45 protein-coding genes and 2 pseudogenes (2 of these 47 only partly in view) are annotated in these 57,671 nt (G+C 27.3%); 37 read left to right on the forward strand and 10 right to left on the reverse strand.

All coding sequences use genetic code 11. The features are described 5' to 3' along the window. Both dptH and IR151_RS07015 read left to right on the forward strand, forming a co-directional pair. Window positions 1-3,273 carry the 3' portion of a DNA phosphorothioation-dependent restriction protein DptH gene (gene dptH / locus IR151_RS07010; protein WP_227433804.1) on the forward strand. 699 nt of this gene lie to the left of the window's left edge, so the window shows 3,273 of its 3,972 coding nt (coding positions 700-3,972); its start codon lies beyond the left edge, outside the window; the stop codon is at window positions 3,271-3,273. A 9-nt stretch (window positions 3,274-3,282) separates the two neighbouring features. Continuing rightward, window positions 3,283-4,425 carry a helicase HerA domain-containing protein gene (locus IR151_RS07015; protein WP_227433805.1) on the forward strand — a complete coding sequence of 381 codons (1,143 nt, stop codon included), beginning with the start codon at window positions 3,283-3,285 and terminating at the stop codon, window positions 4,423-4,425. 110 nt (window positions 4,426-4,535) lie between these two features. Here the strand turns inward: IR151_RS07015 and IR151_RS07020 are convergent, their stop codons facing one another. Genes IR151_RS07020 through dndC form a run of 3 tightly spaced genes read right to left on the reverse strand, consistent with a single transcriptional unit; the run spans window position 4,536 to window position 8,534 of the window. After that, on the reverse strand, window positions 4,536-4,919 hold the full coding sequence (locus IR151_RS07020; RefSeq protein ID WP_227433806.1) for a DndE family protein: 384 nt from the start codon (window positions 4,917-4,919) through the stop codon (window positions 4,536-4,538). A gap of 2 nt (window positions 4,920-4,921) precedes the next feature. Continuing rightward, entirely contained in the window at window positions 4,922-7,081 is a 2,160-nt protein-coding gene (locus tag IR151_RS07025) for an AAA family ATPase (RefSeq protein ID WP_227433807.1), read from the reverse strand. Continuing rightward, the gene (dndC, locus tag IR151_RS07030; protein WP_227433808.1) at window positions 7,068-8,534 is read right to left on the reverse strand and encodes a DNA phosphorothioation system sulfurtransferase DndC; all 1,467 of its coding nucleotides are present in this window, start codon (window positions 8,532-8,534) and stop codon (window positions 7,068-7,070) included. The genes IR151_RS07025 and dndC overlap by 14 nt, the downstream gene beginning before the upstream one ends. Before the next feature lie 584 nt (window positions 8,535-9,118). Here dndC and IR151_RS07035 point away from each other — a divergent pair. The 6 genes from IR151_RS07035 to IR151_RS07060 all read left to right on the forward strand — a co-directional run bounded on the left by IR151_RS07035 (window position 9,119) and on the right by IR151_RS07060 (window position 14,718). Then, window positions 9,119-10,828: an RNA-directed DNA polymerase gene (locus IR151_RS07035; protein WP_227433809.1), complete on the forward strand. Its 1,710-nt coding sequence runs from the start codon at window positions 9,119-9,121 to the stop codon at window positions 10,826-10,828. A gap of 210 nt (window positions 10,829-11,038) precedes the next feature. Further along, entirely contained in the window at window positions 11,039-12,001 is a 963-nt protein-coding gene (locus IR151_RS07040; RefSeq protein ID WP_227433810.1) for a helix-turn-helix transcriptional regulator, read from the forward strand. Between the two features lie 76 nt (window positions 12,002-12,077). Further along, window positions 12,078-12,713: a type 1 glutamine amidotransferase family protein gene (locus IR151_RS07045; protein WP_227433811.1), complete on the forward strand. Its 636-nt coding sequence runs from the start codon at window positions 12,078-12,080 to the stop codon at window positions 12,711-12,713. Between the two features lie 941 nt (window positions 12,714-13,654). Beyond that, a complete protein-coding gene (locus IR151_RS07050) occupies window positions 13,655-14,068 on the forward strand; it encodes a hypothetical protein (protein ID WP_227433812.1) in 414 nt (137 codons plus the stop codon). Beyond that, window positions 14,069-14,281 carry a helix-turn-helix transcriptional regulator gene (locus IR151_RS07055; protein ID WP_227433813.1) on the forward strand — a complete coding sequence of 71 codons (213 nt, stop codon included), beginning with the start codon at window positions 14,069-14,071 and terminating at the stop codon, window positions 14,279-14,281. A gap of 218 nt (window positions 14,282-14,499) precedes the next feature. Next, window positions 14,500-14,718, forward strand: coding sequence for a hypothetical protein (locus tag IR151_RS07060; RefSeq protein WP_227433814.1), 219 nt, complete (start codon window positions 14,500-14,502; stop codon window positions 14,716-14,718). 224 nt (window positions 14,719-14,942) lie between these two features. Here IR151_RS07060 and IR151_RS07065 read toward each other — a convergent pair. Then, a pseudogene (locus tag IR151_RS07065) lies at window positions 14,943-16,084 on the reverse strand (IS256 family transposase). A gap of 170 nt (window positions 16,085-16,254) precedes the next feature. Further along, complete coding sequence (locus IR151_RS07070; protein WP_227433815.1) at window positions 16,255-16,875, reverse strand: hypothetical protein; 621 nt, start codon at window positions 16,873-16,875, stop codon at window positions 16,255-16,257. Window positions 16,876-17,287: 412 nt separating this feature from the next. On the opposite strand from IR151_RS07070, the gene IR151_RS07075 reads away from it, so the two are divergent. From IR151_RS07075 to IR151_RS07160, 19 genes and pseudogenes are all read left to right on the forward strand, one after another. After that, the gene (locus IR151_RS07075) at window positions 17,288-18,376 is read left to right on the forward strand and encodes an SH3 domain-containing protein (RefSeq protein ID WP_227433816.1); all 1,089 of its coding nucleotides are present in this window, start codon (window positions 17,288-17,290) and stop codon (window positions 18,374-18,376) included. Between the two features lie 14 nt (window positions 18,377-18,390). Further along, window positions 18,391-19,065: an ABC transporter ATP-binding protein gene (locus IR151_RS07080; protein ID WP_227433817.1), complete on the forward strand. Its 675-nt coding sequence runs from the start codon at window positions 18,391-18,393 to the stop codon at window positions 19,063-19,065. Between the two features lie 12 nt (window positions 19,066-19,077). After that, window positions 19,078-20,238: an ABC transporter permease gene (locus tag IR151_RS07085; RefSeq protein ID WP_227433818.1), complete on the forward strand. Its 1,161-nt coding sequence runs from the start codon at window positions 19,078-19,080 to the stop codon at window positions 20,236-20,238. Window positions 20,239-20,356: 118 nt separating this feature from the next. Then, window positions 20,357-20,548 carry a hypothetical protein gene (locus tag IR151_RS07090; RefSeq protein ID WP_227433819.1) on the forward strand — a complete coding sequence of 64 codons (192 nt, stop codon included), beginning with the start codon at window positions 20,357-20,359 and terminating at the stop codon, window positions 20,546-20,548. A 1,203-nt stretch (window positions 20,549-21,751) separates the two neighbouring features. After that, window positions 21,752-22,594: a BglG family transcription antiterminator LicT gene (gene licT, locus IR151_RS07095; protein ID WP_227433820.1), complete on the forward strand. Its 843-nt coding sequence runs from the start codon at window positions 21,752-21,754 to the stop codon at window positions 22,592-22,594. Window positions 22,595-22,749: 155 nt separating this feature from the next. After that, window positions 22,750-24,678 carry a beta-glucoside-specific PTS transporter subunit IIABC gene (locus tag IR151_RS07100; RefSeq protein ID WP_227433821.1) on the forward strand — a complete coding sequence of 643 codons (1,929 nt, stop codon included), beginning with the start codon at window positions 22,750-22,752 and terminating at the stop codon, window positions 24,676-24,678. A 79-nt stretch (window positions 24,679-24,757) separates the two neighbouring features. Beyond that, window positions 24,758-26,185, forward strand: coding sequence for a 6-phospho-beta-glucosidase (locus tag IR151_RS07105; RefSeq protein ID WP_227433822.1), 1,428 nt, complete (start codon window positions 24,758-24,760; stop codon window positions 26,183-26,185). A 646-nt stretch (window positions 26,186-26,831) separates the two neighbouring features. Next, window positions 26,832-27,722 carry a ketose-bisphosphate aldolase gene (locus IR151_RS07110; protein WP_227433823.1) on the forward strand — a complete coding sequence of 297 codons (891 nt, stop codon included), beginning with the start codon at window positions 26,832-26,834 and terminating at the stop codon, window positions 27,720-27,722. Between the two features lie 24 nt (window positions 27,723-27,746). Continuing rightward, entirely contained in the window at window positions 27,747-29,642 is a 1,896-nt protein-coding gene (locus IR151_RS07115) for a fructose-specific PTS transporter subunit EIIC (RefSeq protein WP_227433824.1), read from the forward strand. 220 nt (window positions 29,643-29,862) lie between these two features. After that, window positions 29,863-31,770, forward strand: coding sequence for a BglG family transcription antiterminator (locus IR151_RS07120; RefSeq protein ID WP_227433825.1), 1,908 nt, complete (start codon window positions 29,863-29,865; stop codon window positions 31,768-31,770). After that, on the forward strand, window positions 31,760-32,209 hold the full coding sequence (locus IR151_RS07125) for a PTS sugar transporter subunit IIA (RefSeq protein ID WP_227433826.1): 450 nt from the start codon (window positions 31,760-31,762) through the stop codon (window positions 32,207-32,209). Before IR151_RS07120 ends, IR151_RS07125 begins: the two co-directional genes overlap by 11 nt. 393 nt (window positions 32,210-32,602) lie before the next feature. Beyond that, entirely contained in the window at window positions 32,603-33,379 is a 777-nt protein-coding gene (locus IR151_RS07130; RefSeq protein ID WP_227433827.1) for a nitroreductase family protein, read from the forward strand. A 15-nt stretch (window positions 33,380-33,394) separates the two neighbouring features. After that, window positions 33,395-33,760: an ArsR/SmtB family transcription factor gene (locus tag IR151_RS07135; protein ID WP_227433828.1), complete on the forward strand. Its 366-nt coding sequence runs from the start codon at window positions 33,395-33,397 to the stop codon at window positions 33,758-33,760. Window positions 33,761-33,920: 160 nt separating this feature from the next. Then, a pseudogene (locus IR151_RS20425) lies at window positions 33,921-34,103 on the forward strand (helix-turn-helix transcriptional regulator); the annotation flags it as partial. 27 nt (window positions 34,104-34,130) lie between these two features. Next, window positions 34,131-34,346, forward strand: coding sequence for an AbrB/MazE/SpoVT family DNA-binding domain-containing protein (locus IR151_RS20430; RefSeq protein ID WP_413926638.1), 216 nt, complete (start codon window positions 34,131-34,133; stop codon window positions 34,344-34,346). Between the two features lie 31 nt (window positions 34,347-34,377). Beyond that, a complete protein-coding gene (locus IR151_RS07145) occupies window positions 34,378-35,565 on the forward strand; it encodes a macrolide family glycosyltransferase (RefSeq protein WP_227433830.1) in 1,188 nt (395 codons plus the stop codon). Window positions 35,566-35,775: 210 nt separating this feature from the next. After that, on the forward strand, window positions 35,776-36,180 hold the full coding sequence (locus IR151_RS07150; RefSeq protein WP_227433831.1) for a DUF3139 domain-containing protein: 405 nt from the start codon (window positions 35,776-35,778) through the stop codon (window positions 36,178-36,180). Between the two features lie 684 nt (window positions 36,181-36,864). Then, window positions 36,865-38,073 (forward strand): hypothetical protein, encoded by a 1,209-nt coding sequence (locus IR151_RS07155; protein WP_227433832.1) that lies wholly within the window; start codon window positions 36,865-36,867, stop codon window positions 38,071-38,073. 30 nt (window positions 38,074-38,103) lie between these two features. After that, on the forward strand, window positions 38,104-39,483 hold the full coding sequence (locus IR151_RS07160; protein WP_227433833.1) for a M20 family metallopeptidase: 1,380 nt from the start codon (window positions 38,104-38,106) through the stop codon (window positions 39,481-39,483). A 261-nt stretch (window positions 39,484-39,744) separates the two neighbouring features. On the opposite strand, the gene IR151_RS07165 is transcribed toward IR151_RS07160, so the two are convergent. Both IR151_RS07165 and IR151_RS07170 read right to left on the reverse strand, forming a co-directional pair. Further along, window positions 39,745-41,070: a hypothetical protein gene (locus IR151_RS07165; RefSeq protein WP_227433834.1), complete on the reverse strand. Its 1,326-nt coding sequence runs from the start codon at window positions 41,068-41,070 to the stop codon at window positions 39,745-39,747. A gap of 299 nt (window positions 41,071-41,369) precedes the next feature. Continuing rightward, window positions 41,370-42,584 (reverse strand): 6-phosphofructokinase, encoded by a 1,215-nt coding sequence (locus tag IR151_RS07170; RefSeq protein WP_227433835.1) that lies wholly within the window; start codon window positions 42,582-42,584, stop codon window positions 41,370-41,372. Window positions 42,585-42,981: 397 nt separating this feature from the next. Here IR151_RS07170 and IR151_RS07175 point away from each other — a divergent pair, with 397 nt between their 5' ends. Together IR151_RS07175 and IR151_RS07180 are read left to right on the forward strand one after the other, a co-directional pair. Further along, window positions 42,982-43,698: a pentose-5-phosphate 3-epimerase gene (locus IR151_RS07175; protein WP_227433836.1), complete on the forward strand. Its 717-nt coding sequence runs from the start codon at window positions 42,982-42,984 to the stop codon at window positions 43,696-43,698. A gap of 133 nt (window positions 43,699-43,831) precedes the next feature. Then, window positions 43,832-44,458, forward strand: a complete 627-nt coding sequence (locus IR151_RS07180; protein WP_227433837.1) for a YitT family protein — start codon at window positions 43,832-43,834, stop codon at window positions 44,456-44,458. 67 nt (window positions 44,459-44,525) lie between these two features. On the opposite strand, the gene IR151_RS07185 is transcribed toward IR151_RS07180, so the two are convergent. Together IR151_RS07185 and IR151_RS07190 are read right to left on the reverse strand one after the other, a co-directional pair. Then, a complete protein-coding gene (locus IR151_RS07185; RefSeq protein ID WP_227433838.1) occupies window positions 44,526-46,070 on the reverse strand; it encodes a BglG family transcription antiterminator in 1,545 nt (514 codons plus the stop codon). Window positions 46,071-46,095: 25 nt separating this feature from the next. After that, the gene (locus IR151_RS07190) at window positions 46,096-46,734 is read right to left on the reverse strand and encodes a transaldolase family protein (protein WP_227433839.1); all 639 of its coding nucleotides are present in this window, start codon (window positions 46,732-46,734) and stop codon (window positions 46,096-46,098) included. A gap of 311 nt (window positions 46,735-47,045) precedes the next feature. Here IR151_RS07190 and IR151_RS07195 point away from each other — a divergent pair, with 311 nt between their 5' ends. The 6 genes from IR151_RS07195 to IR151_RS07220 all read left to right on the forward strand — a co-directional run bounded on the left by IR151_RS07195 (window position 47,046) and on the right by IR151_RS07220 (window position 55,860). After that, on the forward strand, window positions 47,046-48,197 hold the full coding sequence (locus IR151_RS07195) for an iron-containing alcohol dehydrogenase (protein WP_227433840.1): 1,152 nt from the start codon (window positions 47,046-47,048) through the stop codon (window positions 48,195-48,197). A gap of 12 nt (window positions 48,198-48,209) precedes the next feature. Beyond that, entirely contained in the window at window positions 48,210-49,022 is an 813-nt protein-coding gene (locus tag IR151_RS07200) for a Cof-type HAD-IIB family hydrolase (protein WP_227433841.1), read from the forward strand. A 25-nt stretch (window positions 49,023-49,047) separates the two neighbouring features. Continuing rightward, window positions 49,048-49,539 carry a PTS glucose transporter subunit IIA gene (locus tag IR151_RS07205; protein ID WP_227433842.1) on the forward strand — a complete coding sequence of 164 codons (492 nt, stop codon included), beginning with the start codon at window positions 49,048-49,050 and terminating at the stop codon, window positions 49,537-49,539. Window positions 49,540-49,804: 265 nt separating this feature from the next. Then, window positions 49,805-51,208, forward strand: coding sequence for a Sapep family Mn(2+)-dependent dipeptidase (locus tag IR151_RS07210; RefSeq protein WP_227433843.1), 1,404 nt, complete (start codon window positions 49,805-49,807; stop codon window positions 51,206-51,208). 20 nt (window positions 51,209-51,228) lie between these two features. Beyond that, window positions 51,229-52,869 carry a PTS transporter subunit EIIC gene (locus IR151_RS07215; RefSeq protein ID WP_227433844.1) on the forward strand — a complete coding sequence of 547 codons (1,641 nt, stop codon included), beginning with the start codon at window positions 51,229-51,231 and terminating at the stop codon, window positions 52,867-52,869. A 168-nt stretch (window positions 52,870-53,037) separates the two neighbouring features. Further along, entirely contained in the window at window positions 53,038-55,860 is a 2,823-nt protein-coding gene (locus tag IR151_RS07220) for a DEAD/DEAH box helicase (protein ID WP_227433845.1), read from the forward strand. Between the two features lie 18 nt (window positions 55,861-55,878). Here IR151_RS07220 and IR151_RS07225 read toward each other — a convergent pair whose 3' ends face one another. After that, a complete protein-coding gene (locus IR151_RS07225; RefSeq protein WP_413927354.1) occupies window positions 55,879-56,277 on the reverse strand; it encodes a (deoxy)nucleoside triphosphate pyrophosphohydrolase in 399 nt (132 codons plus the stop codon). Between the two features lie 545 nt (window positions 56,278-56,822). On the opposite strand from IR151_RS07225, the gene IR151_RS07230 reads away from it, so the two are divergent. After that, complete coding sequence (locus IR151_RS07230; protein ID WP_227433847.1) at window positions 56,823-57,557, forward strand: enolase N-terminal-like fold-containing protein; 735 nt, start codon at window positions 56,823-56,825, stop codon at window positions 57,555-57,557. 4 nt (window positions 57,558-57,561) lie between these two features. Further along, window positions 57,562-57,671, forward strand: partial view of a FecCD family ABC transporter permease gene (locus IR151_RS07235; protein WP_413926636.1) — the 5' end (the start) only. The gene runs 901 nt beyond the window's last position; 110 of the gene's 1,011 nt are visible here — the first part of the coding sequence; its start codon is at window positions 57,562-57,564; its stop codon lies off the right edge, out of view.

Raw genomic sequence — 57,671 nt, forward strand, 5'->3', positions numbered from 1 at the left:
TCTATACATCAGTATGGAGACCCTAAGCTGGAATTAGAGAAACATTTTGATTCAAAAGGTATAGATCTTTTAAAAGATGAGAATTGGAAGTATTCTACCTATAAAGATATAAAGTCATCTCAAGAAAGAATGAAAAACAAAAAGGTAGAGTTATTATGTATAGAATGTGTTGAAAACCTAAAGCTCTGGAGTAAACCAGATATTGAAAATAAGTCAAAACGAAAAAACATATTATTATTTAATAAAGACAAACTTGATATTATACATTTATGCATAAAATTTGATAAGAAAATTGAAAAAACAAGTTTTTCTATAGGTAAGATGTCTAAAACATATACAGAAGTAAAAGCAAGTGGAAATAAAGCTTATATAAGTATAAATATAAATATTTCAGAAACTACATTTACTAAAGTTAAATATAATGATGGTATAATAAAATATGAATTTAGAATTTGTATAGTATCTTGTGATGAGAATATATTAAATGATATAAAAAGTAATTATGGAATTGTTATTAATTCAAAAAGAAGTATGTTAGTTACTAACACAGATAATGATACAATAGTAATAAACCCAAAAGGTATAATTGAGAGAAAAATACAAATAGATGAGTTTGAAAATGAAATTAATCTTGAAGAAGAAGAAAGGTTAGATTTAGAACTTAATGTTGAATTGGAAGAAGATGTTGAATTTATAAAAATTGATGTAGTATATGATCAATCTGTAATTACCATAGTTAAACAAGAAGAAAAAGAACAACCAATTTCTATAAGTGGAATGAAAACCTGGAAATTAAAGAGAGAACGAAAGGAGAGTTTTAAATATTTAGGTAATAGTAAAATTGTACAAGGTACTAGTGAATATTTTCCAAAAGAAAATTTTAAAGAAAATTTGCAAATAGAAAAATATATCATAGAAAATAATATAATGCATTGTACTATTTCAGAAGAAAAATATAAAATAATAGAATTGGATGTAGATTCCAGAATAAAAGAAGCATACAAAAACCTTATAAGTTACTATAAAGTAAATGATTGTATCCCAAGCTTGGCATATTATGATGTGGATTTAGTTAACATATCAAAAAATTATATAAATACTATATTAGAAGTGTTTGAAGATATAAAAAATGGAAAAGTATTATCTAAGGAGCGACTTAATATAGCTAAGGTAGGGACTATAGATAGAATAGATAAAGAAGAAGAATTATTTTTAACGCCATTACATCCAGTAAATGTGGCTTACCAATTAATGATAAATAATGTTATAGGTGATGAAGAAGTTAAAGAAGGAATCTTAAAACTATTGGGCTCGAAGTATCTAATGCCCTATATATATAAAGGTAAGAATAGTTTATATAAGGTAGTAGATCAAAGACATTCACCAGAGTGGACATACTATGTTGATCATGACATGAGTAGATATAAGGGATCTAGAGATTATGTCTCTAAATTGACAAAGGAAAAAATAAATGAATTTATAGAACATTTTACATATTTATTTAGGAATATAAGTAAATCAGTAATGAAGATAAAGCTAATAAATTTAGGTGATTGTAAAGAAGTATTACTTGGTATATTTGATTATTACGTAAAGAAATTAGGTAAAGGTGAGGAAATAAATAACTTAATATCAATAGATATTTATATATATGGAGATAAAAGTATTATAAATTCATTTGAAGAAATAGCATTTTATAATTCAATAAATGATATAAAAAAACATTTTAATGTAAATTTGAGTGTAGACAATTACTCTGAAGAAGATGTATTAAATTTATTTAGAGATAAAGTTAAATTTTACAAAAAAGATAAAATGTCAGATTTATATGAGTATTCCCATTTGACTTTATATCAAATGGATAAGGATGTAAATATAACAAGTAGCTCTATGGGTGATATAAAAACAGGTGTATCATTAAATGGATTGGTTGCAGGAGTTCCATCAATATATTTAGAAGATACTTATAGGACTGGATTTGGATCTAAGTTTATGGATACAACTAAAAATGAACTGTTAAATATTTCAATGAAGTTTAATTCACTTACAAAATCAATAGGAACTGGAGATCCATTTAACGATAATCTGAGTGTGACAACATCAATAAGTGAAAACAATAGTTCATTTTTAAATAAAATTTATAAGACATCTCATTGGGTTACTTTTATAGATCCAAAAGTGGATTTAAATTTTTTTAAGGATGATGAGAATTCAAATGACTTATTAATAATACATTATAGTGATCAATATACAACATCTAGTGGATATGATGCTATAACAGTTACTAGAAAATCTGAACAATATAAATTTATAATTGAAGAATTTCTAAATAGTAAAGATATTAAAGTGGAAGAAGACACAGTCCCTAATTTGATCAATTATTTCAATGCTATAAATGGAGATTGGTTATTAAGGCTTATATCTAGTAAATCTCAGTTTCCTAGAGAAAAATTAAGCATATTATCAGCTATAAAAATAAGCTTAGCTTATTTTTATCATCCAAATATAATATGGATACCAATATCTCTTGAAGAAATACTTAGAGTATCTGGTGGAGCTGGATTAAAACAAACAGGTGGTCCGTTTACTGTTAAGAAACTAACAGGAGATACTGGATCTTATTCAGATGACTTATTACTTGTTGGGATAGAAAATAAAAATAATAAAATAAAAGTATATTTTTATCCTGTTGAAGTGAAAATTGGAGATAATAATGAAAGTGTCATAAAAAAGGCAATAATTCAGGCTAATAAGACAAGAGATTTAATAGAAGAGTACTTGACTGAAAGCGAAAATGATTCCCAAAAATTTACAAAGCTTATGTACAGGAATTTTATGATACAACTAGCTATAGTAAGTGCACAAAAAATGAAGTTATATCATATATGGGATGAACAAAATTGGGATGATATAATAAATAGTGATATAAGAACAAACTTGTTGAATGATAATTATGAGATAAGTAATGATTTAGATGAATTTATAGGAAGAGGAGCTGTAATATCATTTAAAAAGGGAACTTATTATAATGGGAATTTAGGTAAAGAAGATAATATAACTATACTAAATCTCTCAGAACAAGAAGGATATAATAATATAGTAATGGATTTAGAGGAAATGAAGGAGAAGTATATTAGAGGAAAGAGTGATTTTGTTATACAAGAAATGCTTATAAATAAGTATTTAGATAATACAATAGGTATACAAAATATGGGTAAAAATGTTATTTTAGATCCTGATGCTAAGCTAAATAAAACAAAAGATTATGATTGAAGTGGCTTAATGAAAATTATATTTGGAAATATAAAAAATAATAATAAAGAACTTGTTTGGGATCCAACAAATTCGATTAAAGTGCCTCATCCTAATACTGGTATAATAGGAACAATGGGAACTGGGAAAACACAGTTTACTAAATCCTTAGTAACACAAATTCATAGAGAACAAAAACATAATATAAATGGTAAACCAATAGGAATACTGATTTTTGATTATAAAGGTGACTACATAAAAGATGATTTTGTAGATGCAACAAATGCTAAGGTATATGAAATATATCATTTACCTTATAATCCACTAACTTTAATAATACCTGAAAGAAGAAAGCCACTACTACCTGTTCACACAGCGAATTCTTTAAAAGAGACAATAGCAAAAGCATTTGGTTTAGGACCTAAGCAAGAAGTTATTTTGAGAGAATTAATTATGAAAGCTTATGAAAAAAAAGGGATAAAAAAAGATGATGAAAATACATGGGTAAAATCATATCCTACAATGCAAGATGTATTATCCATATACCTTGATGATCAAGACATAAAAAAAGAAGATAAATTGTATGCAGCTCTTTCAAGTTTTAATGATTTTGAAATATTTGAGCCAAATAGTGAGAAGACTAAAAATTTATTTGATTTAATAAACGGAGTTACAGTTATAAATTTATCATATTATGATTCAGGAATACAAAATTTAGTAGTTGCGATAACTCTTGATTTATTCTATAGTCAAATGAAGGCACTTGGATCAAGTGATATAACTGGAAATGGAGAGTATAGACAATTAAATAAAATGATATTAGTAGACGAAGCTGATAATTTCTTGAGTAGAAACTTTACATCTATAAAAAATATATTGAAGGAAGGTAGAGAGTTTGGAGTAGGAACTATTCTATCAACACAACTTCTAAGTCATTTTTCAACTTCAGAAAATGAGTATCAGAATTATATCTCAACTTGGATAATACATAATGTATCAGACATAAATAATAAAGACATAAGATACATATTCAATTCTAAGAATAAAAGTGAAGAAGATAACATATATAATAAGATAAAGAATCTAGCTAAACATGAAAGCTTAGTCAAAATGCCTAGTGAGAACGCACCTATATATATTAGAGATAAAGCATTTTGGGAACTTAATAAATAAAATAAGTGAATTTAGAAAAAATATTTATAATTAAAACATAGGATAGACAATTTTATTTATTGTCTATCCTATGTTTTAATTTATTTATGTTTTAATAAATATTAATCAATTTATAGATTATTATTTTCCTTTACTATTTGGGAGATAAAGTGTTCTAAGTTGCTTGAATAATTATATCTGTTTTTAAGCATAAGAGCACCTCTATCTATATGAAGCTTAACTTGATTAGGAAAGTATTCATCATCACTTAAATGTCTACCTGCATGCTGTTCAAGTAAAGTTTTAAATAGAAGATCATATTGATTGGTTATAGTTTGTCTATTAAGTTCAAGACCATTATTATCAATGCTTTCATAGTGATCAATTGGCTCACTATCACTTAGTGAGATTGAGATAGCTAGTTTGCAAAGAGCAAATGGTTTCAAATTCATTCTAGATCCTAATTCTTCAAATATTTCTTTTGTTTGTATTGATGTTTTAAGTCTAAATCCCATAATTACACCTCGAAAAAGTATCCTTTATTTTGTATAGTTTTTTTATTTTTGTTATCATATTCAATCAAGTATTCATTACTTAACTTAGGCTTTATTATCTTATATGATTTTTCATCTATTTCAGTATTAGTAGATAGTATTATAACTTGATCACTTATTGTAGAAAAATATTCACTAGTAATATTATTTCTATGAGTATCATCTATCCTAGCATAAGGTGTATCTATAATAAATGGTATTTCTATCTCTGAAGATTTAAGTAAAGCCCAATATAAACAAAGAATGTATATTTGTTTTTCACCACTAGAGAATTCGTCTATGTCAACTTTAGTTCTTAGATTTAAAAATGTAGATTGAGTATTATCTTTTATAGCATTGAATAGATCATCCTTATCTTTTACACTATATAAGTTAAATAAATCCTCGAAAAATAATTTTCCCAACTTCTTCTCCATTTCTTCAGATCCTATATTTTCTACTAAATTTTCAAGTTCTAAAGAGTTATATATTTTATTTATATATAAAGAAATATTAAAGTTGGCATCAATATCTATAGAGCTAATAAAATTGTCTTTTTGAATAACCCTTTTAAATATATACATAAAATTATCTTGAACTAGTTTAATTTTAGTTTCTGTTAATGTTGTTATTATTTCATCTAACATAAGTATAAGGTTAGAAGATATATCAACAATATTATTATGTTGAAGTAAATATATATATTTAGCCTTAGATTTATCTCTTTTAGTGCTAGTTTCAGCTATTTCAAGTCTTAATTTATCTAAAGAAGTAACTAGCAAATTCTTTGATTTTAATAAAGAATCAATTTTATTTGATAAACTAGATATATCATTTATATATGTATTCAAAGTTTCATCTTTAAAGCTAGTATTTAACTTATGTCTTATATCTGCTAATTCATTTGAAATACTTCGATGTTCTTCAAAGGAATTAATGATAGAATTATTATCAAAATTTAGAATGGTACTTATCAAAGATAATAATTTACTACTTTCATCATTAGAAAGGTTATGGATAGATTCAAAGTTCTCTTCATAACTATCTGGTTTTATATCTTCTATTAAAGCATCAGAAACAGTTAGAGCTATTTCATCTAATGAGGAAGACATGATCTTATCTGAAAGTAGATTTTTTATATACTCAATATTTAATTTATCTTTAAGATGAGAATATAATATACTATCATTCTCTACTTTAAGTTGTTTTTCTAAGTTTAATATTTGTTTTTTTATAATTAAAAAGGGAAGTATGTCATTACAAAAATCTTTTATATTTTGATTAATTATAAACCTATTTCCTTCTAATTCAGCAATTCTAGAATTAAGTATTTCTCTTTCTTCTGCTAAAATTCCACCTTTTTTTCTGAATTCTTTCTTTATTTTTAATTGTTCTTGTTGTAACTTCTCAATTTCACTTGAAATTTTTTCTAATTCATAAGATAGATTTTTTTCTTGAGAGTTTAAATTGTTGATTTCAACTTCTAAATTTAAATAGTCATCTTTTATAACATTAATCTCATCTGAAACATTCTTATTGGATCTGTTAGTTGAGCTTAACATTTTTTTTAAAATATCAAATGTATCAAAATTACAAAGAGATAATAAAGATTCTTTTAGATGTATATTTGAATTTTTACCTATAAAGAAATCATACAAATGTTCTCCATCAAAAAAGAAAAAGTCAAATATTTTAGGAGAAATAATAGATGTAATATAATTCTCAAAATAGTTAAGTTCATCAGCATTTAATGGTGTAATTGAAAAATTTTTATAAACTGAAAATGTCTCATTTAATTTTTTATCTTTAAAAGTCCATTGTCTAATTAAAGTATAGGTGTTTTTTTCAGTACCTTCACTGATTTCTATATCTACTGATACTAAGGTATCAACCTTACTATTTCTTAAAGAATTATTATTTATATTAGATTTAACTCGAGATATATATGAAGAGTTGAAACCTTGATATTTATAAGCTATGGGTCCATATATACATAGCTTTATAGCCTCAAATATTGTGGATTTACCAGCACCATTTTTACCACCTATCAATATAATGTTTTTGTCACTAGTAGTATTTAGATTGAAGGTGGTTTCTTCCTCATAAGATCTGAAATTTTTTAATACAAGTTTATTTATTTTCATATTTTAACTCCTTGTTGCTTTCTTCTTCAATCTTTTCAATAATATCTTGATGAAGCCACTGTTGATTTAATATTCTTTCTATGGAAGTTTTTAATTTAGTATTATTACTAAAATATTTGTATTTATTTGTATCTATCATTAATTTATTAAATAAATCAATATTTATATCATACTTACTACATTTTTCAGATATAATATTTAAAGTAAGGTCATCAAATACTGGTTTTTTATATTCAGACCATGGTAGATTTTTACCTACAACTTCCTTATATATTTTTGATAATATATTACCAGTTAAGTCTTCTTCGTTATCCCAAATCTCATCTATAGCTTTAAGTTCTCCTAATTGTATAAGTTGTAAATCAGGATAGAATTTTTGCATTTCAAGTTGAGTCTCTAAAAGTTTTCTTAAAATAGTTTGTCTTGCTTCAAATGTAAATGGTCCAAACATGATTCTACCATCTTTTTTGATGACAGAGCCATTTCTTTTATGTTTTTTACGATTTTTAGGTTTATCTCTCTCAGAAATTAGCCAACTTCTGAATTTCAAAAGTGGCTTTAATTCATCATGACCAGATTCAATAAATCCATTTAATGATTTGTCTTCTTTTACAACAGTACAAATCCAACATCCAAATCTGCTATTTCCACAGCTACTTTTAGCACTAGCTTCATCTGCTATAAATGGACATTCATCTGAGTCACCAGAACCTTTCATATACATCTGAAATAATTCCATAGCATCAGTTCCCCATGAGGTAGATGGAGATGGTCCAAATTCACCACCAAAATCTATGAAATTATCATTTTGATGATAGAGTACATCCCAAACATCTGCTGTACTAAAATTGACTATAGGGGTATACACATAAGCTAACTTATTTTTACCTCTTAAGGTTTCATGTGGGGTAAGAAGGTAACCCTCTATCTCTCTTTTTTCGATTCTCAATTTTCTAGCAGAACTTTCTTCTTTACGAACGCCAAGCAGTACAATAACATCTTTTTGTTCAAGTTTTTCTTTTATAAATTTATTTGATGGTTTTATCTTAAGCCTTTCAGTACACCAACGATATTTAATAGACTTTGGAGTAGGGTAACCTCTACCAATTATATTAGCCCAAAAACTATCATTGAGTTCTGGGTATACAATCTGTGCACTTATAGGTAAATCATGTTCAGTAGCACTTTCATTTATCTTGTCTATATTATTTTTTAGATAATCAAGTATTATTGGATTTTCTATAAGTGTATCAGATGAGATTACATAAATCTCTTTATGTCTTTTTTCTTTGGGTAGTCTTTTAAGCATTCTAAATGTAAGTTCAACTACACAAGAACTATCTTTTCCAGAACTATATCCGATTATCCAAGGTCTATCATCATTAAGATATACGGCCTGCATTTCATCATATAAATCTTCTAAATTGTTGTTATCTAGGTAATTAACAGCCATATATTAAGTATCCTTTCTATAAGAGTATAGCGAAGATCTTTACATAATACTCCTATTTTAATTTATATATAATTATATCACAATATATATTTAGAGAATAGATTAGTTTACATTTACATAAGTACAATAAAATATAAATTTAATTAAATATAGAACTGTTATCATTTTAAGAAAATATATTTGAAAATTAGAGTATAAAAATATTCTTACTTGAACCTCATAAATGTATATAAATATATGTATGAATAAAAATAACAGCCACTTAGAATAGTTACATTATTTAAGATTTATTATATTATAAATTGACTAAACAATAGACATTTATTAATGACTCAATTTATAGAACTTAAGAACTTATACCCCAATCATACCCCAATTACAAAAATATATACGTAAAAAAGTTATGAAAAAATAGAATTTAATTTTATATAAATAGCTATATACCTACACTTACAAAAATCAACAAAACAATCAAATAACCACTTATAGACTCCCCTCGTCTCCACCATTGAAATCCACGAAAAATGTATTGGTGAGTTTATCAATACATTTTTTGATGTGAAAATAATTATTAGGGGAAAATTATGACACTACAAAAATACTTTACATTAGATTATTTATTAAGATATGGATATTTTGATTTTAAGAAAAATAATAATAAAACTTCGATATACGCTAGGGAATTAAATTACACTTCATCGAGTACAATACATAAAGATATATTTAATTGTAATGATTTATATAAAAACTTAGGTAAAATACTATATAAATTTGAATCGGGTTATAAGAGGGAAACTGAACCGATAATATTTTCTATATATAAAAATGATGAAGAAAGAAGAATATATAAGTATCCTAACATGTATTCTTATATCTCTTTATGCAAACACATAAATATAAATAAAGCAATATACATAGATATTTTAAATAGTAGTAATAAGTCATTATCTAATGAATTTTATAATAAAAGTTATTTACAGGGGAAAATATTAAGATATAAAAATAGATTAGGGAAAAGGCGTATATTTAAGACTGATATAGAAAATTTTTATCCTAGTATATATACACACTCAATACCATGGGCATTAGTAGGAAAAGAGGTAGCTAAAAGGAATAAACATATAGATAATAAATACTATAATCAATTGGATTCTTTAATCCAGAGATGCCAATACGGAGAAACTCATGGCATACCAACCGGACCATTCACATCAAGATTAATATCTGAGATATACATGTGTAAAGTTGACGAGAAATTAGATAAGTTTAACTATGTACGATATGTTGATGATTTTGAACTTGCATATAATAGTGAAGATGAACAAATAGAATTTTATAATACATTATATAAAGAATTAAAAAAATTAAATTTGAAAATAAAAAAAGATAAAAATATAATAGATATATTTCCTTTTGGTGTTGATGAAGATATAGATAAATTTTTTACATATATTAAATCATCCAAGTTAAACTATGACACACTAACTATATCTAAAGAAAGAAGGATAATTTATAATTTTATAGATTATTCAATACTAAAAGAAAAAGAAGGAAAAAAAGGATCTTTAAAGCTATTATTTAAGGCTCTTACTCAGGCATTTGAAAATAATCAATTAAGTAAAAATGCATGGAAAAGTAATATATGGGAATATCTATTTAATATTGTTTTGATGAGACCTCAAATATCAAATTATTTTTTAGATTTTATAAAGGTTATAAACGAACCAGATATATTAAGATATATAGGCAAGAGTATAAGTAATATGAAAAATCAGGTTTGTGATAATATAAATCAATATATTGAACTAGAATATAATGAAGAATTATTGGCTATATTGAGTATAATTTACAAACTAGATATTGGATATATATTAGATGAATCAATATTATTAGAAATTATTAGAACACAAGATGATTTTAGCTCAATAATAGGCATAGAAATATATTTAAAAAATAAAGTTATAAACTGGAATATTTTATTTGAAACAATTGAATCTAAATTATCAAATTCATATACATGGAATAATGAATTTTGGTTATTTAAATATCAGATATTTTATAAGTTAAAGAAAGAAAAGAAATTAGAATTTGAAAAACAGTATAAGGATTATTTATATAATAAATATTCGGTAGGTAAAACAAGAGCTCAATTTTTTGATAAGAAAAATATAAAAAAGGTTGAATCTCCAATGATAATTCAAGTTCAGAAAGAAAAGGAAGGGAGTAATCCTATATTAAGTAAATTCTATGAGCAATTGCTAGGTGAGAATATATCGTTTTTCATGTATAAATAAAGGTTAGATAATATTACATTTTTCACTATTGAAATCTACTTTTAAAAATGTAATATAAAAATATAATCGTGGGTATAATTCTTGTGATTCGTCTCCACCATTAAAATCCACAAAAAATATTAGTAACTTGCTGATATTTTTTTATTTGTAGAAAATCAATCAAAATGTTATATAATAACTTTATACAACAGATATAAAGAGGTGAATCTCATGGCTAAAATTGACAACATGATGTCTATATTATGGATATTAAACTCAGATAAAAAAGTTACTGCAAAACAAATATCTGAAAAACTAGAAATAAATATAAGGACTGTCTACAGATACATTGATGCATTATCTGCTAGTGGAGTACCTATAATTTCAGATACAGGTCATAATGGTGGATATACACTTTTGAATAACTTCATTAAAGCACCTCTTTTTTTTGATACAGAAGAGCAAACTGCTCTACTTCATGCAGCTATATTTGCTAAAGAAGAGGGATGTTTCTTAGATGACACATTAGATAAAGCAACATCAAAGTTAAAAATGTATTCAAATCAAAAACAAGAAGAAATTTTAACAAAACATTTAATAGGTTTTGAAGTAATAAAACCCACTGGAAAAATATCTATAGAATCTGTACTTAAAAAGTTGAAAAATAGTATAGTAAATGAATTATCTATAGAAATCAACTATCGTACAGGTCGTGAAGAAAAATCAAAATGTAGGATTATAAATCCATATGGAATTGTTCATTGGAATAATAATTGGTATATAGTAGCATTTTGTCAAATGAGAAATGAAATTCGTAGTTTTAGGGTAGATAGAATTGGTAGTGTCATAGAAACATCAAATACTTTTAGTAGACCAAAGGAATTCTCTGCAAGTGAATTTTTTATAAAAGGGATTATGGATGAAACAAAAGATGAAGATAATCTTATAACATTAGTTATAGAAGGAAGGATGAATGCATTGGACAACTTATGTCAGCATTGGCTTCTAGGATATTATTTGAAAGAAAGGACTCCAAATAAAGTAATATTTAAACTTCAAGAAGATATAATATTTACCTATGTACCAAATATACTTATACCTTATAGAAAATCGATACAAATAATTGAACCATTAAGTCTTAGGGATAAAATGGTTGAAAATTTACTCGAATTAATTAATCATTATCAAATTTAATAACTTGACTGACAGAGTATGTCAGTTAAGTTATTTTACAATTAGGTATATTAATTAATCATATAAGGAGAAAAAAATGAAAAATAGAAAAGTATATATGTATGTATTTGATACTATGTCAGATTGGGAAGTTGGATATTTAACTGCTGAATTAAATACAGGAAGATATTTTAAAAAAGGATTAAAACCATTAAAAGTACTTACAGTAGGAATTAATAAAAATCCTATTATAACAATGGGTGGATTAAAAGTTTTACCTGAGCTTACAATTGATGAGTTTAATATGGAAAGTAATGATTTATTAATTTTGCCAGGGGGAAATACTTGGACATCTATAGGTCATGAGAAAATATTAGAAAAATCTAAAGAAGCTTTTGAACAAGGGTCTATAGTTGCAGCTATTTGTGGTGCTACTTTAGGGCTAGCTAAAAAGGGTTTACTAGATTTTAGAAATCATACAAGTAATGATTTAGAATTTCTAAAAATGGTGATACCAAGTTATTCTGGAGAAAAATATTATAAAATGGAATCTGCAGTTAATGATGAAAATTTAATTACTGCTTCAGGAATTGCACCATTAGAATTTACGATACAAGTTTTAAAAGTTTTAGATGTTTTTAAAGAAGAAGCATTAAGTTCTTGGTTAAACCTTTATAAAACTCATGATTCTAAATATTTTTTCGAACTAATGAATTGTAATAAAGAAGTTTAAGATTTGTTTTTAAATGTAATGTAGTATAATATAGTTATAGATAAAATAAAAAGAAACTATAATCTAGTGGGTAGAGTAGTGGTTTTTAGTATAGATTACTTTTTAGTGAACTTGAATTTAATTTTAAATTCAAATTCTAAACCACTTTTTCTACGACCAATAGATAAGTGGTTTTTTAGTTTATTATATGTGTAATTAGTACTTATAGCAATACAAATAGAAACGATAGCTCCTATAATAAAATTTATAATTAGTTCTATACAGAGTACACCTAGTTCCTACATACTATAGGAGCTAGGACTATATGAAACCACCACTCATAGATTGTAGTTTCTTTTGTTGTGTTATATCATAGAATAGTAAAGTGATGTATATTTTTAATAAAAACTTAGAGTTGTATATGAAATGAATTAATCGTGGGTATTATTCCTGCGATTCGTCTCTACCAATTTGTAAAAAAGAATAATGAAATACTTGGAAATACTAGTCAATATTGACTAGTATTTTTTATTTTGGTGATGAAATCTACCAACTGTATCTCAACCACAGAAAAATGTTTTTTGAGGGGATATGGGGGTTCATTTAGGTTGTATAATTATATATTTCAATATTACATGTTCATTAGGAAAATAGTTAGCAAATGATATGATTGATAGAATAGATATAGTAAACTAATCTAGCACTGTATTGTAATGTTTATTAAAGAATATGTTTTTATAGTAGAAGAGTTTTTTAAATAGACAGTTCCATAAAAATGAGTGAAGAAGTAGTTTTATAATATTATTTGTAACTATTTGATGTTTATTATGAAATTTTTTATAAGTTATATTTATCAAGATATTACTAAATATTTACAATATTCTATTGCAATTTATTTGGAAAAGTTATATATTTATAACATAAGGTGTTATAAATATATAACTTTTAAGGAGTGATTTTATATGTCTAGATCAGAACTTGGTGTTAAAGCAAATCTTGTTTCAGAGTTACTAATGCTATCCTATTTTTTTATAGACTTATTATTAAAAAAGTTTATTTTTAAAGGGGAAGGTATTTGGGTTACTTTTATAATTTTATTAGCTTTTTGGGCATGTGATTTCATGTATAATAAGAAATATAATGATTTAGTTGATGAAGCATCAAAATTTATGCTATTAAAGGTTGATCAGATTGCATCAAAAATAATGCTATACTCTATATTTGTAATAGCTGTTTTCTTTTCAGCCAATCATACAAGAGCTTTGGATATATCAAATTTAGATATAGGTATAATTCTTATTGCTGTTTTATTTATACAATCTTTATCTAAATTAATTTTGTATATATATTTTGATAAAAGGGGGATATGTAACTAAGTGGCAATATTGATGAAAACAAAAATTAAAGAATATAGAGAAAAACTCCTTATGACACAAAATGAACTTGCCAAATCAGTTGGGGTAAGACGTGAGACTATTGTGCACTTAGAAAATGGAAAATATAATCCTTCTTTAAAGTTAGCGATGGATATTGCTAAAGTATTTAATACTACAGTAGAAAATTTGTTTAAATTTATTGAAGAAGAATAGTGGATAGATTGTAAATATTTATAAAATGATTAATGAAATATAGTTATTTAATTATTAAGTTTGTTAAAAATATTTATATATAATATAATGTGTGATTAATGTTAGATTATAATTGTTTTAAGATAAGAAGAGTATTATAAATTATAAAAATTAGTGAATATACAGTTAAATAATAAATAAAAATTTAAAGTTTAGATGCGAGGAGGGGGTATAGTTTTATGGAAGCTAATAAGACATTGTTGCAATCACTATATAAAAAAATTATATTACAATTTTCCAAAAATACAGGTAAAAGTTTGGATTATTTATATACTTCTGAAACATATAAACTTATAAGTGAGGGTGTATCAGATATGCATTGTAAGGGTCATATATACTTAACTCAAGAATTAATGCTAGAAAATGGATTAATGTATCATAAGGGCTATCCAAGGTAAATAGTTAAAAAAGCAGATAGAGTCTGGAAATATTTATGTGTATTTTTTAAATGAAAAATTATTTTTTAAGTGATAATTAGATATTTATTGATAAGGCTATGGTTGTAAAAATCATAGCCTTACTTTCATGTTTTTTCTATTTTTCGAAAAATTATTATCTATTTAAGAAAATTTCTTGATTTTTTTGAAATATTTCTTTATTAACTTAGAGTTAAATTTCTTTTTTAAAAATAAATACTTAAATGAGTTAAAATCTGAGTCCAATTTCTAATTATCTGAGTCCATTTTTCAAAAATATCCATATTTGCTAAGTATAATGATTTGTGTAAAGAATCATCTGAAGGAAAAATATACTTTGATTTAGTAACCTTTCTTAATAATCTATTGTAACTTTCTATTGAATTTGTAGTATATATCAATGTTCTCATCTCTTGAGGATATTTAAAATATGTTGCTAGTTCATTCCAATTGTTTCGCTGACCTCTTAATGCTTTGTATATTGATTACCCCATTTTTTCTCTAAGAGCGATAGATCACTTAACGCTACTTCTTCTGTAATTGCAGCATATACTTTCTTTAAATATTTTGCAAATTCTTTTCTATTTTTGTATGATATATAATTTAAAGTGTTTCTAATTTGATGCACAACACATCTTTGTATTTCAGTATCAGAAAATACTGCTTTAATTGTATCAGAAAATCCAATTACAGAAGCTATTAATATAACCTTAACTCCTCTATTTCTAACATATGTAAATACATTTAGCTAATACTTTCAACCTTTATTTTCTCCAATCCATATCCCTAAGACCTCCTTTATACATTCTAAGTTAATACCTATAGTTATATATGTTGCTTTGTTTATTATTCTACCTTCACTTCTAACTTTATAATGTATAGTATCCATAAATACAATTGGATAAATTATACCAAGTGGTCTATTTTGCTATTCATGAGCTAAAGGTATAACTCTATCAGTAATTTTAGCTATTAGTGAATGGGATATATCAATTCCGTAAATATTTTTAAGATGACTTGATATATTTCAAGTAGACATGCCTTTTGAGTACATTCCAATCACTTGGTTATCTATTCCTGATATATCATTTTCGTAGTTTCTAATTACCTTTGGTTCAAAATCTCCATTTCGGGCCCTTGGAATATTTAAAGTTATTTCTCCAAAATCTGATTTAACATTTTTATTTTTATATCAATTTCTAGAGTTTTTAGTGTTTCTATTATTATATCTATCATAACCTAAATGCTCATCAAACTCTATTTCTAACATCTGGTGAATTGTACTTGCAAATAAATTTTTCAACATATCTTGAACATCTGTAGTTATTTTAACATCATATTCTTCAATAAGTTTTTTTCACTTTGTTAAAGATAAAAAGTGTGAACTTTTCTTTATATAGTGATATTTGATGTTCTAATCATCACTACTTTTTGGAAAAATACACACTTTATATTAAAGCCACTAGAAATAATAGAAGAATATAAATTTACTTATAGAGTTATCCTAGATATTTTTATTTAGTTGATTAAAGTAATATCAAACATAATATATTTACCAGTTAATAATACACCAATATTAAAATCTCCACTTTCGATATTTACTGATTTTAACTTTCCATCTTCATTAGATGCAAGTTCATTTATTTGATTATTTAAATCAGAGTAATCTATATTATTTTTAACTATAATATTTGATAAACTATGAAATAAAGTATCCTCTACTTTGAATTTATTACCTTTAAATGTATCTTTATCAGTATTTATTGCTAAAGTAACTCTCCAAGATCCTTCATTAGCTTTAGAAATATATTCTGCAATTAAAATATCACCAATTGTAGTGTTTGAATTATTCATATGTGTCTTATAAATATCTCCAGGTTTTTTTTCTATACCTTCATCAAATTCTCTATCCTTAATCTCTATACCATTTTCTTTAAATAGTTTTTCTACTTGAGGTAAGACTTCTTTATTTAATTTATCCATCTTTTCTAAAGTAAAATTAGATACACTTTGAGTATCAGATGGTACTTGAGTTATTTTATTACTCTTATTGTTATTATTTGCTGATTCACATCCTATAGTTAAAGATGTTGTTGCTACTAATAAAAGTGCTACTATGTGACTTTTTGTTATTTTCATACTTTTTCTCCTTATATATAATCGTTTTATTTGATAATAAGAAGTTTATAATATATTAAAATGAAACTCAATGCTATAGCTAAAGAGTAAACATACAATTAACATATGATGTATAGTTTGTAGCGTATTAATTTATGGATGATACTAAAGGAAGAATTTCCATAATAAAACAAAGAGATTAGCTTGTGATAAATCAAATATACAAGAACTACGTTTATGTAAACATAAGATTAACATTAAGATGTTACACTCATACCAGAGTTAAGGATTAGCTCTAAAGCCTAACATTTATCAAAGTAAATATTAAGATGTTATATTGGTGATGAGAAATACAAATATAAGATAAATTATGGAAAATATTAAAGTGTAATTATATATTTACAGTACTTTACAATACTTAAGGAGGAATATCATGAAAAAACCAAAAAAACTTATAGTTATAGCAGCTATTACAATAACTCTAGCAGGATCGGGGGCATACATAGGGCTTAATAAAAATGCAGAGGCAAAACAGCAACAGCAAATGAATTTAACAATGAACACTCTATCAGTAGAAAAAGGAAATATAAAATCAGTTGTATCAGCTGGAGGAAAAGTTTCATTAATTGATGCAGAAGGAAACAATCCAAATGCCATTAAAATAATTGTATCAGTGAATCAATATGATGTATCTCAGTTAGAAGTAAATCAAATAGTTGAGATAAATGCAAAGGCATTTCCAGATGAAACTATAAAAGGAACAATAACTGAAATATCTAACAAAGCAGAAGAGGGAGAGAGTCCGACATACAATGTAACTGTGGCAGTTTCTAACCTGATACTTGAAGTTGGAGAGAGTAAATACGAAGAAATAAGTGTAAGAAAAGGACCATCTAAAGAATATGGAAAAGTAGCTAAAATAGAAAAAGGAGATAAATTCCACATATTAGAAAGAAAAGGAAGCTGGATGAGAGTTAGATTAGAAGATAACACACAAGGGTGGATACAAAAACATGGAGTTAAGTTAGAAGGAATAGATAAAAAAGATGTAAAGGTAAAAATAGCTAGCAATGATACAATTCTTAGAAAGAATAATGCATCTAATAGTAAGAGTCTTGGTAAATTATTACAAGGTGAAGAAGTAGCAATACTAGATAAAAAAGAGAATTGGTATAAAGTTGAAACTAGTGACAAAACTATTGGATGGATTTTAGAAAATAATTTAACTATACAAAGTCTTAAAGATGGTATGTCTGTAACAGGTACAATCATAATAAACGAAAAAAATGATGTAATAAAGATTCCTGTAATGGCGGTTCAAAAAGATGAAAAAGGATACTTTGTTACTCTTGCAAGTACAAGTGAAAAAAAATACATTGAAACAGGAATTACGGATTCAGAATATATAGAAGTTACAAAAGGACTTTCAGAAAATGAAAGTATAAGTATACAGTCATTTAAAGGCTCTGTTGAAAATTCAGGGGCAGAATTAAATTCAACAATGGAAAAATCAATAGAATAGAAAGGTGATAATATATGAATGATTATGTAATACAAGTTAAGGACTTAGTGAAATCATATAGCATAGGTGATGAAAAAATAACTATATTAAAAAAGGTTTCATTAGATATTAAAAAAGGCGAATTTGTATCTATAATAGGTCCATCAGGTTCAGGTAAATCAACTTTTATGAATATTATTGGTTGTTTAGATTTAGCTGATAATGGTGAATACATACTGGACGGAAAAAGTATAACATCACTAAGTGAAGATGAGTTAAGTGCTGTAAGAAATAAGACAATAGGATTTATATTCCAAAGTTTTAACTTATTAAATAAATTATCAGCTTTAGAAAATATAGAACTTCCTCTTATATACCAAGGTAAAACGCCTAAAGAAAGAAGAGAAATAGCTATAGAATGTCTGAAAAAGGTTGGACTACAAGATAAATTAAATAATAGGCCGAATCAATTATCTGGAGGGCAACAACAAAGAGTAGCAATAGCAAGAGCTCTAGCTACAAATCCACAAATACTTCTAGCTGATGAGCCAACAGGAGCATTAGATAGTAAAACAAGTAAAGAAATACTTGAGATATTAGAAGGTCTAAACCAAGAAGGTAAAACTATAATTATGATAACTCATGACATGGATATAGCAAGAAATGCTAAAAGATTGATAAGAATTAAAGATGGTGAAATTTTTGAATAGGGGGTGGCGTATATGAATATTTTCCAAATAGTTAAGATGGCATTAGGAGAAATCAAAGCTAATAAACTACGCTCATTTCTTACTACATTAGGTATATCAATTGGTACAGCCAGTGTAATTCTATTCGTTACAATATCTATAGGTAGTAAACAAAGTATGTATAAAAGTTTTGAATCAAAGCCACTAGATTTAATAACTACAAGTGTATATGGAGATAAAAAAATAACTGAATTTGATATAAAAGTATTGAAAAGTAGTTCGAATGTAAAAGAAATATCTCCAGAAATAAGTGATTCAGCAACTGTGAGTTATGATAAAAAAGATAGTAAAAAAAGTATAGTTGGAACGGATGAAAACTATGCAAAACTAAACAACACTAAAATCAAGAGTGGTAGATTTATTATGCCAATTGACAATGATAAATCAACTAAAGTTATAGTATTAGGGAGTAAAGTTGCCAGTGAATTATTCCCTAAAGGAGATGTACTTGGAAAAACAATAAATATTAAGTCTATACCATACAAAGTTATAGGTGTATTAAGTAAGATTGATGAAGCTTATAATAGCCCAGAAGATGATACTATATATATGCCTTATAAAACAGCACAAATTGTTTTAGGAGTAAGTGATATATCTAAATTAAATGTACAATCTGCTTCAAATGATAGTGTTACAAATACAATGGATGAAATAAAAGCTCACTTTACTAAAAAAGGTATGGCACCAAACGATTCTTATGTATCAAGTAATAAAGAAATGATAGATTCAATGAAATCAATGGATGCCATTATGAACCTAATGGTAGGAGCAATAGCAAGTGTATCTTTATTCGTAGCAGGTATAGGTATAATGAACATGATGTTAGTATCTGTAAATGAGAGGACTAAAGAAATAGGTATAAGAAAAGCGTTAGGGTCTCCTAGAAACTTTATACTAGTACAGTTCTTAGTAGAATCTCTTACAATAAGCTTAATAGGTGGAATATTAGGTTCTTCAATAGGTATACTTGGATCATTTCCAATACTAGGAACAATGGGGGCTGAGCCTTATATAGCATGGAATGTAGTATTTGCTGCAGTTGGATTTGCAGTATTTATGGGAGTAGTGTTTGGAATATCTCCTGCAAATAAAGCATCTAAGTTACAACCAATAGTAGCACTTAAATCAGAATAAAATTACACATCAAATAATTTGTTAGATAATTAATATACTGTTTAGCAAATTTAATAAATATTAGTTTTATGAAAAAGGTAATAAAATAAAAAATATATAAAATAAAAGGAGAGAAAAAATGAAATTTAATAAGAAATTTACAGCAATAGTAATAGTATCAATGGTGGCTCTTAGCGTAATTGGATGTGAAGGTAAGAAGGAAATAAATAATACACCAAAAGAGACAGAGCAACAGAATAATTTACCAAAACTAGGCGAGGAACAAATAGAAAAAGGTCTTGAAGATGGAACAATAGGACGTGATCAATAAAAAATATATATGATTACATCAAATACCTTAGAATAATATGAAACATAAAAATAAACCTAGTGGTTAATAACAAGATACTGGGTTTATTTTTATTTTATATAATTAATATTTAATAAAATTCAGTGATATGCTTATCTTTAATATACAAAATGTGTATACTTATAAATAACTTAACATTACTTATTATATAATAAGTAGATGGATGTTTTATAATCCCAACTAATAAGCTTAAAACATATAAATATATCGTCAACTCGTTGCTAAAGCAACAGATACAGTCGTTATCTACATGAAATAGTGCGTCTACACATGGTTTAAGTGAAGCAAATTTTTTATTTATGAAGTGGCAAAAGATTAATATATAGTTATAAGTTCTGAAATTTCTGCTTTATACGCTAATGAGATATAGGAATTAGTAAATAGTGGAATTATGTTTATAAAAAATAACTAAATTAAAGTATCCTAAGTAAATATGATGATAACAGAAAATGCTTATACCAATTGGATATGAGTATTTTGTGCTTTAATATAAAATAAGCAACTATATAAAAATCTATTAAGAATTAGAATATAGCTATTATAGATTTATTTTCTACAATTAACAATATAGCATGAGATATAAATCGAAGAGCCTAAACAATAAACTTATAAGGTAGAGTAATTAATAGTATGTTCAACTAAACTGAGAAAAAACAATATATTTTATTAGGATTGGTATTTTTAATATCGTTTATATTAATATCTGTAAGGATAGTAGTATTTAAAATATTTACACAGATTATGAATTTTTCAGATTTTTATTAATTTCAATAGAGTTTTTGGTAGTACTAAGTATAGATTACTTTATATTTATATTGATTCAAAAAAATATTAAATTAGACTCATAAATCTTTTTATTATTGATATAGATTCTAATTCAAATGAAAACGTTAGCAATTGAATTTATGAATAAGATAAATGACCTTCTATGATAAAAATTATGATGAGAGTAACAAAAAAGATTATAGTCTATATATATAAATATAAAATACATTGAAAGAAAACGTTGACAAAATATATCTAATGTTTTATCATAATAATTGGAATTAGGTAGTAATTGTTTAAGTACAAGCTAAGCTTATTCATTAATAATAGCAGTATCCTAGGAAGGATTGTGCCCATTATTATGGATAAGCTTTTTTTATGCTCAAAAGGAGGATAATCATGATAATTAATAAGATATTAAATAATAATGTTGTAATTACATTAGATGGCAATGATGAAGAAATTATTGTCATGGGCAGAGGCATTGGATATCAAAAATCAAAAGGCGATTTAATAGATAAAACTAAAGTAAATAAAGTATTTAGAATATCAAATAAAGAAATATCAAATAAGTTGCAGGAATTACTTAATAATATTCCTATGGAGCACATGAAATTATCAAGTGAAATTATAGAGTATGCACAAATAAAGTTAAACAAGAAGTTAAATGAAAGTATTTATATATCATTAAGTGACCATACATACTCTGCAATTCAAAGAATGAAAGAAGGAATAAACGTAAAGAATGCAATACTTTGGGAAACTAAAAAGTTCTATAAAGAAGAGTTTGAAATTGGAATGAAAGCGCTAGATATTATTGAAAGCAGAACAGGTGTAAAATTACCTGAAGATGAAGCTGGATTTATAGCTTTTCATATAGTAAATGCTCAGTTAAGTGAAGGTCATACTTTGGCATCTGATATTACAAAGTTAATACAAGAAGTACTTAGTATAGTTAGATATCATTTTAGGATAGAATTTCATGAGGAATCAGTATTTTATTATAGATTTATAATGCATCTGAAATTTTTTGCACAGAGATTACTTTCAAATAGTGTACATGAAGGTGAGACAGATAAAGACTTATTAATTATTATTAGGTCTAAATATAATAAAGAGTTTGAATGTGTAGTTAAAATTAACAATTTTATTAAAAAACAATATAACTACATATTAACAGATGATGAACTTATATATTTAACAATACATTTAGCTAAAGTAGTTAAAGATTCAAATATGTAAGTTGATAATTTTTCAGCAGTATATAGGCAGTATATAGTAAGAGTTATTGAAAGGAGTGATACTAACAAAACTATACCTATGGTTGGATGGTAACATTGAGTTGGCCAAACCTTCAAATTTCAAAAAATTTATTTAAAAGAAATATGGAGGAAAAAATGGGAAAATACAAACAATTAGCACAAGACATAGTAAAAAATGTTGGTGGAAAAGAAAATATTAGTGGATTAGTACACTGTATTACAAGACTACGTTTTACATTAAAAGATGAAAGTATAGCAAATGACGATGTGTTGAAAAATATGGAAGGTATTGTTACTGTAATGAAAAGTGGAGGGCAATATCAAGTAGTTATAGGAAATCATGTTGAAGCTGTCTATAAAGATGTAGTTGAAATAATTGGCTTAGATGACTCAAGTGCAAATTCGGAAACGAAAAAGTCAGGTAGTATGTTGGATAAGTGTATAGATATAATATCAGGAATTTTTCAGCCAGTACTAGGAATAATGGCAGCCTGTGGTATGTTAAAAGGATTTAATGCTTTATTTGTAGCAATGGGATTATATAGTGATGTGTCTGGTGGATATATGGTAATAAATGCAGCAGGAGATGCATTATTTACATTCCTTCCTTTATTTTTAGGATATACTTCAGCTAAAAAATTTGGTCTAAAACCAATGTTAGGATTAGCACTAGGAGCTGCAATGTGTTATCCTGCCATACAAGGTAGCAGTATATCGGCAGGTACAGATGCAATGTATACTTTATTTAAAGGAACAATGTTTGCATCACCAGTATATATTGATTTCTTTGGATTACCAATAATATCAATGGATTACACTGGAACAGTTGTACCAATTATATTTATAGTGTATTTTGCATCTAAGTGTGAAAAATTATTTAACAAGATTGTTCCAGACTTAGTTAAGTTTTTCTTTGTACCAATGCTTACATTATTGGTAGCAATACCTGTTGCACTTATAGTTATAGGTCCTATAGCAACATTTGGCTCTACACTTATTTCGCAAATTGTAATTTCGATAAGAGATTTTAGTCCACTATTAGCAGGTGCTATAGTAGGGTTCACTTGGCAAATTCTTGTTATTTTTGGTATGCACTGGGGATTCATTCCTGTATATATAAACAATGTTATGACTTTAGGATACGATAATGTTATGATGCCATTCTTTGCTTGTACATTTGCAAGTTCAGCAGTTGTATTAGCGATATTCTTTAAGACTAAAGATAAGAAATTAAAAGAGATGGCAATACCAAACTTTATATCTGGTATATTTGGAGTTACAGAACCAGCAATTTATGGAATATTATTACCTTTAAAGAAACCATTTATAATAAGTTGTATTGCTAGTGGTATTGGAGGAGCTTTCTATGGATTCTTTAATCTTAGAAAGTTTATAACTGGAGGGATGGGAATATTCGAACTTCCAGCAATGATTGAACCAGATGGGGGAATGGGTAACTTAATAGTAGCTCTTTCTGGTATAGCTATATCAATGGTTGTAGCTTTTGTATTAACTATGGTGTTATATAAAGACAAGAAAGAAGAAGCAAAAGATAAGGGAAAAGAGGAAATAAAAAAAGAAACAAAAGAAGTTAAGTCTACTAAATTAGAAAAAGAAATAGTAGTAAGCCCTATAAAAGGTGAAGTATTAAATTTAAGTGATATAGAGGATGCGGCATTTGCATCTGGTGTACTAGGTCAAGGTGTAGCAATAATACCTAGTGATGGAAAGGTAGTTGCGCCAGTAGATGGAGTGGTTACAACTTTATTCCCAAGTTTACATGCTATAGGAATTCTCTCAGATGAAGGTGTTGAAGTGCTTATTCATATTGGATTAAATACTATTCAGTTAGAAGGAAGAGGTTTTGAGGCATGTATAAAGCAAGGTGATAGGATTACAAAAGGTCAAACTATATTAAACTTTGATATTGATGTAATAAAGAAATCGGGATATAGTGTTGTAACTCCAGTTGTTATTACAAATTCATCACAATTTTTAGATGTGGTAGAAACAAAAAGTAAAAATGCTGAATTAGAAGATAATCTGATTACAGTTATATTTTAGGAAGAGATTAAAGTATTAATAAAAGACTGAAGCATTAGCATAAGTTAATGCTTTAGTTGTAATTTTAGGAGGCTTAACTATGAGTTTTAAAAAAGATTTTTTATGGGGAGGAGCTACTGCAGCTAATCAATGTGAAGGTGGATATAATGAAGATGAAAGAGGTCTAGCAAATGTAGATGTATGTCCAACAGGAAAAGATAGAACAGCAGTTATTACAGGAAAATTAAAAATGTTTGATTTTGATGATGAGCATTATTATCCAGCTCAAACTGGTATTGATATGTACCATAATTATAAAGAAGATATAAAGTTATTTGGTGAAATGGGATTTAAAGTATATAGAATGAGTATTGCATGGAGTAGAATATTCCCAAAAGGTGACGAAGAAACACCAAATGAAAAGGGGCTTCAGTTTTACGAAAATATATTTAAAGAATGTAAAAAATATGAAATAGAGCCACTAGTTACTATTACACATTTTGATTGTCCAATGCATTTGATTGAAAAGTATGGTGCATGGCGTAATCGTAAAATGATAGGTTTTTATGAGAAACTATGTAATGTTATCTTTAGAAGATATAAAGGATTAGTGAAGTATTGGTTAACTTTTAATGAAATAAATATGATTTTACATGCTCCATTTATGGGTGCTGGTATTTGTTTTGAGGAAGGAGAAGATGTTGAAAAGATAAAATATCAGGCTGCTCACCATGAACTTGTAGCTAGTGCAGTTGCAACTAAAATAGCACATGAAGTTGATGCAAATAACTTAGTTGGATGTATGTTTGCGGCTGGAAGTGTATATCCTTATAGTTGCAATCCTAATGATGTATGGGAAGCTACGAAGTTAGATAGAGAAAATTATTTCTTTGTAGACGTGCAATCTAGAGGAAAATATCCTAATTATGCATTAAAATATATGGAACAAAAGGGTATTACACCAGAAATGGAGATTGGTGATATTGAATTATTGAATAAATATACAGTAGATTTTATTTCATTCTCATATTACAACAGCCGTTGTGTTAGAACTGATGAAAACTCAGATGATGTAGCTGAAGGAAATATATTTACATCTGCTAAAAATCCATATCTTTCATACAGCCAATGGGGATGGCCAATTGACCCACTAGGTCTGAGAATTACATTAAATCATGTATATGATAGATATGAAAAGCCATTATTTATTGTAGAAAATGGATTAGGTGCAAAAGATATAGCTGATGAAAATGGCTATGTAGAAGATGATTACAGAATAGATTATTTAAGAGAGCATATAAAAGCTATGTACGATGCAGTTTCTATAGATGGTGTAGATTTATTAGGTTATACTACATGGGGGCCTATTGATTTAGTAAGTGCTGGTACAGGTGAAATGGAAAAGCGTTATGGATTTATATATGTAGACAGAGATAATATTGGTAATGGAAGTTTGAGAAGAACGAAAAAGAAAAGTTTTGAATGGTATAAGAAAGTAATTGCTTCAAATGGTGAAGATTTAGATTAGGGAAGAAGAATATAAAACTAATGATATGTATGATTTTTTCTATTTTACCTACCATCAAAATTTAAGATAATTAAAAAAGAAATAATAAAAAAATAATATATAAAAATCCAAAAAGGGAGTTGAACTTAAAGTTTGATTAGAAAAAATCAATTTTGAGACAACTTCTTTTTAATATTTTTGATACTAATATAGCATGCACTATGGTACGAGTATCTTTAAAATTAACTAGCTCACCAAACATAGTTTTATTTGTCAAATGATGACCATATATTATTACACCTTTACCATTTTAAAAATTATTTCTATAATCCATGAAGATACTACCTATTGTAGAGTTTAAATGAATACTTATAAAACAATCGCAATTACTGGAGTCTCCTTTTGAGCTTATTGAGTATAGAGAATGGAATTTATCATCTAATGGAATAGTTCTTTTTAAAAGATTCTTTGCAATTAACCATGATATAGACTTCTAAAAATTATTTAGTGAAAAGGAACTCAGAGTGTATAATAAAAGTTCCTTTTTCAAAAGGAAAACTATTGTCATTTTCGAACTTTTATTATCCTGATATTATTTAAATATAACAACAACAAAATAAATCACAAACAAATCAAAACTAAAATTTAAAATATCAGGAGGTACAATATGTTAATAAATATGAAGGAAATGTTAAAAGTAGCACAAGAAAATCAATTTGCAGTACCAGCATTTAATATAGGGAGTGGGCAAATACTTAAAGCAGTAGTACAGAGTGCTAATGAAAAAAATGCACCAGTAATACTTGCAATACACCCAAATGAGTTAAGTTTCCTAGAAGATAGCTTTGTAGCTAGTTGTATAGAAGAAGCACATAAGAGTAAGGTACCTATGGTAATACACTTAGACCATGGAGCAAATAAAAGTCAAATATTAAGAGCGATAAGATGTGGATTTACATCAGTAATGATTGATGGCTCACATTTACCATATGAAGAAAATGTAGCGATATCTAGAGAAATAGTGGAAATAGCAAAAGGATTAAATGTATCTGTAGAAGGAGAACTTGGGACAATAGGGACAACTGGAACATCAGGAGAAGGTGGTTCTGATGAAATAATATATACAAATCCACAATTAGCTAGGGATTTTGTTGAAAAAACAGGTGTAGACACATTAGCCATTGCAATTGGTACAGCACATGGTATATATCCAAAAGGGTTTAAACCAGAGCTTAAATTAGATTTATTAAAAGAAATAAAAGAAGTAGTAGATATACCTTTAGTTCTTCATGGCGGATCGTCAAATCCAGATGAAGAAATAGCACAAGCAGTTAAACTAGGAGTTTGTAAAGTAAATATTTCAAGTGATGTTAAATCAGCGTATTATAAGAAGTGCAGAGAAGTATTAGAACAAAATCCAAGTTTATATGAACCAGATGCTATATATCCACAATGTATAGAAGCTGCAAGGGAAGTTATAGAATTTAAAATGAATTTATTCAATGACATAGATAAATTAAAATGCTTTTCACCAAAAGAAGAATCAGTGATTGGATAACAAATTAAAGGGAGGGGCGAATTTATGGTAGACAAAATATTACGTAGTGATTGTATTGTATTAGATAAACAATTACAAACTAAAAAAGATGTAATTGATTATATGGCAAATCATTTGTATCATGGAAATTATATAAATGATAAAGAAAAGTTTATAATTGATATTAATAAACGTGAAAAAGAATCACCAACTAACATGGGAAATTTAATAGCTATCCCTCATGCTAAGTCAAGTACAGTAAAGCGACCTGTAATGATGTATTTAAGAACAGATAAGGATATCACGGATAATGATGGTCAAAAACTTAGGTCATTTTTTATGATAGCAGTTCCAGAGTCAGGTTTAGACGAGCATCTTAAGATTATATCTAAACTAGCTACATATTTAATGGATGAAAATCTTATTAAGAACCTACTAAGTGCAGAAACTCCATATGAAATATTAGATATATTTAATTATAAAGCTGTAGAATCAGGAGATTCAAGTAATAATCAAAATAAAGGTCTTATAGTTGGAATAACAGGATGTCCAACAGGTATAGCTCATACTTTTATGGCAAAAAAAGCGTTAGAAGAAGCAGGTCAAGAACTTGGATATGAAGTTAAAATAGAAACACATGGAGCCATAGGTGTAGAAAATAAGTTAACTAAAGAAGATATAAAAAGAGCTGAATACGTAATAATAGCTTGTGATAGAGAAGTTCAAACAAGTAGATTTATAGGAAAGAAAGTATTACAAAAGAAAGTAGCAGATGCTAAGAATGTTTCATTAGCCAAAAATTTAATTATAAATGCTGAAAATGGAATGGCTAAAGAAATTAAGCCAGGTGGAAAAACTTTAGAAGATTCAAAAGAAATACTTCAAGGGTCAGAGAAAAAAGGTATTTATAAGCACTTAATGAATGGTGTATCTGAAATGATTCCATTTGTAGTAATAGGTGGGATTGGTATAGCTATAGCATTTATGTTTGGTATATTTGCATCAGACCCAACTCATGAAACATACAATCCTATAGCTGGATTCTTTGGACAACTTGGAGGCGATTCAGCATTTAAGTTATTCATACCAATACTTGCTGGTTTTATAGCTAAATCAATTGCAGGAAGACAAGGTTTTGCTCCTGCTATGATAGCTGGTTTTATGGCAGTTATTGGAGGTTCAGGATTCCTAGGGGGTATGGTAGCAGGATTTGCAACTGGATATATAGCTTTAGGAGTAATGAAGATAACAGAAAACTTACCAGATGTATTAAAAGGGGTAAATGCTGTACTGATATGTCCACTGCTGATTGCATTCACAAGTGGAGCTATAATGTTCTTCGTAGTTAATACACCAGCATCATGGTTAAATGAAGCTTTACAGTCCTGGTTACAAAGTATGTCTGGAACTAATAAAGTATTATTAGGTGCAATATTAGCAGGAATGATGGCATCAGATATGGGAGGACCTATTAATAAAACAGCTTCTGCATTTGGATTAGCTATGTTTTCTAGTAATGTATTTGAACCATCAGCAGCATTAATGGTGGGTGGAATGGTACCTCCATTAGCAATAGCATTAGCCATGTTAATATTTAAAAATAAGTTTACTAAAGAAGAAAGAAAGTCAGCACTACCAACTGCTATAATGGGAGCATCTTTTATAACGGAAGGAGCAATACCATTTGCAGCTGCAGATCCGTTAAGAATGATTCCAGCAAACATAATTGGTTCTTGTATAGGTGGGGCAATATGTATGAGTTTAGATATAACCTTGATGGCACCACATGGAGGAATATTTGTAATACCATTTGCATGTAGTGCACCAGTTGCGTATATAGCTTGTATATTAGCCGGTACAGTAATAACAACCTTAATTATAGGAATAACAAAGCCTACTATAAAGGGTGGAAGTGGTGAAGTTGAAGTACTTGGTGCTTAAATTATAAATAAGAGTTAAAATAAGGATATTGGAAGTAGTTAGCAACCTCTCAATATCCTTATTTTTTATTTTAAAATTATATCCTATATTATATCGATTTTGTAAAGTGTATCATAAATTCTTTTATGATACAGAAGTATTTTAGTATTTTTACATAGTTATTAAATATGCTAAAATAGTAATTAATAGAAATATCAAAAAATGGGTAGGGGGCATAAGTATGCTTGCATCAAGGCAAATTGAATTTCTTAAATTGATATTAAATGAAAATGAATATAGACCTATAAAATACTTTAAAGATAAATTAAATGTATCAGATAAAACATTACAAAAAGATTTGAAGATGATTGAGATATACTTAGAAACTTTCGGTATAAAAATTGATATAAAAAGGGGTTGCGGAATATTAATAGAAGCATCAGCAAAGAAAGATATAGACCTAATTAATAGTTTAAATATACAACCAAAGGGAAATAAGTCTTTATCAGTAGAGCAAAGAAGAATGGAAATTTTAAAATATCTATTATTAAATTCAAATAATATAACTTCAATAAATCAGTTATCGGATAAATATTATGTAAGTAAAACTTCTATAGTAAATGATTTTAAATATATAGAGGAATGGATAAAAGAATATAATTTAAAACTTAATAAAACCTTAGAGGGAACTAAAATTATAGGTAAAGAAGTAGATATAAGGAAATCGATTGCTAAGATGGTAGATGATTTATTAGATGAAAATTATGAACAGCACGATATATCTGAGTTAACCAGATTAGATTCTGCTACATTTAGTGCATTGATAAATTTATTTGATATTGATTCTATTATATTTGTAGAAACTATAATTACAGAATTAGAAGATAATTTAGGATATGTTATAAGTCAGCCCTACTATATAAATTTAATTACACATATACTTATATGCTTAAAGAGAGTTGAAGAAGGTAATCAAATAGATTTTCAGGAAGAAAAGGAAGTCTCTATATGTAATTTGGATGAGTTAGTATATCAAAAGGTCACTACACTTATAGGTAAAATAGAAAATAGATACAGAGTAAAAATAACTAAAGATGAAATTAAATATATATATATATATTTAGTATCATCTGGATTTAGTAGCGAAAGCAATAAGCGTTGCAATGATGAATCAGATATATTAAGTGATAGTGAAAAAATATCATCTATAATGATAGAGAATATGTCACAGTTTTTAAATATAAATCTTAAAGATGATGAACTACTGCAAAAAAGTCTGACATCTCATGTAAGACACATGTTAAACAGATTAAGATATGATATCCAAATAAAAAATCCATTATTAGAAGAGATACAAGAGCGATTTTCTGAGGTATTGGGGTTATGCATGATGACTATAAATATTATGACAGAGCATTATAATCTGAAGAATATTAGTATAGATGAAGTTTCGTATATTGCTACATATTTTCAAGCAGCTATAGAAAGAAATATGAGTAGTAAAAGAGTAATAGTAGTTTGTAATACAGGATATGGAACATCTCAGCTTCTTGCTGCTAGATTAAAAAGAGAATTTCCTGAATGGACTATAGTTGATATAATTCCCATGCATCAGTTGAATAAGCGAAATTTGGATGATGTAGATTTTGTAATATCTACTGTAAATTTAGATTTGAAAGAGAAATCACATATAGTTGTATCAGTACTATTAATGGAAAGTGATATTAATAATATAAAAAATGCTTTACTTAATAAACCTAGAAAAAGTATGGACTTAGATACAAACTTATTAGGAGTATATTTAAAAGATAATATATATTTTAATTTTGATGTAAGCCAGATGAGAAGTTTAATAGGTATGAATTTAAGCAGTAAGTATGAATCTATTGCATTAGGAAAAGATTTAAATATATATATATGCAATCAAAGTAAAGTAAATAAGGGAATAATGAATGTCAATAATATTAATAGAACGATTGACCTTTACTTAGAAACTAGTAATCATAGTTTTTTAAAACATATTCTGATTGAAGTATCAAATCTATATAGGCAAAAGAACTATATAAATTATATAATAGATTGCGAAAGAGAAGAGGATATTAAAATATTATTTGATAACAATGTACTGGAGAAAATAAATGGAAATTAGAGAAATATTAAGCGAAGAAAGTGTTATTTTAGACTTAAAATCAACTACAAAAGAAGGTATAATACAAGAATTAGTAGATAAATTATATGATAAAGGAAGTATAACTTCAAAAAGTAAGTTTATAAAGGCACTAAAGCATAGAGAGAAAATGGGCTCTACAAGTATAGGTTATCAAATGGCTATGCCACATGGAAAAACAAAGTATGTAAAGAAAGCATCTGTGGTAATAGGTAAATCTAGAGAAGGTGTAGATTGGCCAAGTATAGATGGCTTGCCTGTAAAATTAGTAATTATGTTTGCTATGCCACAATCTGAAGGTAAAGAAGATATAATGTTAATATCTAAAATATCTTATATTTTAGGTGGTAAAGATATAAGTGAAAGGCTTTTAAGTGCACATACCAAAAAAGAAATAGTAGGTGTATTTTATGAAGCATAGATATTGTATAAACTATAAATTTGAATTTATTTTGGAATGAAAAATGTGTTATCATCGTTACCGATTATAAACATGTGCCAAATTATTGATATGAGTTATTAGGATTAAACAAAGGAAAGTTATTAGTTGATAATAATGTAGCAGGATTCATGGAGAGATTTGCTAAAAAGGAAGAGAGAGTTTATTTTATAGTAAGAGATAAAAAAGACGAGCTTAAATTTCAAGTTTGTCTTTTTTATTATACAAAACCTATAATACTTTAAAATCTATAAAAAACTTGTGTAATAGAGGTATTAAAAATTTAATGGTAATCAAATTCTTTACCAATGAATATAAAAAACATCTTCGTGTTATAATAGTTTAAACTAATGAACGAAAGGTAGATGAATGTATATGAAATATCAACATATAATTGAAGTTAATAAAGACCTTTGTATTGGATGTGGACTTTGTAAAAATGATTGTCCAGTAAATAATATAATTATAGAAAATAAAAAATCAGTAATTAAAAAACAAGATTGTCTAATGTGTGGACACTGTGCAGCAATCTGTCCCAAAGAAGCTATTACACTTACTGGGTTTGATGAACCACCAATAGAACTTACAAATAAGCCAAACTTAGACTCAGATGAATTACTAATGGCAATTAAATCTAGAAGAAGTATCCGGAAATTTAAAGATAAAGAAGTTTCTTCAGAAATTGTAAAGCAAATTATTGAAGCAGGTAGATACACACCTAGTGCTAAAAATTCACAAGATGTATCATATATTGTTTTAGACAATAAAAAAGCAATATATGAAAAGGAAGCAGTGAGATTTTTTAGAAAAATAAAACCTATTGCAAATATTGCTGTTAAATATTCAAAGGAAGTTGAGGTTGATGATAACTTTTTTTTCAAGCATGCTCCTATTGCAATAATGATAGTAACAAAAGATAAGATTAGTGGTTCACTTGCAGCATCTAATATGGCACTAATGGCAGAATCTTATGGTCTGGGGGTTTTATTTAGTGGATATTTTTCAGATGTAGCAAATAATTCACCAAAGTTAAAAAAACTTTTAGGTCTAAAACACAGGAATCATGTACTTATGACACTAGTGATTGGCTATCCAGATGTTAAATATAGACGTACTGCACAAAAAGAACCAGCAAGTGTTAGATACTTATAAGGTATGGAGGAGTTTATGGAAAAAGAATGTCAGCAAAGAATACAAGAAATAACATCTAAATTTAAAGAATGTCGTAAAGCTATTTCTGCTATGGGAGATGAAACTAGACAGTTAATTTTAATCACACTCCTAGAAAGTGACTTCAATGGTATACGAGTAGGAGAAATTACAGAAAAAACACATCTTTCTCGCCCTGCTGTATCTCATCATCTTAAAATATTGAAAGAAGCAGAAATTGTTAATGTACGTAGAGAAGGAACTAGAAATTATTATTATCTTGATTCAAAAAAATCACAATGGAAATCACTAACAGAGCTAATAAATCTTATATTTGTTGGAATACAACATATTGGTGAAGATGATGTAAGAAAAGGTGAGTAAAGTAAAGTGATTTAGCAAAAAGGGGTTGTCACATGAATAAATTAAATTTGTTCTGTGATAGCTCTTTTTTATGTATAAAAATATATACATGAATGTTAAGATTAGTTGATAGAATTTAAGTAATAAATCTAATACTATAAACATAGGAGGTATGAAAAATATGATTAATACGAATTTGAAAAGACTAAGAAAAATTCATCAGTACACACAAGAAGAATTAGCTGAAAAACTTAATGTTTCTAGACAATCAGTAGCAAAATGGGAAAATGGAGAATCTACTCCTGATATCGATAGTTGTATTAAACTTGCAAAATTGTATAATGTCAGATTAGATGATTTAGTTAATCATTCGGAAGAAAAATCAGGGATTATAGTACCACCTACAGGAAAATTTTTCTTTGGAGCTGTCGTAGTTGGTGAACGTGGTCAGATTGTTATTCCAAAAGAAGCAAGGGATGTATTTAATATAAACTCAGGGGACAAATTATTGATACTAGGAGATGAAGAAAGAGGATTAGGAATTGTTCATCAACGTGATTTGATAAATTTTATAGGTCATATGGGGGTAATAAGTAAAGAAGAGTAATTTAAAAAAATTATAAAAGGATGGATAAAATATGGGCAAAGTAGTATTTTTCAGTATTCCTGCATATGGTCACACCAATCCTACCGTTGAAGTAGTTCGTGAATTGGTAGATAGAAGGAATGAGGTATTGTATTATTCTTTTAATGAATTTAAAGATAAAATTGAAGGTGCTGGAGCAAAATTTATTTGTTGTGATAAATATCTTCCAGAATTACGTCCTGGAGATGAGAAAAAAATTGGTAAAGATTTTTCTGGGTTAATTGAGATGATAGTAGATACTACCATATCTTTAGATGAAAAAGTTTGTAGAGAACTTAAAGAATTTAATCCAGATTGTATTGTATCAGATTCACTAAGTTTTTGGGGAAAATTATTTGCACAAAAACTTAATATTCCATATATATGTTCTACAACAACTTTCGCGATTAATAAACATACAGCGAAGATGATGAAACAAAGCTTTATAGAAATTATACGTATGGTTTTTGGTATGAGACGCATTAATAAAAAAATAAAGCTTTTACGAAGAAAAGGATATGAGGTAAAAAACTTTATTTCTATAGTTTCTAATGATGATGATACGAATACTATTGTATATACATCAAAAGAATTTCAACCAATGGTAGAAACTTTTTCTAGTAAATATTCATTTGTAGGGCCATCAGTATCAAAGGTAATTATTGGACCCAAAGAGAGAAAGAAAAAGCTAATATATATTTCACTTGGTACAATTAATAATAAAAATATTAACTTTTATAAAAACTGTATAAATGCATTTGAAGATTATGAGGTTGATGTAATTATGTCTGTTGGTAGTGATACTGATATTAAAAGTTTAGGACATATACCAAATAATTTTGAAGTTAAAAATAGTGTCAAACAGACTACTGTACTTCAAGAAACTGATGTGTTTATTACTCATTGTGGGATGAATAGTGTTAATGAAAGTTTATATTATGGAGTACCTATGGTATTATTTCCACAACATTCGGAGCAGAGAATGGTAGCTAATAGAGTTACTTATTTGGGCGCAGGGCTCATGTTAAAAGAAAATAAATCAAAAGATATTAAAGATGCAGTATTTCAAGTTATGAATGATAATGAATACAAAGAAAATGCAACTAAACTATCAAAAAGTTTTTATAATGCAGGAGGTTCAAAAAAAGCAGCAGATGTGATATTACAGTTTATATGTGATAGTAGAGCAATTAAAATATAGTAAATTGGTTAAAATGGACAATACATACCACTTAATCAAAATACTGACAGTGGGGTCACTTAACCTACCAGTTGGGGCATATATATTGATACTAAATATGAGAGATGTTATATTTTAATAAAAAAATATAACATCTCTTTTTTAGTATATTATATCAAGTTTTTAACATTAGAACTGAAAAAAATTTAGATTGAAGTAGGGAGGATTAATATGAAAAAGTATAAAGTTATTTTAGGAGTATTAATTATAAGTATTATAAGTGTAACAGGGTTTGTTGTGTATAAAAACTACATTAAACCATGGAAGGAGGCTGAAATATATATTAACAAATATATGGTAAAGCAAGATATTTCAAAAGATAATATAAAGAGTATTACAAGAGAAAAAGCAAAGAAAGCAAGCTACAAAGGAATACTATATAGAGTATATTACAAAGATGACCCTCAATATGAATATCAATATTTTTATAGTGATGATTATTATGCTCTATATGTAAATAAAGTAATGTTACAAATTTATGATATGGAAAATAATAATAAACTTTTAAAAAGCAATGAAGAATTAAAAGGTGTAAAGCATCCACCAATTTATCTTAAAGGCATGTTGGATAAATAGCTCATGATAAAATAGGAGTATTTTTATTGAAAAATAGATACATAACATTATATTCAATCTTAAAAAAGTATATTGTATAAAAAGTAATATATAGTAGGAATCTTCTAGAATAACTTCTGAATGATAATCATTTAAGTATAAAGTACATGGTGACATAAGAAGATTAAGAATAATTCTAAAACTATAAACTTGTAATTTATTGTCAGAATATATTGACAAAAGTAAAGTTTGAAATTATAATTTATATCAAGAATAGTTTGACAAAATAAAAACTAGTGACCTTATTTTAGTAAATTTATTTTTTTTTACTAATTTAAGAATAATTTAGGACTACTATAGGCATATAGTTTATCATTTATTTAATATGACAAATAATTGTTATTGCTAGGAATACGATTTCTAAAGTCGCTAGATATAGTCTAACTTAAAGAGGGGAGGCATTAGCAAATACAAGTTTGCACCTAAAGAAGACTTAAAAGAAATAGTTAAAATAAGGTATCTCTTAACAATATTAATGGATATGTTATTAATTTATATTAGGTATTTTAGGAATAATTTGAGACGTATAAAATATCATCAAAAAATATCAAATTGTGCTATATGTAGTTGAGAATAACTACAGAATACACACTTTATAATTATTGTTTTATTGATAAAAATTATTATATTTAGGAGGAAACAACAATGGAAAATTTTTGGAATCCGCTTACTTGCTTTACTGTATGTGTAATGATTTATGCTTTTAGTGAGTTTTTATCTAAGAAAACAAAAGGTGCAATTTCAACATTGCTATTTGTATGTATTATATTTTTATTAGGCTTTTGGACAAATATTCTTCCAAAAGACGTTACAGGAGCATCAGGGATATTAGCTGCAATGAGTAACTTTGGTATAGCATTGTTAATAACTAACTTGGGAACGCTTATAAACCTTGAGGATTTATGCCATGAATGGAAAACAGTTGTAATTGCATTAGTAGGTATTGTAGGCATAGCGGTTGGTTGTTTCACAGTTGGTAGTATGTTATTTGGTAGAGAGTATGCTTTAATAGCAGCACCTCCAATAGCAGGTTCTACTGTTGCTGGTATTATTGTAACAACGGTTGCAGAAGCAGCAAATAGACCTGAACTTGCAGCATTTGTAATCCTAGTATTGTCATTTCAAAAATTCTTTGGTATTCCTATAACAACATATTGCATAAATAAAGAATTAAAATTTAAAAGAGATAGGGGAGATTTCTTAAAGGATGTATCAAAGAGTAATTTTAAGCTTCCAAGTATGAGAATTTTTAAAGAAGAATCAAATAAGAAATCCTCCAATCTAGTATATCTTGCAAAACTTTCATTTGTTGCTATGATTGGGAACTTTGTAGGATTAGCTACTCTAATACCAGGATTTACTCCAGCAAATTATTATTTAAATCCAAATATAGCATGCTTGTTAGTAGGTTTAATTTTTACACGAATAGGATTTTTAGAAAAGGGAATTTTAGATAAATCTCAATCTAATGGAATTATAATGTTTGGATGTATGTTAATGTTACCTGGAGGACTTGCTAAGGTAACTCCAACAGCATTATTTGCAATGATTGTTCCAACTATAGGAATTCTAGTTGTAGGAGCTGTATTCATAATACTATTTACTGCAATTGTAGGAAAGTTATTAGGATACTCTCCAAGAATGTCAGCAGCAATTGGTGTAACTTGTATGCTTGCTTATCCAGCAACACAGATAATTTCTAATGAAGGTATTGATGCTATGGAAGGAACTGTAGAAGAGAAGCAAAGGGCAACAGATTATTTATTACCAAAAATGATTATAGGGGGATTTGTTACTGTAACTATTGCTTCAGTGGCATTTGCTAGTATAATAGGTCCACTTATATTTGGTTAATGTAAAATAGATTTATGGGAGGTAAAGTTAATGATAGGAAATATTTCTATAAATGAGATAGATGAAAAAAGACTCAAACTTGATGATTTAAGTAAGAAAATATGGAAAAATCCAGAGAAAGCATTTAAAGAATTCAAAGCATGTGAAAATACAGCAAATTTTCTAAGAAGTGAAGGATTTGATGTAGAAATAGGAGTAGGAGGCTTAACTACAGCTATTAAGGCTAGTTTTGGCTCAGGAAAACCAGTTATAGGTTTTATGGGAGAGTTTGATGCGCTACCTGGTTTAAACCAAAAAGTTTCAACAAAGCAAGAAGCATTTGAATTGGGAGGTTATGGTCATGGATGTGGACATAACTTATTATGTACTGCACATGTAGGAGCAGTAGTAGGACTTAAAAGAGAAATGATAGAAAACCATTTAAGTGGAACTATAGTATTTTATGCATGTCCAGGAGAAGAACAATTAACAGGTAAAGGGTTTATGGCTAGAGGTGGTGCATTTAAAGGATTAGACTTAGCTATAAATTTCCATCCAAATAAAATTAGTGAAGCTACAGTTGGCATATCAACAGCTGTTAACTCTGTAAAATTTCATTTTAAAGGAAAAACTGCACATGCTGGTTCAGACCCTCAAAATGGAAGAAGTGCTTTAGATGCTGTGGAACTTACTAACGTAGGAGCTAATTATTTGAGAGAACATGTTACTTCTGATGTAAGAATTCATTATACCATTACAGATGGAGGAGTAGCACCTAACATAGTTCCTGATAAAGCATCAGTATGGTATTATACAAGAGCTTTAAGTAGGGAAGCTGTGGAAAATACATATGAAAGACTTATAAAAGTAGCAAAAGGAGCTGCAATGATGACTGAGACTGAGGTTGAAGTAGAGTTTTTAGGAGGATGTTATAATACTCTAAATAATCATGTCTTAGCAAATCTTGTGTCAGAATGTATGGATAATATTAAACAAGAGCCTTGGACTCAAGATGAATTGGATTTTGCAGCTGAATTAGATAGACAAAGCCCACAACAATATAAGGCTATGATAAATAAATATAATTTACCAGAAGGAACTCATCTATATTATGGTGGAGGAAATGTTACGAACTTTAATAGCTATGGTTCTACTGATATTGGAGATGTAATGCATATAGTTCCTACAGCCTACTTTTTTACAGGATGTACAAACCTAGGGGCACCTGGGCATAGTTGGCAGTTTACATCTTGTGCAGGAAGTTCTATTGGAGAAAAAGGTATGATATATGCGGCAAAAATTATGGCTATGTTTGGAGCTAAGATACTGAATAATCCAGAAATAGCTAAAAAGGCAAAAGAAGAATTCGATAAATCTATGAATGGAAAAACATATAAGTGTCCTATTCCAGATGATATTCCAACTCCTTAAATTAGATATAAAGTTTAAAATATAAGATTACAATTTTTATGCCAGCATTTTTTCATTATCAAAAGAACACGAAATTTTACTGTTTATTTGCTCATTGCGAAGTGAAATGGCTAGAAAATAATTTTAATAGGGAATAACATAAATTATTAATAAATATCACAAAAGGTATATCTTAAAAAACAAATATGGGATATACCTTTTAGAAAATCATATAACTTTATTTACTATTCAATGATAAAATATTTTTATGTACTCTAGATTTTAATGTTTGTTTTCTGATATAAATAATTTGTATACCCTCTCAGGTCTACCTTTTGTTGAGTTTTGTTTTTCGTATAATATAGTAGCATTTCCAGACTTTAGTAGACTACTTAAAAATCTATTGGCAGTTCTTACTGTTACATTTAAACAAGAAGATAATTCCTTAGGAGTAACTTCATCTTTTTGTAGAATTTCAATAACGGATATAATCTTTTGAATAGTAAGAGTAGACAATTTGGAATTTTTAGCAATTGTATTTATGTGTGGAGTTACTTTATTTGAAACAGTAAGTAATTTATCACATAGTAAAGGGCCTATTGTCTCATAACTTTCATTAACTAAGAAACTGTAGTTTAAAGGATTTATTTTAGATTCCTTATTAGCATTTATAGCATTAGACATGGCTTGTTTTATATTATTACCAATTCCATACCCAACACATACTTTAAGGTTTATACTATTTTCAATAGATTCTTTTATATAACATGTAGTGAAATTTTTAGTTAATGATTTAATGGTCTCACATTTAGTAAAAATCTTAAAAGAGCTAGTATCCTTTTCAATTATAAAATCAGTTAATTTATCTTTTTTTAGATTGTTTAATATTTTATAAATTTGGTCTATAGTATAATCATAATGGTTCATATCTTTAACTGTTATATATATTACACCAGGTTGGTTTACCTTCATTCTATGCAGATGAATGTCCTTTATTAATTCATTAAAAGTACTTTTCAATAAATTTATGTCAGGATATATGAAGTGAAAATTTACTCCTGCATCTTGTAACATAGGGACAATACTACTAAAACGAGTAGTAGAAAAATCAATTTTCCCTTCATTCCATAACTTAATATGTTTTTTTTCAATATTTTTTTCAAGCTCTGCTATATCAGATAAACTCATCTTAGAGGCATTTTCATTAATACTACACATTAAATCTCCAAATGTACCATTTGATAGATAATATGATATGTCTTTTGGATTATCTGCCCAATCCATTAGGTCAAAGTATGCTCTAGAAAAATCTAATGTATTGTATTTAAAAATAAGTTTTAGAAACATATCGTAATAACTTTGTAAATCAGTACCAAAATCAACTAAAGGTTTTTTTATAGTACCAACTTTTTTTGTAATAGCTTCCTTAGGTATAGGTCCACTGACTGCGAATCCATCAAACTTATCTTCGATTTCTAGATATAAATCTCCAACATGAGAAAAATCTTTATAAATATATATTTCAATTTCTGCATTAATATTTAATTTTTTTATAGAATTAGCTACAAATTCTTTTAAAAATTCAGTTGTTATGATTGCTATTTTCATAGATTACTTCCTTTTCAATTATTATAGTTATTTATATAACTTTTACTTTTTCTATTCATGGCAAAACTATATTTCTTTGTACTATTATATATAATAATATCATGCTCAAATATTTATTGTCTAACTAATTATAATGTATTAAAAATGAAAAATTGGTGATAGACATCATTACTCAAAATTGTCTCCATCATGGAAATCTGTGAAGTAGCTGTCACATAACACTTTATAATTGCTAGTGTGACAGCCACATATATATTTAAAGAGATAGTATTTAATGTATATTGAATCATAATAATTGTCTAGTAAATGGTTGAAAAATGAGGTAATCCATCTTTATATTTAATATCTGGGTTACCTTGAATAAGTGGAGATAAATAATCTAGAGCTTCCTCAGTTATATGATTGTATTCTTCATTTATCCATTCTTTAGGGAAATACTTTGTCTTATTAGCTATCTTAGCAATATCTGTATGACTAACTTCATACTTATAAGGAGTATTACTTATTCTATTAAGGATAGCCATAACTCCTGTATATCCTTTTTGAGAGAGTTCTAATCCATGTGCACCAACTTCAGTAGCTTGTCTCAAATCAGTCTCTGAAGCTAAATGCATAGCACATCTTTGTATTACACCGAGTTCTAAAGTTTTTACTCTTGTTGTAATTGATGATGATACTATAAGGTCTTTTAGATAATTACTTACTCCACCTAATTGAGAATGACCAAATTTATCATGAGCAGAAGTGTTTTGCTCACATATAAAGTTGTCATCTTTATCTCTTATACCTTCTGATGCAACTATATAGACCTTATTTTTTTCTTTAAAGACTCTTCTAACATCTTCTACAAACTTATCTTCATAGAACTCAATTTCTGGAAGATAGATTAAATCAACTAATGGAGTGTCATTGAGTCTAGCAAGTGCAGACGAAGCAGCTAACCATCCAGTATCTCTACCCATAGTTTCAACTATGAATATACCATTATTTTTATATATAGAAAAATCTAAGTAAGTTTCCATTATTAGTGTAGAAATAAGCTTTGCAGAAGAACCAAATCCAGGACAGTTGTCAGTTCCTAATAAATCATTGTCTATTGTTTTAGGAATCCCTATAAACTTTATTTTACAAGTAGTGCTTTTACAATATTGAGAAAATTTCATTACTGTATCCATAGAATCATTTCCTCCTATATAGAATAATGTGTCTATTTCATATTCATCTAGTATATTTATGACCCTGTCATAGTCGTAAGAATTTACTTTGTAATCAGCAAGTTTATATCTACAGGAACCAAGACCAGAAGAAGGAGTTTGTTTTAAGTTTAGTATATCTTTTTTATTCAGATATTCCGAATCTATAATATTTTTATTTAGTATACCTTCAATTCCATTGATACCAAAATACACTTTATCAAAGTATTTAGTTTCTAAATTCTTTTCATAAATACCAATGGCAGAAGCATTGATAACAGCGGTAGGGCCTCCAGATTGGGCAATAATACAGTTTCTCATTTTACATCTCCCTTTTATTAATATTATTATGAATGATGCTTTTTGTTAAGCAAATTTATATTTATAGTCTGATTATATATTAAGTAATCTAGTGATATCAATTGAGTAAGTACAGATAATAAATACCATAAAGATGTGGTAAAAAATAACTTTTTATACATAGTTAATGTCTATAATTTGCCACAATATAAAGGTACTTTTAAGGAGTAGTGAAACTGTTGTGAAAAAAATTATATCAGTGTAATATTAATTTACAAAGCAAAATAAGTTCAAAGTTCACAAAAAAAGAATAAGTTTATAGAAGAAATACGGACATCAATAAAAGTAGAAGTACATTAAAAAATATCAAAAATTAATATCTAATACTAATTAAAGTAAAATATGGAGGTATATAAATATGAAACACATAAAAATAGCAGCAGGATTAGCACATGTAAATTATGGGCACATATCAGCAGTGGTTAAGGAAGCGATGGATGCTGGTGTAGACTACGTACATTCAGATGCAGCTGACATGCATGACTTAAAAAATATGCAACTTATGGGTGGACATCAAATAATAGAAGCAATAAGACCAGTAACAGATAAACCAATAGAATGCCATATATACACAAGAGATTGCGATAGATTATTTATAGAAAAAATAGCAGCAGCAGGGTGCAACATGTTAATAATTCCAGCTGAGCAATTCTTAGGAGCTCCTCTTGCATACATAATAAATTACTGTAGAGAATTTGGGATGAAAATAGGATTAACAGTTGGATGTTACACACCATTATGCTTTGTTGATGAAGCTATATATGATATAGATAGATTACAAATAGTCGTTCATGGTGTTGATGAAACAGATGGAAAAGATAACTGGGGATGGAGAAAGAGTTCTGTTGATTTAGTTAAGAGAGCTAGAAAAATGATAGATGAAAAGAATCCCAAGTGTGAGTTAGCAATAGATGGTGGACTAAGAGCAGATAATATGGAGCCATTAATAGAATGTAATCCAGATGTTGTAATATTATCTTCAGCGATATTTAAAGATAAAGATGGTATAACAGCAGGTGTTAAGAATTGTAGAAAAGCGATAGACGAAGCAACTGTAAAGTTTGGTTTAGAATAGGTAAATAACTATGATAAAAGATATGCTTTCTTAATGTTTTAAGGAAGCATATCTTTTATGAAAAGTTATAGGAAATTAGAATAATATGATTGGTTTTTTATACTGAAATAATGTAATTATTGGAGGATATTAAATGAAAAAAGAAATGATAAAAGACTATTTATTGATAACAATATCAGCATTTTTAATGGCATTAGCAGTTAATTTTTTCTTTGCAGAGCATACATTAGCTCCAGGGGGTATAACTGGATTATCAGTTGTACTTAGTACATTTTTATCAATACCTGTTGAGAATATATCTTTAGGAATATCTATGCCACTTCTAGTAATGGGAGTATTATTTTTAGGTAAAGGCTTTGGAGTAAAAACATTATATATAACTCTTATGGGTCCACTTTTCTTAAAAGTAATACCAAAAACTCATATAACGGACAACTTATTAGTAGCAGGGGTAATAGGTGGATTATTAGTTGGAACTGCTATAGGTATAGCGATAATAAGGGGATGTAGTACTGGTGGAACTGATTTAGTAGCAATGCTTCTTAATAAGGTGGTTAAGTTCTTGAAGTTACCAGCTATATTATTTATACTAGATGGATTTATAATAGTGGCATCTGGAATCATAAGTAAGAACCTTATGATATCTGTATATTCATTAATATCTTTACTGTTAATAATAAAAACAATAGGATTTGTAACTACAAAATTTGCAAAAAATACTGAAGAAACTAATAATATGAATAGTGCTTGTACTCAATAAAAATAATAAAATTTACTTTACATATAAAAAATATCAAGATAACTCAGGTCACCTTGATATTTTTTGTTTACTTAAAAGATAGTATTTTATTCTTTTCGGAATATAGTTTTTTAATAATCACACTAAGTCTGGAGATATCGTATTTACCTAAAAGAGCATTTATATTTATTAACTCAGCGTGATGCTCAAAGTCTACAGGAGCAGTAGTTAATATTAAATCTATATCATCAAAATTTGTAAATGAGATAGAAGAGAGAGGTATGGACTCAACTATATTAATTTGATTAAATTCAAAGCATAATTTTTGAACTAGTAAGTTAGATACACCAGCACTACAATGACATATTAAAATAGTATTTAAAGGAGCTTTACTTCTATCTATTGCTGATATTAAATATAAAGCAAGATACCCTATTTCATCTTCATTAACTTCATAATTCATCAACTGTTTGATAACAGTATTAGACTCTTTAGCAGCCTTATATGTATATGGGAATGTTCTTTTTATATCATTTAATACAGGATTTGTAATAGTAAATCCATAGTTTATTCGATGTAAAGCTGACTTAAGATGATTCGCAAGAGACTTTATTAATATAAAGTCTTCTTTTAAATTTAAATTTAGTATATTACCCCAATGAGTAGCTATTGCTTCAGATAGGTTATACTCTGTAATTTCTTCATTTTTAAGGGGTTCAAGAGGAGTAGATTTCTTTATGGATTTAAGCAATCCTTCTATATGAAGAAGCATATAGCAAATCTCTTCATCAATAAATTCTACATAAAAAGCTTCACTTAGATTAGAGGATAAAGTCTTAGCTTTTTCAAAGCATTCATGTTCTAATAATTCTCTAAAGAAATTTTCAGATAAATTAATGTACCTATTAAGAGAAACTCTTTTTATACATATAGCTATATCTATTAAGAAGTTTATATAATACTCATCACTAAGATTATTTTTTTCTACTTGCAAACTATTTAGAGTAATCTGAGACAATTTCTCGAAATCATAATTGAATAGCTCCTTAAAGATTCTTGTTGAAGGAGTACTATTAAATTTATCAGATGTTGAGAATAATATTTCTTTAAGTTCAGTATAACTTTTATTAGAAGTAGTAAGTTCAAAAATTGCTTTTCTAATATCTTTTTCTTTACCTTCTAGATATACACCATTATTTGTTTTTCTAACTAGTGTTACTTTAAAGTTCTGCAAGAAATTTTGAATAACTACCAAGTCTTTATGTACAGTAGCTCTACTAACATGTAGTTCATTACAAATATCACGAATCCTAAATTTCGAATTTTTAATAAACAATTTACTCAGAATATATCTTTTTCTGTCTTCAGGAGAGTATGCATATATACCATTTGATTTATCATTGATATCTCTAATAACTTTAAGTTTTATATCTTCATTACCTAGAATAATAACTCCTGAACCAGTCTTTTTATCTAAGGATAAATTAAACTCTAAAAGCCATTCATCTAAAATAACAAGGTCATTACGAATAGTTTTATTGCTAACATTTAATTCTTTGGCAATAGTATTTACAGTAATATAGTCTGAGTTATTTAGCAATAATTCTGCAATATCTAATAATCTTTTGTTCAATGTAACCCCTCCTAAATCTTAGTTGCTATTTAACTTGGGACCAATCTTTTTCAAAAGTATTGGAACCATCTATTGTAAGTTGGCTAAAAGAAGCTTTTTTAAATAAATCATATGTCACAGCTGCATAATCACATCCACAAAGAGATGCTTGAGTTAAGTGAAATACATTTTTGATAGAAGCTGCAACAACTTTAGTCTTATATTCATTTATTGATATAAGCTTACATATTTCTGTAAGGTTTTTTATACCATCATACCCATTTTCATCATTTCTTCCTATAAAAGGAAATATATAATCAGCACCTGCATTTATAGCTAAGGATGCTTGATTTACATTGAAAATTAATGTACATGCAGTTTTTACACCTTTACTATTTAATGTATTTATAAGTTCTAAACCAGCTTCAGAAAAATTTATTTTTATTATGGTGTCCTTGTTTATATTTGATATCTTATCACAAGACTCAAGTAATTCATATAAATTATTCCCTATAACTTCAGCAGTTAATATTCCTGGATTTAAATTAGTACACGCTTCAAGGAATTCATAAAAGTTTACATTTTCTTTAAGATACATAGATGGATTAGCTGTTATTCCTTTAAATCCATACCCTAAACACTTTTGAATCTCATTAAGATTTGCACTATCTATTAAATATTTCATAATTTAATTCTCCTTTAAGTTATTGATTACAATAAAAACTCTCTTTTATTTTTATTAGTCATGGTCTCCATTTGAAGACAATAATTTTTATTTGTAAAATATTAAGTTAATTATACAATAATATTGTTTGTAAAATTGTCACATGACCACTTAATAAAATTTACATAATGATATGGTAATAATAAAACATTGATTGTTTATTAATTGCCATAAGCTTTAGTAAATAAGAGTTAACAGTTAAAGTATTGCCTTAAAAATCCTGTGATAGGTATAATTTTAGTATGAAATCAATAATTTAAGGGAGGAAAAATATGATTAACTTTTATCAGCCATCAAGAATAAATTTTGGACAAGGGACTTTAAGTGAGTTACCTAGAATAGTAGAAAAATATGGAAAGAAATGTTTATTAGTTACTACTCCAAATGTAGAGCCATTAGACAAGTTATATGAAAGAATTAGATTAGGTTTAATAGAAAAGGGTATAGAAGTTGTACACTTTGATAAAGTAGAGCCAAATCCAACTGTAGAACTAATAGATAAAGGATTTGAACTAGCTAAAAAAGAATCTGTAGATGTTGTTTTAGGCGTTGGTGGAGGTTCTAGTATAGATACTGCTAAGATGTTAGCCTTAACTTTTGGACTAGAAAAAATAGATTGGGATTATATGTTTAGTACATATACAAATGCATTTAAAATATATGATAAAGTAAGTGAAAAAGAATTACCATTAATAGCTGTATCAACTACTTCTGGAACTGGAAGCCAAGTTACACAAGCAGCAGTAATATCAAGAGGAAGTGAGAAAAATACAATATTCCATCAAAATTGTTTCTCAAGAGAATGTATCATAGACCCAGAACTTATGCTAACTTTACCAGAGAGAATTACTGTATCAACAGCATTTGATGCCTTTACTCATGCATTTGAAAGTTACATAAACCCAAATGCTAACGATTTTACAGAGATAATGTCTGAAAAATCTATGGAATTAGTTATTAACTATTTGCCTAAGGTAATGAAAGAAAAAAGCAATATAGAATATAGAACAAAATTAGCAGTAGCAGATACATTAGGTGGAAGTTCGCTAGCAAATTCTGGAGCAGCAGCACCACATCCACTAAGTGAGATAATAGGTGGAGTTACACATATTCCTCATGGTGAAGCTTTGGCTATAGTGTTTCCAGAATTTGCAGAAAAGTTTTATGAAAATAATGTAGCTAAATTTGCTAAAGTAGCAAGAATGTTTAATGAAGAATTAAAAAAAGTAGAAGATAATGAAGCAGCTAAAGCTTTAAAAAATGAAATAGAAGGTTTTTTGAAGAGAGTAGGGCTTAAGACAAAAATGTCTGAGTTTAATGTAACAAAAGAACAATTAGAAGAAATAATAAGTTGTCCAGTTTTAGGTTTTTTACCATTTGGAAAAAAAGAAGACCTTGTTGAAATATTAGAAAAATCTTACTAGGATGTGATACAAATGAATTATAAATTAATTTGTACTGATATGGATGGAACCTTATTGGGAAATGGATTTGAAATATCAGAAGAAAATATAAGGGCGTTAAAAGAAGCTATGGAAAAGGGAATTAAGATAGCATTAGTTACTGGAAGACCTTATAATGCCATGAAATACTTTACAAGTGTTTTAGGAGATAATATATATATTATCTCAAATAATGGAACATATTTTAATTTACCAGGATATGAGTATAAGAAAATTTTAAGTAAAGATGCGCTAGAGAAGATATATAGAATAGGTGAAAAATATAATTTAAATAGACATTTTAAGGGATGTAAAAGAATTATAGCTAACAATGAAATAGGAGAAGAACATCCATATAGATTAGTAAATAATAAAAATAAAGAAGAGGATAAAATTGAAATAATAGAAAATGCAAGTTGTGAAATTCTATTAGAAAGAGCTGAAGATGAGATTTTGAAATGTATATTTTTCTCAGAAAATTCAGAGTCTTTAAGAAAGGCGAAGGAAGAGTTTAAAAGCCAAGAAGATTTAGAAGTAGTAAGTTCTGGAAAGATAAACTTTGAAGTTATGAGTAAAGGGACATCAAAGGGTATTGCATTAAAAAAGTTTTGTGAGATATTAGGAATAGATAGCAAAGAAGTTATTTGTATTGGTGATAATGAAAATGATATATCTATGATTGAATTTGCAGGTCTTGGTATTGCTATGGGAAATGCTACAGATGAAGTAAAGTCTAAGGCAGATTTTGTAACTGATACAAATATAAATGATGGTGTAGCGAAGGCTTTAAGAAAAGTATTGGCATAAAATTTTATAGTGTGGAGAGTGTATTATGTTTAATATATTTAAGAAAAAAGAAAGTAAGATTGAGAAGATATACAGTCCTTTTAAGGGGAGTTTAGTTAATTTAGAGGATGTGCCAGATGTAGTTTTTGCTCAAAAGATGATGGGTGATGGGGTAGCTATAATACCAAGTGAAGGTAAGTTATATTCTCCCGTCGATGGTGAAATAGTTAGTATATTTGATGCAAAACATGCTTTAATGATTAATAGTATTGATGGTACAAATATATTAATACACATAGGTTTAGATACAATGTCACTAGAAGGAAAACCATTTGATGTCAAAGTAAAAGCAGGAGACAAGGTAAAAGCTAAGGATTTAATAATGGAAGTAGATTTAGACCTTATAATATCAAATGATTTAAATATAATAACTCCTGTAGTAATAATAAATGATGCTGATGCTGTGAAAAGAACAGTAAAAGAGAGGTTAGAGCCTATAGAGGTAGATACTAATAGCATAATAATGGAAGTTGAGTAGATATAAAAGGATGTAGTTAAGGCTACATCTTTTTTAGTGATTTTACTTGAATAAAATCACATTAAATTTAGATATGATGATTCAATTAAAATAATAATAAATGGTAGAATATGATTTTGTCGCAATCTGTTGATTATTTACCGTATCATTATGGTAATTTAGAGAAGTATTTGAAATATTGAAAAAACAATATTCAAAATTTATAATGTAGATATGAACTGAAATGCTTTGTAAAACTAATATAAAGGGGTGATAAATAATTAAGATGATAGTGAATAAAGAGCTAATTATTGATTATTTAAAATCCAATCAAGAAAGTATCATAAATGATATTAGAAGTCTAGTTGAGATACCTTCAATTAGAGATGAAAGTACCATAGATATAAATCAGCCATTTGGGATAGAAATAAGAAAGGCATTTGATAAGCTTATACAAATAGCAAAAGATAAAAATTTTGTTGTAAAAGATTTTGATGGATATGCAATCCACATAGAATATGGAGAAGGTGAAGAGGTAGTGGGGGTACTTAATCATATAGATGTTGTACCAGTATATACTAAAGAGTTGTGGCTGAGTAATCCTTTTAATGTTTGTGAAAAAGATAATCATCTTTATGGAAGAGGTGTTAATGATAATAAAGGGCCTTTAGTAGGAATTTTATATGCATTACTTTTCTTAAGAAAACTTAATATAAAACCAAAGAGGAAAATTAGATTAATCGTAGGTGGAGCTGAAGAAACAACTTGGGAATGTATGGAGCATTACTTTAGTATTAATGAACAACCAAAGTTTGCATTTTCTCCAGATGGTAACTTCCCAATAGTAAATGGAGAAAAAGGCATTTTATACTTTAATCTAAGAAAAAAAATAAATGAAGATAAATTTAGAAATCATAATTTAGTTGAGATAAAATCAAACAAAGAAGATGGATTTGTATGTGATAAAATTGAAGCTATCTTTAAAACTAATGATAAGAAAGATTTAATAAAGTCATTAGTTTATTATACAGAGATAGAAGAAATTGAAGAAGAGAAAATATTAGTAAGATATATAGGAGAAAGAGCTTTATCAAGAAACCCACACAGGTCGTATAACTGTGCATTCAATTTAGCAAAGGACTTAGATAAAATCAAGGGGCTAAATGATAAGGGAATCATAATAAAAGATATTTTAAATTCATACTTTACAGATGATAATCATGGAAAGAAATTGGGGTTATATACAGAAGACGTAAATATGGGAGTTTCTACACTATGTATAATGAGTATTTTCTTAGAAAAAGATGAGTTAAATATGAAAATAGATTTTAGATATCCTAAAGGGATAAGTCTGGAATTTATAACTAATAGAATTAATGAAGTTGGGAAAAAAGAAAATTTAATAGTTGATACATACAAAGATTTGAAACTATTGTATGTAGAACCAAATAGTGAATTAATAAATAAATTGTCAAATGCATATAAACGAGGTTTTGGAAAAGAAGTAGAACTTTTTACAAAAGGAGCTGCATCTTATGCAAGAGTACTAGAAAATGGGGTTGCATTTGGCCCTACAATAGATGGAGATATACCAAATTCACACAAGGCAAATGAAAATATAAGTATAGATACACTATATAAAGCGATAGAGGTTTATATATATGCCTTGTATAATTTAGCATTTCAATAAAAAGTGGAGGAAATGATACTATGAAGGATAAATTACAAGTACTTTCTGGAGCGATGATGATTCCTGTCATATTACTTGTTGTAGCAGGAGTATTTATAGGATTAGGATCAGCTTTTGCAAATATGGAAAACGTTTCTGCCTTGGGGCTTAGTGGATTAATACAGGAAGGTTCATTCATAAATGTATTCTTTAAAGTAATAAATGACCTAGGATTTATGGTAATGAGATATTTACCAATATTCTTTGTTACTGGCATATCTTTTGGATTATCCAAAAAGGAAAAAGGATGGGGTGCATTAGGAGGAGTTGTTTTATTCATAGGAATGCACACAGTTATAAATACATTATTATCAGCACATGGTATAAGCTCAGATACAGTTACAGCAGAGGCATTTATGAAGTCTGGCTTAAGTGAGGTTGAAGCATATAGTCGAAGTTCTTTATATGGTTCTTTTTTAGGAATATTCTCATATGATTGTAGTATATTTGGAGCTATAATAGCAGGATTTGTAGCTAGTACAATACATAACAAATTCGTTGACACAGAACTTCCTAGTGCATTGTCTTTTTTCTCAGGTCCAAGGTCTTCAATGATTATGATGTTTATAGCGGCAATAGTATTGGGTACAACAATGTACTTCATATGGCCACCAGTAGGTCTAGCATTATCTAAACTTGGTAACTGGATAGGTTCAAGTGGATTATTAGGAACTTTCACTTTCGGAGCAATGGATAAAGCATTACTGCCATTTGGTATACACCACTTAATTGCATTCCCTATAGAATACACAAGAGTAGGTGGAACAATGGAAGTAGGAGGAGCAATTTATGAAGGTGTTAACAATATAAGGTTAGCTCAAATGGGAGATCCAGATACACTATCATACATAACTCGTAACTTTACAACAGGACGTTTACTAATACATTTTGCAATATTACCAGCAGCAGCTTTAGCTATGTATAAGTTATCTGACAATGTAAATAAGAAAAAAGCAATAAGTATATTGATACCAGCAATAGTAACTGCTATGTTAGTGGGTGTAACAGAACCTATAGAGTATACATTCTTATTTGTTGCACCATTATTGTACTTTGTAGTATATGTTCCACTAGCAGGATTAACATATGTATTTACAGAAATGTTTAATGTATCTATAATGGGAGAATCATTTAGAAATATGTTCCCAAATTTATTACAACCTCAGAAAGTGGATGCACTACCTTTATTATTTTTAATACCAATATTCTTTGTAGTTACTTATGTAATATTCACATGGGCAATTAAGAAGTTTGATATAAAGACACCAGGAAGAAGCTCAGAAGAAGTTAAGCTTTATAGTAAGAAAGAATACAGAGAAAGACAATCTGGAGAATCTGTTAAAGCAATAGCTAATGATGCAGGAGAAGACAAGGACACAGAACTTGTATATTCTATAATAGAAGGTTTAGGAGGAAGTGGTAATATAAAAAATATTACTAATTGCGCAACTAGACTTAGAGTAGAGCTAAATTCAATAGATGGATTTTATGAAGATGGTTTTTGGGTAAATGAGCTAGGTGCAAGTGGAGTTGTTAGGAAGAAAAATTCAGTTCAAGTTATATTTGGGCCAAGAGTTATTACAATAGCATCTAAAATTAAAGTTGTGTTAGGTGTAGATTAATAGATATAGAACCATGCAAATTATATTAGTTTGTATGGTTTTATTTTTTTATTTATTTAATAGGCAAGATATGTCTAATAATTAAGTAGCTATACAAGTGAAAATAAGGATTCTTATTTATTTTTATGCTATAATTTAAATATATTTATAACAATTAAGGGGAAAACAATGCAGGAGTCAAAACAACTAATTATAAATTCAAAATATAGTAATTTATTAAATGAATTAAAGAAAAGCTTAAAAGAATGTAAAGCATTTTATTTTAGTGTAGCCTTTATAAATTATAGTGGAGTACAGTTGTTGCTAGATACATTTAAAGAATTGGAAGAAAAAAATGTAGAAGGTAAGATAATAACTACTACATATCTAAATTTTACAGAGCCAAAAGCATTAGAAAAAATACAAGAATTTAATAATATAGATATGAAAATATTCATAGCAGATAGAGAAAAAGGTTTTCATACAAAGGTATACATTTTTGAAAATGAAGACAACTATAAAATTATAATAGGTTCTTCAAACATTACTCAAAGTGCATTAAAAAGCAATATAGAATGGAATGTAAAGATAGTTTCAAAAGAAGAGGAGCCATTTTTAAAAGATGCATTGAAAGAGTATGACAACCTTTGGAAAATGAGTTCAAATCTTAATGATGAAGTGTTACAAAGATATATGTTATTTTTAAATGAAATTAAAAGAACAGAATTAAAAAGAAAAATGGTGTTTGATAATTTTGTACCTATCAGACCTAATAAGATGCAAATAAAAGCTATGGAAAATCTAGAAAGGCTAAGGGCTCATGGAGAAAATAAAGCCTTAGTTATTGCAGCTACTGGAACAGGAAAGACATATATGTCCGCATTTGATGTAATGGAATTTAAACCGAAGAGATTATTATTTATAGTTCATAGGGAAGAAATTTTAAAAAAAGCCAAGGAAACATTTGATAGATTGTTAAGAGGAATAAATTTAAAAACAGGTTTATTTACTGGTAATGAAAAAAACTCTGAAGCAGATTATCTATTTGCAACAATACAGACTATGAATAAGTATTACACTGAGTTTGAAGAGGATTGTTTCGATTATATTATAATTGATGAAGCTCATCATAGTGCTAGTAAATCATATCTAAATATTTTGAATTACTTTAAACCTCAGTTTATATTAGGTATGACAGCTACTCCAGAGAGATGTGATAGTTTAAGTGTATTTGAGCTTTTTGATAATAATGTTGCCTTAGAAGTTAGATTGCATGAAGCACTTGAAGAAGATTTAGTAATACCATTTCATTACTTTGGTATAACAGATATTGAAGGTGTAGATTTAGAAAATGTTAATTTAGAGGATACCTCAGAGTTAGCTAAACGTTTAATGATACACAAAAGAGTAGATTTTATTATTGAAAAAATGAATTTTTATGGGCATGATGGACAGTTTAGAAAATTATTAGGATTCTGTGTAAATATAGAACATGCAAGGTATATGGCTGAAGAGTTTAAGAAAAGAGGTATAAATAGTGTTGCGCTTTGTGGTGAGGATTCTATTGATAAAAGGCAAGAATATATTAAACTATTAGAAAGTAATAAGGATAGTTTGCAGGCTATATTTACTGTTGATATCTTTAATGAAGGTGTTGACATACCTTCTATAAATACAATTTTAATGTTACGACCTACTGCATCTCCTATAATATTCATTCAACAATTAGGGAGAGGGCTTAGAAAAAGTGGAGATAAAGAATTTTTAACAGTACTTGATTTTATAGGAAATCATAAGAAAACTTTTTTAATAGCTATAGCTTTAAATGGTGCAAGATATTATGATAAGGATAGCATAAAGGTAGCTGTAAGTACTGATTTTGCTAATATACCAGGATGTACTCATATTCAAATTGATGAAATTTCTAAGGAAAGAATCCTAACACAAATTGATGGAGAAAATTTTAGGTCAGCACAATATTTGAAGGATGAATATAATCAATTCAAAATCTTATGTGGAGGAAGAGTACCATATTTCTTATTAGATTATATAAAATTTGATGCTTCACCAGACCCAGTTAAGTTTATAGATAAAGATGGGACTTATTTAAGTTTTGTAGGTAAGACAGAAAAGGATGATAGTATAAAAACATTATTAATGGATAAGAATTTTGAAAAAATATTAAAAGAATTAAATACCAGTTTACCTTTAAAAAGAATAAATGAATTTATTATACTTAAATATTTATTAAATCATAATAGTATTAACATAAAGATAGCAAGTAATGAAATATTGAAGTATATTAATAAAATAGACCCTGATAGTGTAATTCATGCTTTTGAATGTTTAAATCATCAATATTGCGATTCATCAATAATAAAAAGTAAGGTTAAACTAATAGAGTATAAAGGTGATACTTTATATAGAAGTAGTATATTTACACAAATAATTAATGATAAAAAATATAGAAAATATATAGAGGATGCTATTACTTATGGGATTATTAGATATGAAAAAGAGTTCAAAGAAGATTACTATGGAGTACCATTCTTAAAATTATATGAACAGTACAAAATGATTGATATAGCATTACTTTCTAATTATAGAAAGATTCATTCTGCATTTAGGGGTAGTGGACTTTTAGTTAATGGGAATGAATATTTCCTATTTATAGATTTGCATAAAGAGGAAGGAATAGACGAAAGGATAAATTATAAGGATAAATTTTTAAATCAAAATTATTTTCAGTGGCAATCTCCAAATTCTACACGACAGTTGACTGATAGAGGTAAGAATTTAATTCATAATAAAGATAGAAAAGTTAACTTGCACTTATTTGTGAGAAAATATAAAGAAATAGATAAGAAAGCACAACCATATATTTATATAGGTAAGGGTGACACTGTAGAATATAGTGGGGAGAAACCTATAACCATGAAGATAAAACTTCATCAAGAAGTTCCTGTTAAAATATATAGGGAATTTATAAAAAAAGTAGAGATAATGAAATAGGGATATATTAATATATCCCTATTTCATTATCTCTTTTACAATAGGGATATCTGCAGGTGCCCATACTAAAGAGCTTAAGTTTTCCTTTTTAAGGTAAATTAACTTAGAGTGTTCATTAGGTGTAGGAAACTCTTTTATTAATGAACATTTTATACCAATTAAGTTTACTATAATTTTTTCATATTCATGAGTGTTTTCAGCAAATACAATATCTGCTTTTACTTTACAACTTAATTCTTCTTGTATTTCTCTTTCTATTGCATCAAATAAAGATTCTCCTTCTTTAACTTTTCCACCTGGAAATTCCCAATGATTTGGTAGAGACATATTTGGAGCTCTAAGAGCGCATAGAATTTCATTATTCTCATTTTCTATAATTGCAGCAACTACTTTTATTGTTTTTTTCAACGAAATCACCTCATAAAATAAAATACCATAATTAATAAATTTAAACAAATTTAAAATTATAAAGTTAATTGTAAGTACAATAGTATATTTTTATTTCTTGAACTTTTATAAATAGAAAATATCATTTTAGATAGAATAAAGACTGTATTTAGTAATTATAAATTTTTTAATAATATATTTATTAAAGGGAGGAACATATTAAAATAATTTAAATCTTAAACAATTATGCAATATTAGTAAAAAGAGATAAAAATGAACTTATTGTATTTGTCAAAGCACTTGGTTTAAAAAAATAGTGGGACAAGTTATAAGTGAAAATGAGATAGATAAAACCTATATACTTAGAAAATTCGTTAAAAAGGTGTGAAAAGAATTAATTTATAAAAAATTCTTTGATATGTAATATTAAGATGTTTTTATAAAGTTGTACTGTGTAGTTAAATACGAAAATACAATTAAACATGATAAAACATAATGAAACATAACTAAAAATACAAAAAAATATAGCTAAATATAATAAAACATAATATAATTACTTTGAAGGGGGTGACAAAATGTGGGAGTTTTATAATAATTTAATAGATAAAATACCAGAAAACACAAGAGTAAAAGATTTTATTATAGGCTCAGAGTTTGCTATGGTAATAACAGATTATGGAGCAGGTATTAGTCATTTATTATCTGATAAAAGATTTCCTTTTGAAAACGATATAAAAATAAATATGTCTTTAAAAGATTTATGCAAGTCAATTAAATCTTGGAATTTTATAGAAGCTAGTTTAGGATTAGCAGCAATAAATTCTTATTATAATCAGAATATTTGCAATAAAACATTAAGCCTAGAGAAAATTAATCATCATTTCATTTCCATGATTGATGATTCATCAAAAAAAATAGCAGTAGTAGAGGGAAATCTTCAAAATAAAAATAAAATTAAATTTAGATATGATGTGGATTTTTTCAATAGAAAAATAGTAGAAGAGGATTACAACATATCAGCATATGAATATTTAGTAGAAAACTATGATAGTACATATTTAGGTGGAGACTTAATTATTAATAAACATTTAATAAAAATAGCAAATGATTCACTTAATAAAGAAAGCATAATTTGTGATATATCGACACCTATATCTTCAGATTTCAAAAAATTAGGTATAAAAAATATAGGTGGATTTGTTGTAGATGATATAGATAAATGTTTTAATTTAGTAAAAATAAGTGCACCTTATGAGGATATTGAAAAGACAGGTAACATAATGAAAATAGTAAAGACAAAAGGGGATTAAATAAGTGAACAAGAGTGCAAAAAGTAATAAATTAATTATGTTTTGTTTAGTTATAATATTGATTACATTGATATTAGTATCATTAGCACTTGGAAAATATCCAGTAGAACCACA

It is taken from the genome of Clostridioides sp. ES-S-0006-03 (assembly GCF_020662275.1).
In the GTDB taxonomy this organism is placed as follows: domain Bacteria; phylum Bacillota; class Clostridia; order Peptostreptococcales; family Peptostreptococcaceae; genus Clostridioides.

What these genes read in the sequence shown, in the direction of transcription:
- IR151_RS07015 (WP_227433805.1), top strand. Translation starts at nt 3,283, where the DNA reads ATGAAAATTATATTTGGAAATATAAAAAATAATAATAAAGAACTTGTT.
- IR151_RS07020 (WP_227433806.1), bottom strand. Translation starts at nt 4,919, where the DNA reads ATGGGATTTAGACTTAAAACATCAATACAAACAAAAGAAATATTTGAA.
- IR151_RS07025 (WP_227433807.1), bottom strand. Translation starts at nt 7,081, where the DNA reads ATGAAAATAAATAAACTTGTATTAAAAAATTTCAGATCTTATGAGGAA.
- dndC (WP_227433808.1), bottom strand. Translation starts at nt 8,534, where the DNA reads ATGGCTGTTAATTACCTAGATAACAACAATTTAGAAGATTTATATGAT.
- IR151_RS07035 (WP_227433809.1), top strand. Translation starts at nt 9,119, where the DNA reads ATGACACTACAAAAATACTTTACATTAGATTATTTATTAAGATATGGA.
- IR151_RS07040 (WP_227433810.1), top strand. Translation starts at nt 11,039, where the DNA reads ATGGCTAAAATTGACAACATGATGTCTATATTATGGATATTAAACTCA.
- IR151_RS07045 (WP_227433811.1), top strand. Translation starts at nt 12,078, where the DNA reads ATGAAAAATAGAAAAGTATATATGTATGTATTTGATACTATGTCAGAT.
- IR151_RS07050 (WP_227433812.1), top strand. Translation starts at nt 13,655, where the DNA reads ATGTCTAGATCAGAACTTGGTGTTAAAGCAAATCTTGTTTCAGAGTTA.
- IR151_RS07060 (WP_227433814.1), top strand. Translation starts at nt 14,500, where the DNA reads ATGGAAGCTAATAAGACATTGTTGCAATCACTATATAAAAAAATTATA.
- IR151_RS07070 (WP_227433815.1), bottom strand. Translation starts at nt 16,875, where the DNA reads ATGAAAATAACAAAAAGTCACATAGTAGCACTTTTATTAGTAGCAACA.
- IR151_RS07075 (WP_227433816.1), top strand. Translation starts at nt 17,288, where the DNA reads ATGAAAAAACCAAAAAAACTTATAGTTATAGCAGCTATTACAATAACT.
- IR151_RS07080 (WP_227433817.1), top strand. Translation starts at nt 18,391, where the DNA reads ATGAATGATTATGTAATACAAGTTAAGGACTTAGTGAAATCATATAGC.
- IR151_RS07085 (WP_227433818.1), top strand. Translation starts at nt 19,078, where the DNA reads ATGAATATTTTCCAAATAGTTAAGATGGCATTAGGAGAAATCAAAGCT.
- IR151_RS07090 (WP_227433819.1), top strand. Translation starts at nt 20,357, where the DNA reads ATGAAATTTAATAAGAAATTTACAGCAATAGTAATAGTATCAATGGTG.
- licT (WP_227433820.1), top strand. Translation starts at nt 21,752, where the DNA reads ATGATAATTAATAAGATATTAAATAATAATGTTGTAATTACATTAGAT.
- IR151_RS07100 (WP_227433821.1), top strand. Translation starts at nt 22,750, where the DNA reads ATGGGAAAATACAAACAATTAGCACAAGACATAGTAAAAAATGTTGGT.
- IR151_RS07105 (WP_227433822.1), top strand. Translation starts at nt 24,758, where the DNA reads ATGAGTTTTAAAAAAGATTTTTTATGGGGAGGAGCTACTGCAGCTAAT.
- IR151_RS07110 (WP_227433823.1), top strand. Translation starts at nt 26,832, where the DNA reads ATGTTAATAAATATGAAGGAAATGTTAAAAGTAGCACAAGAAAATCAA.
- IR151_RS07115 (WP_227433824.1), top strand. Translation starts at nt 27,747, where the DNA reads ATGGTAGACAAAATATTACGTAGTGATTGTATTGTATTAGATAAACAA.
- IR151_RS07120 (WP_227433825.1), top strand. Translation starts at nt 29,863, where the DNA reads ATGCTTGCATCAAGGCAAATTGAATTTCTTAAATTGATATTAAATGAA.
- IR151_RS07125 (WP_227433826.1), top strand. Translation starts at nt 31,760, where the DNA reads ATGGAAATTAGAGAAATATTAAGCGAAGAAAGTGTTATTTTAGACTTA.
- IR151_RS07130 (WP_227433827.1), top strand. Translation starts at nt 32,603, where the DNA reads ATGAAATATCAACATATAATTGAAGTTAATAAAGACCTTTGTATTGGA.
- IR151_RS07135 (WP_227433828.1), top strand. Translation starts at nt 33,395, where the DNA reads ATGGAAAAAGAATGTCAGCAAAGAATACAAGAAATAACATCTAAATTT.
- IR151_RS07145 (WP_227433830.1), top strand. Translation starts at nt 34,378, where the DNA reads ATGGGCAAAGTAGTATTTTTCAGTATTCCTGCATATGGTCACACCAAT.
- IR151_RS07150 (WP_227433831.1), top strand. Translation starts at nt 35,776, where the DNA reads ATGAAAAAGTATAAAGTTATTTTAGGAGTATTAATTATAAGTATTATA.
- IR151_RS07155 (WP_227433832.1), top strand. Translation starts at nt 36,865, where the DNA reads ATGGAAAATTTTTGGAATCCGCTTACTTGCTTTACTGTATGTGTAATG.
- IR151_RS07160 (WP_227433833.1), top strand. Translation starts at nt 38,104, where the DNA reads ATGATAGGAAATATTTCTATAAATGAGATAGATGAAAAAAGACTCAAA.
- IR151_RS07165 (WP_227433834.1), bottom strand. Translation starts at nt 41,070, where the DNA reads ATGAAAATAGCAATCATAACAACTGAATTTTTAAAAGAATTTGTAGCT.
- IR151_RS07170 (WP_227433835.1), bottom strand. Translation starts at nt 42,584, where the DNA reads ATGAGAAACTGTATTATTGCCCAATCTGGAGGCCCTACCGCTGTTATC.
- IR151_RS07175 (WP_227433836.1), top strand. Translation starts at nt 42,982, where the DNA reads ATGAAACACATAAAAATAGCAGCAGGATTAGCACATGTAAATTATGGG.
- IR151_RS07180 (WP_227433837.1), top strand. Translation starts at nt 43,832, where the DNA reads ATGAAAAAAGAAATGATAAAAGACTATTTATTGATAACAATATCAGCA.
- IR151_RS07190 (WP_227433839.1), bottom strand. Translation starts at nt 46,734, where the DNA reads ATGAAATATTTAATAGATAGTGCAAATCTTAATGAGATTCAAAAGTGT.
- IR151_RS07195 (WP_227433840.1), top strand. Translation starts at nt 47,046, where the DNA reads ATGATTAACTTTTATCAGCCATCAAGAATAAATTTTGGACAAGGGACT.
- IR151_RS07200 (WP_227433841.1), top strand. Translation starts at nt 48,210, where the DNA reads ATGAATTATAAATTAATTTGTACTGATATGGATGGAACCTTATTGGGA.
- IR151_RS07205 (WP_227433842.1), top strand. Translation starts at nt 49,048, where the DNA reads ATGTTTAATATATTTAAGAAAAAAGAAAGTAAGATTGAGAAGATATAC.
- IR151_RS07210 (WP_227433843.1), top strand. Translation starts at nt 49,805, where the DNA reads ATGATAGTGAATAAAGAGCTAATTATTGATTATTTAAAATCCAATCAA.
- IR151_RS07215 (WP_227433844.1), top strand. Translation starts at nt 51,229, where the DNA reads ATGAAGGATAAATTACAAGTACTTTCTGGAGCGATGATGATTCCTGTC.
- IR151_RS07220 (WP_227433845.1), top strand. Translation starts at nt 53,038, where the DNA reads ATGCAGGAGTCAAAACAACTAATTATAAATTCAAAATATAGTAATTTA.
- IR151_RS07230 (WP_227433847.1), top strand. Translation starts at nt 56,823, where the DNA reads ATGTGGGAGTTTTATAATAATTTAATAGATAAAATACCAGAAAACACA.